We start from the raw sequence: 57,671 nt of genomic DNA, 5'->3' as shown, positions 1-57,671 counted from the left end.
AGAATGAAGGGAACATTACTGATCTTGATAAAGAGGTCAAGACATTGGAAAATTATCTGGATAAAGAAATTGAAGATCGTATTAAAGATGTTAATGAACTGCAGACTGAAATTAATCGTCTAGCAAATATTCAGGTTGATCTAAGTGAAGAGTTGCAACAAGAAATAATCAACCGTAAAGAGGCTGTTAATAATCTCTACACTGAGATTGAAAATATCAAAGTTGAATTAACTCAATCAGGTTCCGATATAGAAGCATTTGAACGTCAACTTGCCGAACTTAAAGCTGAGCTTCAGGCAGAGATAACTCGAACTAACAACCTCAGCAAACGTGTCAGCGAAAATGAAGCTCAAATCAAAGGATTGGTTGACCGTGCAGATAAGATTGAACAGGATGCAACGCAGTTAACAAAGCATGTGGTAGAACTTGAAGGAAAACTTCATGGTCTTGATGCTAAAGTAATACAAGAACTTGCCGAGCGCAAGCAATCAATTATTAGTATTGCTGTACAAATCTTCAATATCAAGCAAGAACTGCAATTATCAACGAAGGATATCGCTGAACTAGAGCGTAAATTAGTTGAACTTAGCGCAGAACTTGCTGCAGAGAAAGAGCGCTTATCCAATGTAATCAAGCGCGTGAATGAACATGATGAACGCATTACTGACCTTGAGAAGCGTACCAATGCAGTTGAGACAGTTGTTTCACGTCTGACAGGACGCATCGCAGAACTCGAATTAACGGTCGGATTATTAAGTGATCAACTAAAACAAGAAGTTGAGAACCGTAAGCAAGCGGTGAGCAACCTGAAAGACCAGATTACTGAACTTAAGCAAGAATTGAGAGTTACGACTGAAGATAGAGCTAAACTTGAACGTAAGCTAGCAGACTTAGAAGCTAACTTAGAAGCAGAAAAAGCTCGTATTAACGACTTAAGTCAGCGCGTGAATGAGAACAAGGCTAATATTGATGTACTCGGTCACCGCACAGATAAGTTAGAATCAAACGCGAACCATTTAGCTGAACGAGTCACTGAATTAGAAAACCGAGTAAATCACTTTGGCGGTGCACTTAAGGATGAAGTTGAACAGCGTAAACAAGGTATTAATGAGATTTATGCTGAAATCAAGCGAGTGAAAGAATCATTCACAAAAGCAACGTCTGATGTACGTGAAGAATTGATGAAACACCTCGATGAGCTAGAGAAAGCATTAGCTGAACAGTCGAATGCATTGATTCAACTTGATATTCGTATCACCATCGAGATCAACCGTCTAGAAGAACAGAACAATAAAGTTGATAATGGTTCTAATGACACTGAGAAACTAGGATCTGATGATAGTGTAACTAACTCAGGAAATGATTCTGATGATCAAGACACTGATGACGTAACTCCTCCAACTGATAAAGATATTACAGATTCAGATGAGGCAGATACTGATACAGACACTGAAGATGGTACATTAACTGAGCCGGAAACAGGAGATAATTCAGAAGAAACAGTTAATCCAGAAAAGACTCTGGAGACAGATGTGGAAACAGGTTCTGACTCTGATAAATCACCAGAAACTGATAAAGAGATTGATCCTAAAGTCGATCCAGAAGTTGAAACTGATCCAGAAACTAACTCTGAAGTTGGAGCAGATCCAGAGAGAGAATCAGATACTGATGAAGACTCACAACCAAATGTTTCACTAGAAGTGGACAACAGTAAAGGTTCAGACTCAGTGACTGATACTGAAGAAGCTCAACCAACTGTGACTCAAGCTGGATTAACTGGAAGTACAAGCCAAACACAAGGTGAGCTTTTACCAGCAACAGCTACGGGCGCATGGACACTAGGCCTCATTGGATTAACATCAATGGGACTTGGTGGTGTATTGAGCATCCGTCGTAAAGACGATGAAGAATAATCATTAGGAGTTATTCACTGAATGTAGGTTAGAACTTAGAATCATCCTCCAAAATTGATTTAGAGAGTACTGATTTACGCTGTAGGGATGTGGTAAAGTTATGTGCTAGGTTTATCCCTACAATAGGCGATGAATTGTAGTGAGGGATCTTCCTACCATAATTCGTCCCGCAATACAATGTGGATTCTCCGCAGACACCACTTAAGTGGCTAGTTAAACTAGTCATTTAAGTGGTGTTTTTGTATAGAGAAAAATGCTGAAGGACATTAATAAAGTTAAAATAACAATTTGGGAATTTTCTCGATAAATGAGAATTATATTTTATGTAGCGGTTTCATCCCATAATGGCTGAAAGGGGTTTACGAAAGTACTTGCTAACTGCTATGATGTAATTGTCAATGAAAATAGGAGAGACAATGGAGACCTATTTTTTAGAGCGTATTTAGAGGAATTTGATCAGGAGATTAGTTCAAAGATAGAGCAGAAATCAGTAGAGATTATTTTAAAATCTTCTTTTGTTTTCCCATGTAAGTGTGGTATAGTAAGGGTAGATATTTGTTCAATCATTTGGGGTGCCATGTGCTGAGATAAACCCACTGAACCTGTCAAGTTAGGGCTTGCGTAGGGAAATGATCGGAACGTAGCTGGATTTGGTGTGTAAAAAATACGTGATCTAGCTACTGACTATAATTTCTGACGGGCACTTTCCTTGATGGGGGAGTGCTTTTTTGTACGTGAAGTGAGAATTAAAGCAGGTAGCATTGAATGAAGAGTAGAGAGGTTAGGGAGTGAATGATGTTAGAGTTGCAGTCGGTGGATTTTTCGTTCCAACATGATCAGGAAAAACGGGTGCTGTCAGAGGTGTCACTGTCAGTCGCACCGAATCAAATTGTCAGTGTTGTTGGGAAGAGTGGATGCGGGAAGAGTACGCTCTTCAAGCTATGTACGACCGAGTTGACACCAACAAGGGGAGCGATTCGCTTCCAGGGGCGAGAGATTCAGTTAGGGGATGTGGCTTATATGCCCCAACAAGATTTATTACTTCCCTGGCAGACGGTCTTGGGGAATGTGATGTTGCCGACGAAGCTCGATGAGGCTAACCAGCTAACTGAAGAACATGGTCGGCGGTGGCTCGAGAAGGCGGGGCTAGGAGATGTGGCGGATCAGTTGCCCCATCAACTCTCAGGTGGGATGAAGCAGCGAGCCGCTTTTATTCGGACATTAATGACCGATAGTGATGTGTTGTTGTTAGATGAACCCTTTGGCGCGTTGGATTATTTCACGCAGAAGGAGATGCAGGAATGGTTATTGACGTTGTGGATGGCAACGAATAAGACAATTCTAGTGATTACACATAACATCGAGGAAGCCTTGTACTTAAGCGATGTGGTCTATGTGATGCAACCGTATCGACCGGGGCAGTCCGAGCAAGTGACACCGATTCAGATTGACTTGCCGCGTCCGCGCGAAGAAGCAGTGCGTTATAGCCGTGAGTTCATCGCTTATAAGCGACAGTTGGAGGAGGCCATCTATGAAAAAAATTAAAACAGCAGTGAGACGGTACTATCCGTTTGGGTTAATTCTGATGGCGCTGTTAGGTTTCTTCGAATGGTCGGTTAGTGCAGGGATTACGCCTCATTTCATTATTCCTAAACCCTCATCCGTGGTGCTTACCTTAATTGAGCAGTATGAGTTGTTGTGGAGACATACACTCATTACACTGCTAGAAGTAGCGGTAGGTCTTGGCGTATCGATTGGTCTCGGTATTCCGTTAGGGATTTTGCTGCATTATTCATCTTGGGCCAAACGAGCGCTCTATCCCTTCGTGCTTGTTTCGCAGACGATTCCCATTATTGCTCTGTCACCGATCTTTGTCATGTGGTTTGGTTATGGGTTGACGATAAAAGTAGCGATTATTTTTCTGTTTTGCTTTTTCCCATTGGTTGTGAGTACGTATGATGGATTGAAGGTAACAGATTCTGCTTATTTGTCCCTGTTTCGTAATTTGAAAGCCTCTAAGTGGCAAATGTTTAAGTATTTGCAGTGGCGAATGGCTTTGCCGTCTGTTCTGTCAGGCATTAAGCTGAGTGTGATTTATGCCTTAATGGGGGCAACGGTGGGTGAATGGTTAGGTGGCTCAGATGGATTAGGATACTATATTCGGCGAACAGCCAGCAATCTGAAGGCAGATGGTGTTTTTGCGGGGATTGTGATTTTGTCGCTGATTGGACTGATATTATTCGGGGTCGTCTCTGGCCTGGAAGCAGTATTACTACATTATCGAAATCAAGAAAGGAATGCATAATATGACAACTTACATTAAACGATTGATGAAAGGAATTACAGCAGTATTGGTGTTGTTGGTGCTGGCGGCTTGTGGACAAAGCACGCAGAATGATGCAGATCAAGCAGCTGATTCCCCAGCAGATGATCAAACAACAGAAAGTGTGGCTGAGGGAGAACTACAAGATGTTGAGTTAACACTTGATTGGTATCCGAATGCCAACCACGTGCCTATCTATACCGCATTGAAGCATGGATATTTTGAAGAAGCGGGGTTGAACGTTACCTTGAAGATGCCTGCTGAAGCGGATGATCCGATTCGATTAGTTGGAGCGAACCAGACAGATATTGCGGTGAGTTACCCAGGTGTGTTGATGAAAGCTCGTGCTGAAGATATTCCGGTGAAAGCATTTGGATCACTTGTTCAGCGTCGATTAGATGCGATTATGTACAAAGAAGAGTCCGGTATTCAATCACCCAAATATTTAGAAGGCAAGAAAATCGGGTATGCATCTGATTCTATTTCGGAGGAGATTATTTACTCTATGGTAGAAGAAGATGGTGGAGATGCGTCAAAAGTTGAGATGATTGATGTGGGTTATGATTTAATGCCTGCTTTATCCACAGATAATGTGGACGCGTTGATCAGTGCCTATATGAACCATGAATATTTACTCTTGGAGGATGAAGGGTACAATATGGGACACTTCGAATTCCAAGATTACGGTATTCCAGAGAATCAAGAACTGATCTTTATTGCGAGTGATCAGACAATTGACGAACGCAGTGACGTTCTAACAAAATTCATGACAGCTCTACAAAAAGGGTATGAAACAGCTGTCGAAAACCCAGATGAAGCGATTGAAACGTTATTCGAAAATGAAGAGAATGAATATGCCTTGGATAAAGACATTGAAATCCGGTCCTGGAAAGAGTTCCTTATTGAGTATATGAGTGCAGACGGTGAATTCGGAACGATTGATCCCGCACAATATGAAGAATATGCGAAGTGGATTTATGAACGCGGTGCGATTGACAGTGAGCTAACTGGGGAAGACTTAACAGCTCCAGCATTGTAAACTTTAATATAAATAATCAAAAACTCTCCTACTAATGTGTGGGAGAGTTTTTTAGATAAATAATTATTCTGAAAATTATAGTTGTATATCTCATGTAATCGGTGTATAATCTTATTAAGCAACAAAATAAAATTACAGGAGAATGTCATATGAAAGTGTCAAATAAAGTAAGAGATGTGTTGGTATTAGAAGGAAGTGTTTGCCCTTAAGGAGTTAGATTGTAGATAACTCACTAATGGTAAATACTTATTACACATTAGAGGAGTTAAACATTGAATAAAACAAAAATTTTAGACGTTAATCATTTAAAGAAAGTGTATAAACAAGGAAAAGAGCCGTTCGTAGCGGTAGACGATGTATCAATGACTATCCATGAAGGTGAAATTGTCGCTTTGATCGGTCCGAATGGGGCAGGGAAGACGACAACTGTTTCGATGATTGGTGGCTATTTACTGCCTACATCAGGCGATATTTTGTTAGAAGGAAAAAGTATTGTAAAAACGTCCAGTAAGCATAAACCCAAAATTGGGGTTGTCTTCGGTGGGCATTCAGGATTTTATGGGCGGGCAACTTTGGCAGATAATTTATCATTCTTTGCTGATCTGGTTCGAATTCCGCCGAAGGAACATGAACAAGAGGTTGCTCGTGTACTGAAGTTGGTAGACTTGTACGATGTGAGAGAGAAGGAAGCTCACCAGCTATCTACTGGGATGATGCAGCGATTGCACATTGCTCGTGCAATGTTGGGGAATCCGTCACTATTATTGCTAGATGAGCCGACAACCGGATTAGATGTAGAGATTGCCAAAGAAGTGCGCGATACCATTAAAAAATTAGCGCAACAAGGGATGGCTATTTTACTGACGAGTCATATTATGAGTGAGATTGAAGTGTTAGCGGACCGCATTTATTTAATTGGCGGAGGTCAGATTAAGCATGAGGGAACTGTTGCTGATATCTTAGACTTGGCTAAAGTTACGCATATTGATCGACCGGCTACATTAGAAGAGTCTTATTTGTCAATTGCGCCAACGTTGAAGAGGGGGAATTGATGATGCGATTTCTCAGATTATGTTGGTTTCATTTTAAGCTCTATACGAAGAATAGTTATTTCGTCTGGTTGCCGATTTCGAGTACGATCTCTATCTTCTTACTTCAGTATCTAGGGGCCTATGCGAGTGGTACGTTAGCAAGTAGTAATATTTGGTTGATCAGTGGCACATTTGGGATGTGGGCATCTACAACAACGGCTGCTGGTTCGATCGGCTTCCAGCGCTACATGGGAACGTTGCAGTATATTGTAAATACGCGGATTGATGATCGTGTATCGGTGGCAACTGCTATTACACCGGCATCGACGTATGGATTACTAGCGTATCTTGTTGCGTTGGTCATGAGTGTCATCTTGCGTGTGGGGATTCATGGATTAACAATCGGGACAGTGCTGGCCATTATTAGCTTATGGTTGTCTGCGCTTATCATGAGTTTGTTCATTGCAGCATTTTTCGTATTCACTCCGAATGCGATGACTTATGAAGAGTTGATTATGATTCCTATTCTATTGTTGTCGGGGTTATTTTCATTGCAGTTAGTTCAGTTACCTATTTTTTCTGTCTTCCAGTGGTTATTGCCCCTAGCGACACCGATTAAGTTCTTATTAACCGAGGCAGTTGAATTTGATATCTTGCCGTGGTTAAGCAGTTTGGTGTTGTGGAGTGGCTTGTCCTGGTGGCTCTCAAGTGTGTTACTCAAGCGAGCGAATATCACTGGCCAGATTGGAGGGGTTTAGATGCGTGTACAATTAAGCTCTTTATCCTTCATGGCTAACCGCAAGACACAGTTCGTGCATTTTTTGTGTCTGCCGATTATTAATATGATTCTGTTCTTATTCATCCACCGTCAATTTACGGGGGGAGATGTGTTGAATCCAGTAGTAGCAGTGACTTCAGTAGCGGTGGCAGCTATTACGATCTCGCTATCCAGTGTGAGTCAATTGCTGACACATGATTCTATGCGAGGAGTTGACAAGATAATGGTCATCAATCGGCCGTATTCACCGCGATATTGGGGAAATAAGATATTGACAGCGATGGTCGTGTCATGGGGATTAATGGCGATTAACTTAGGACTTCTAGCTATAGTTGGAGTTGATTGGGTCGTGATCTCTCGGATTGTGCTAGCTTCGCCGGCGTTGTTAGTGACCGGTGTGCTGTTAGGAATGTTAGGCTTTTTCTTAGCATGGCGCGAGTCGAATCCTTACTTCTACACAAACTTAATATCGGCAGCGATCCCCATTATTTATGGTGTTATTGTCTCTGTTAGTGAGTATCCGCCAGTGTTTAAAGTGTTCAGTCAGATTTTCCCGTTCTATAATGTGCGAGATTATTTGCAGACGGGACAGTGGGAACATTTGGCAATTGAGGGGATTAAATTAGTCGTGTTGATTATTGTAACAGGGCTAGTTTACCAGTTGAAACATAAAAAAGTGGTTGATAAGAAAGGCTTGCTATTCTAATCGACTTGCTTGATGCATATGATGAAAAGATAATATAAAAGGCTTCCCCGTATTAAGGGAAGCCTTTTTATCTTTGAATGTATTAGTAACTTTTTCGGCGGTAAAGGAGTGAGCCTAGTAGTAGGAACACGAGGATGATACCGAGGTTGATGCCCCAGTGGACGTATTCGAGCTGGACGTTGCCAGTCAAGTAGTTGGCCGGGAGCTCCGAGAACAAGGTGCCTGGTAAGTAGTCGAAGACAGGTTCGCTCTGCGGCAAGATCCCAATAATAGCATTAGAGGCGTAATTGATTACGCGGTAAATCAGTAAAATTAAGATAAAGGCACTGATTTCGCTATTGAATAAAATGGCTGTCACGTAAGTTACTGTCAATGCACTGAGTAGAATGGGTAGTAAGTTAAGCGAGTTGTTAATAAAGCGGTGTAAGTGCTCGACTTCTGTATTCGGTACAATCATTTCACCGGATGCATAAGCAACCCCGAAGAAAATCGCACCAATGATTAAAAAGTTGATTAAGGTGACAAAATATTTGCCCCAAAAGATATGTGATCGGTTGACACCAAAACCAATGGAGACGCTAATAAGATCACGATCGCGTCCAAGTAACACGATGGCTAAGGTTCCCGTTAGCATGAGTAAAAAGTTTGGCGCTACGAAGATGGATGAATAATAAAACATGTTCGTAGCATAGGGGAACTCTAGCTCGCGCTGGCTCATGAAGTCGAGTCCGAATGCGGCTCCGACCAATAAGGCAATGCCTAATAATAGAACAACGTAGCCTACTTTTTTCTTACGAAGTCGACGAAATTCACTTTTCATATAGTTTTTCATCTTACACACCTACTTTCTCGAAGAAGTAATCTTCTAAGGTCTCGTTCTGAATAGTAAGGGAATGGACCTGGATGCCTTTGCTGACCAGGCGGCGGTTGATATCATAAGATGGGATATCATCAGAGCTAAGGTGCAAGGTCGTATCGTCGACGATCTTAATCTCTAAGGCATCGAACTGTTCATTGAGCACAGTAGCTGCTTGCTTGGCAGCATCCACTTTAATCACAAGCGTCTTGACCATGTTATCAATAAGTTTATCTTTAGAGACTTTCTCCACAATCTGACCTTCGTTTAAAATAATGTAGTCCGTTGCGATCTCTTCCAGCTCAGTTAGTACATGGCTGGAGACGATAATGGTGGTGCGTCGTTCGCGGTTGACTTTAAGTAAGATTTGGCGAATATCGCGTACACCTTCTGGGTCAAGTCCGTTGCTCGGCTCATCTAGGACTAAGAGGTCTGGTTTGAATAAGAGCGCTAGCGCGATGCCGAGACGTTGCTTCATTCCTAGTGAGAATTGTTCGAATTTTCGGCGAGAATTCTCAAGTTCAACGAGATCTAAGATTTCCTGGATGCGTTCCTTGTCGATCGATCCAGTGATCTGCTTAGAAAAGTAAGCCAGATTATGATAGGCTGAGAATTTTGGAAAGAAGACGGGGTTCTCGATTAAGGTTCCGATACTTGGGCGCTCGAAAGATCCTTGGAATTCAATATGTCCCTTATTCGGAAAAAGTTGTTCTGTTAGTAACTTGAAGAGCGTTGTCTTACCTGCACCGTTTTTCCCGATAACGGCACAGATTTCACCGGCTGCTATGTTGAAATTTGCATTGTCAATAACGGTCTTGCGTCCAAATTTTTTTGTCAAATCTTGGACTTGTATGGACTGAAATGTCATATGATCACCTTTTCTAGAAAAAATCCATTGCGTCCCCTCCATTTTACCACAGTTGAGCGTACCTGAACACCCAAAACAATTGATTTATGCGAAATAGATATCAAAATAAGGAACATAAATTCTCAGTTACAGTATGCGGTGAAGTATCGTTTTCGATGAATTATGACGCTTTGCGTCGATTGTTCCTATTTCTTTATTGCAAATATAAAGGTTATTAATTGAAGGCGATTTCTTTTGTGTTATAATGTTATTATAAATAGATAATCAAATTAAGGAGTGGTTAGTTTATGAAAAAAAATAGTCAGTGGCATTGTATCAAAGATAGCTGTTTTAGTGCTAGTAATGGGGTTTGCTGTTGATGATATAGAGACTCATGCTGAAGAAATCTCCGATAAAGTTGACATCTCAATAGATGTTGGACACAATTATTCAAACCGTTCGTCCTTTGATGTAGGAGTAGAAGAAAATTATCGCGTAGTAGACACTTCAAGTTCTAATGAAGTTAATTTAGATGTATTGTTAGAAGGTATTAACGGAATTAGTGCTGAGTTAGATGGCGAAAATGTATTTTCTATATATGACTCAGTTAATGGATATAATAGTTCATTATCTTTGATGCTAACATATATAGACGATAACACAGGAGAAGTAAAACAAGCTCAAGTACATGAACCCTTTATTGAGAACCAAAAAATATCGTACACTATAGATACGTCTGATGTTAATGGAGATTTAACTATAGCAACAGCAAGGAGTGTCAATAGTTTTTCATATTACTTTCAAAGTAGTAAATGGATATCTCGTAGTGGAGTAATTTCACTGTCCTTATCTCCAAAACAATCATGGGTTCGTACAGTTGTTCATGGTGACAACCCTAATGCGTCTGCGTCATTAAAAAATGATAGTTGGCAAACAGTCCTAAACAATTACAGTGGACATTCGAATTGGAGAAACACTTCCAGTATGAGATCGCAGTATATGTGTCATGTTCATTGGGCTGGGTATTGGAAAACACCATGGAATCTTGAGCCACATAGAACAGGAACAGCAATAGCTAGTAATAGTTGTAATCCTTAAGTTATGATGGATAGGAGCGTATTTAATGATTATCAGACGAACTTTAATCAGTATATGCAGCTTACTGTCAGTTATCAGCGGAGCAGTGTTAGCGTATCAGTCGGGAATTGCTTTAGATGAGATGTGGTCATTTGAGCGATATTTTAAACACAATCAATTGTACATCTATATGTTAGCTATAAGTGTAGTTGTATTAGTTATCACTATCTTACTCGAATGGTTGGCTACATCACGATGGGGCAATGACTATCATAGATGAAAATTAAAACATCAAGTCACATCATCAGTGACTTGATGTTTTAAGGTGTGCGCTTGGTATGGGTGACAACTTGGATGCCTTTGCTGACTAGGCGACGGTTGATATCATAGGAGGGTACCTCATTGGAACTAAGGTGTAAGGTGGTCTCATCTACAATATCAATATCTAGCCCTTTTACCACAGTTGAGCGTACCTGAACACCCAAAACCGTTCATTCACTTGAAAAATATAGGAGTTGCCGAATAGAGTGAGTATGAAGCGAAATGATTTCATTCTCTATGCATTCATGTATAATAAAAAAATGTAATGCAAACAATTATTTAAAAAGGAGATGGATGACAATGACAGAATTAAGTAAACAACCACAAAGAGATAGAGCGGAACACAATGCATATTTTCCATCAGAGTACTCACTAGATGCCTACACTAGTCCAAAAACAGACTTCGATGGGTACAAAATTGATACGCCGTATGAAGGGCCGACGCGAAAGATTTTAGTCGTGGCGTCTGATGAGCGGTATGTTCAAATGAAGAATGGGAAGTTTTTCTCAACAGGGAATCACCCGGTTGAAACATTGCTACCGATGATGCACTTAGCACATGCTGGCTTTGATTTAGAGGTGGCTACATTGTCTGGCAATAGTGTCAAAATTGAGATGTGGGCGATGCCGGAAGACGATAAGCCAGTGATGGATTTCTACCATGAGATTTTGCCGAAGTTCGAACAGCCACACAAATTAGCGGATATACTAGCAACAGTGACAGCGGAAGATTCTGTCTATGAAGGTGTCTTCTTCCCGGGTGGTCACGCCGCATTAGTGAATTTGCCAGAGAGTTCAGATGTGAACCAAGTGCTTAATTGGGCGATGACCGAGAAAAGAGACATTATTACACTCTGCCACGGACCAGCAGCACTCTTGGCAGGGGCGTCAGACGATCAGGAGTTTTTATTCAAAGACTTCGAGATGGTGGTCTTCCCAGATGCGCTTGATGAGGGGGCGAACCAAGAGATTGGGTATATGCCAGGGAAGTTGAAGTGGTTATTGGCGGAGCGTCTGGAAGAGTTGGGTGCGACTGTCTTGAATGACGAGATGAGCGGTCAGGTGCATAAAGATCGCAATCTCTTGACGGGAGATAGTCCACTGGCAGCGAATGCACTGGGAATATTGGCGGCAGATGAATTATTGAAACGATTAGGATAAGATAATTAACGAGCAACATCTAGTCGGTGTTGCTTGGTACATAATGATGATTTATGGCGGTTGATGGTCAGCCAAAGTAGAGTACTTGCGCCCGTAAAGTTTACCGGCGCTTATTAAAAAAACACATGAAGTCAATAAGCGCATAACAACAAAGAAACTCCACACAGAGGATGAACAATGCCAATCTTCTGTGTGGAGTTTGCTGATGCAAGATATGGAATGGTCGCATGCGCAACTATCCGTATCGTGGTGCGAAATGTCCGATAGTATCCTGTTTGATTCTACGCTGCATGTGTGAGTGTTTCCTTATTTTAAGAGACGATCTTTTGCTTCTGAGAAAATATCAGATAAGGAATGTCCTTTAACAATTAACCGATAGGACAAGGGGAAAAATATCAGTATGAGCAATAAAGCAGTCGGAATTTTGTCTATCCACCCGACGAATCGAGTGATGAAACTGAATAGGCGTTCATGCATACAAATCATTCTCCTTGTATAAATTGGTGATAGCACATTAAACTCATTCGGCATGTGAATGTCATCTAATTTATTCAGAAAATCTAATTAATTAGAATGATCTTTTTTATACCACAATGGGAAAAAACATAGAAGTATAGGAATAATAACAGGAAGATCACCTATCCACCATACGATATCTTTGATAAGTTGAGTAAGTTGTCTAAACATACTATGTCCTCCTTTTGGGCATGTTGTTAATCACTAACTCTCATCATATAAGCATCAAACCCAACAAGATAGGATTTAATTGTGCTGGAAGTGACGCTATTGGAAGAGCTGCTCGAACATCATTAACTTGTGATAAAATAGATGGTCCATTTTGGTACTCTTCTTTAGACATAATACCGCGAGCTTCAACTTGCTTTGCTACATAAACTCCTAATTCATGAGCTCCTTTAATAAGTGCTCCACCAGATACAATAAGACCTGCAATAGTAGCAATCGTGCTCAGTGATATTGATCTACTTTGGTTTTGCGCTTGGATTTCATCTAGCAGTTCCTTATTTGAATGTCTAAACGATTTACAATTAAAGCATAAAGGAAATCTTTATATAAATCAAACGTTTTCACAAGGGGTTTTTCCGATAAGATAAACAATAAAATGCATAACCCAATTGATAAAACGTATGTGCTCTATTGCTTTGACAGGTGGAAAATCCTATTTAGATATGTTGTTGACAGGTTAATCAAGGCAAGTAACGTCGGCCTTGTTGGATAATGGCGCGCGGCGAGAGGACTTGGAAGATGGCGCTGTTAACGGTCAAGCCTAGTGCTAAGCCCCCTGCGACAATAAAGGTCTCGATTAAATATCGCATGGCTGATAGAATCTCCCCTGTCACGAAGGCGAGCATACTGTTATACGCGCTACCCCCAGGGACAAGTGGGATAATCGCTGGAATGGCGAAGATAGTTACTGGCATACGATAATGCTTGGCGAAGAGTTGACTAATTAGGGCAATGGTGAAGGAGGCTAGGGTCGTCCCGACGAATAACGGCAAGTGAAAAACTTGCGTGCAGATGAAGTAGACAATCCACCCCAGGCCACTCGTCGTAGCGGACGCCGGAATTGTTCGCTTCGGAATATTATAGAGAATGCCAAACCCAACTGTTGCAATAGTGGCTGAGAAAATAGGCATAATATAATAAGTAAACATACAAAACCTCCTAAATAAATGTCAAGACAACAGCAATGCCAACGCCAATAGCACCGGCTGTTAGTAGTGCCTTGGCTAAGGTGCTCACACCAGCCAATAAGTGGCCAGCCATGAGGTCACGAATACCATTCGTAATTGCAATTCCTGGAACTAAGGTCATAACGCCACTGATGATAATGGCATTCATATTTTCCCCTAGACCTAACGTATAGAGCGTAAAGGCCGTGAGCCCGATAGCGAAAGCAGCAACGACTTCAGCGAAGAAGGTAATATTGGTACTACCATTCACATATTCGAATAAAAATTCGCCAAGTCCTCCCGCGAGAAAAGCTGGAATAATGTCTGGCCAACTCCCACCAAATAAGAAAGGGAAGAAGCCGGTTGTTATTGCCGCTAATAGAACGGTTAAGTATGGTGGAAATTCTCGAATACGCATCTGAAGGAGATAAAGATAGGCTCGTACTTCATTGGGTGACTTAGGTTGAGCGGATAGATCGCGAGATAGTTGGTTTAACTCTGCTACCATCTCCAAGTTCGTGGCACGATCAGTCACACGAACGAGTTGCGTGACATCAGCTCCGACTTCATTTTTTGTTGTCATAATAATCGCGGTTGGAACGACGAAGACATTGACATATTCCAGTTTAAAACTTGTCGCAATACGGTGCATCGTATCTTCCACGCGATAAGTTTCAGCCCCATTAGATAGCATTAAGCGACCAATATCCATGCAAATATTAAGTGCTTCTTCTGCTTGATAGGTAGTAGCTTCTGTCATTAGATCACTCCTTTAATAATTTCGTGTCAGTCTAACCTTTGCGAGCTTCTATTAGAATAGTGTGCATGAATAGAGGCTCGCAGTGATTTATCCTCTTCTCTAGTAAATCTCACCGGCCAGGACGCGGTTAATGATTTGGGCAACCCCATGTTCACTGTTAGATCCTGTCTCGTATGCGGCCGTTTCTTTTGCTTCTGGGGCAGCGTTAGCCATAGCAGTTCCGTGTTCTGCCCATTCAAGCATAGATAAGTCATTAATGTTGTCACCAATTGTGAGGACTTCCGTATGATCAATACCGAGTTCACGAGCATAGGTTGCAACAGCAAATCCTTTGGTTGCATCTTTGTGGTTGATCTCTAGGTTCATTGCACTAGAGGCCGTAATGACAATATCATCAGCTGCTTGGAGCAGCGTATCTTTCAGCTCGGTTAGCATCTCTTCACCGGCAGTGGTTTGGGCAGATACTTTTAAAATTTCCTCGTCATCGCGACGAATGAGTTCTTGGAAGTTGTCGAGATAAGTGATATTGTGTTGCTCTAAGAACAGATCGAGCTTCTCTTCCAAGCGTTCAGGAGCCAAGGTCTTATTAATATCGCTAAGGACATGGCGTAAGTATTCGCGTTCGCGCTCGTAATTGGTTGAGTAGACCCCTTTGTCCGTCATGATATTAACATGGACATCCTCACGATCTAAGACATGCAATAAAGTTTGGACAGTTGATGGCTTGAGGTTCTTCGTATAGAGGCGGTTGCCTTCCTCATCGTATCCAATTGCACCGTTCAAGCCAAAGAACGAACAGTTAATGCCACGTTCTTGGACAATGGTGTAGCCTGTTTGATAGTCGCGACCAGTTGCAATAGCGAAGTGAATCCCATGTGCTTGAGCGTCTTTGATCGCAGCTAAGTTCTCATCTGACAATTCAATTTCTTCATTCAGCAGTGTCCCATCCATATCTGACACAATTAATTTAATCATTTAAAATCTCCCCATAAAATAAATTCTACTTCCAGTGTATCACATATGAGGCAAAAATGCTCCTATCTACAATATAAGAGCTAGTTTATGTAGCGAATGTGATGAAAGTAGGGAGAATTAGGATTAGGGATGAAATTTTAGGCAATTACTAGTATGATAGAGATAAGAATTGGAGGAGAGACAGATGAATTTACCGGTGATGAATGACTGGCGACCGATATTGGAAGAAGCGATGCAGACAGAGGCGTATCAACAATTACGAGCGTTCTTAAAGCAAGAATATCGCGAACATACGGTGTATCCGGCGATGGAACATATTTGGAACGCCTTCGAACAGACCCCTTATGAGAAGGTGAAGGCTGTTATCTTAGGACAAGATCCGTATCATGGGGAAGGACAAGCACACGGCTTATCATTCTCTGTACAGCCTGGCATACCGATTCCACCATCACTGAACAATATTTATAAAGAGTTGCAGTCTGATCTCGGGATTGCGCCGGTTAATCATGGCTTTTTACGAGCATGGACAGAAGAAGGTGTACTGATGCTGAACACGGTGCTGACCGTTCGGGCCGGAGAAGCGAATTCACACCGCGGGAAGGGCTGGGAAGCATTGACCGATCATGTCATCAAAGCGTTAAATGAACGCTCAACCCCGATTGTCTTCATTCTATGGGGCAACCAAGCCATTGCCAAAGAAGCGATGATTGATGAGACGCGACATGCGATTATCCGGAGTTCTCATCCGAGTCCATTGGCAGCTTATCGTAGCTTTTTTGGCTCACAGCCGTTCTCCAAGACGAATACGGTGTTGCGGGCACTAGAGATGGAGCCGATTAATTGGGAACTTCCTCACCACGTCTCATCGGATGAAGTTTAGAAATAAATATCAAAGAAAAGGAGGGATAGTGTGACCACTAAAAGAGTCCCATTATACTTACAACTAACAGAAAAGATTATTGACCAAATTAATGACGGTACTTATGAAGCGGGAGATAAATTACCGTCAGAACGCGAATTGTGTCATATTTATGATATGAGCCGCATTACGGTACGGAGTGCACTGAGTGAATTGGAACGAGATGGATATGTGAAAAAGTTTCAAGGAAAAGGAACATTCATTGCTAATACAACGTACCAACAGAACTTACTGAATGTCTATAGTTTTACCGAAGAGACGAAAAAGATGGGCAAAACGCCACAAACCAATATCGTGTCGTTCGAGCTTGTATTGGCAGATAAGAAGTATGCCAGCAAGTTAGGGATTCGGGTGGGGGACGAGATGTACCGAGTTGTCCGATGTCGACTAGCTGATCAGGAACCGCTGATCGTTGAGACATCTTACTTACCGCGGTATAAGTTTGCCCACTTGACGGAAAAAGATCTGGCTAACTCGCCGATGTATGATGTCTTCAATCGAGCGTACAATATCCAAGCAACCCGGGCGGAAGAAGAATTTAGTATTACAACGTTGCGTGATCACGAGGCAGAACTACTAGCGGAAGCGGTTGGAGATCCAGCTATGTTAGTGAAGCGAACGGCCTATGATAAGTTAGAAGAAGTGATTGAATATACAATTAGTGTCATTAATGGACAAAAGTATAAATATAAAGTTGAATTACAACAATAGTCTCCTGAATAACTAGAAGTCAATCGATTGCAATCCATCTAGTTACTTGATATAATATTAATTGGTTATAACAAGTAAAGAATTGGAAGGATGATATCATGTTTAATAAATCAACTGATGAACTGAAAGCACTGGACGCCTTGCATACTACGACAGAAATTAAACAACAACCAGATTTATGGCGAGAAACACTTGCTATTTATCGGGAAAATAAAGAGCGGATCGATACATTTTTAGATCAGATTAAAGAACAACATAAACAGATTAATATTATTTTTACGGGAGCAGGAACTTCGGCTTTTGTGGGCGAGACGATTCAACCGTACTTACATGGTAAATATCGCAATACAGGGATTTCTGTCCAAAGTATTCCAACAACCTCTATCGTCTCCAACCCCGAAGACTTCCTATCAGAAGAGGTAGCGACGATTTTGGTTTCGTTCGCTCGCAGTGGGAATTCGCCAGAAAGTGTCGCGACTGTCGAGTTAGCTAAGCAGATCATTAAGGACTTATATCAAGTGACCATTACATGTAACGCAGATGGAGAATTGGCTAAGAATGCTGAAGATGACGCGAAGAATTTATCGCTCTTGATGCCCAAGCAAGCCAATGATCAAGGTTTTGCGATGACCGGAGCATTCACAGCAATGACGCTATCTGCGCTCCTAATCTTCGATACCGATGCGGACAAAGTTGCTTATGCTGAAGAGCTCATTCCATTAGCGGAAAATGTAATTGCGCGTGAGTCAGAGATAGCACAAGTGGCAGACTTAGATTTCAATCGAATAGTCTATCTTGGTAGTGGCAGTCTAGAAGGGCTAAGCCATGAAGCATCGCTCAAGCTCTTAGAGTTGACAGCTGGGAAAGTAGCCACCTTCTATGAATCATCACTCGGCTTCCGTCACGGACCAAAGTCAATCGTTGATGAACAGACGGCGGTAATTGTTTTCCAATCCACTGATCCGTACACGAAACAATATGATAATGATGTATTGAGAGAAGTGTACCATGACAAAATTACTGATCATGTCTTTGCCGTAGAACAAGGTGAATCGAACTTTGAAGGGCAATCGATCTTAGTCGATAAGAGTGACATGAAGTTGCCAGATGCTTATCTTGCTTTACCTTATATTGTTGTTGCCCAAATTATTGCCTTACACAAAGCAGTTAATATCAAAAACGGCGTCGATAATCCATCACCAAGTGGGACGGTAAACCGGGTAGTCCAAGGAGTTATTATTCACGACTATAACCGTGATTAATCACCACTTTATCATTTAAACAAAAAAAGCTTCCCCTCGATGATGAAGGGAAGCTTTTTTTGGTCGTGCATCCGGCATAGGTAATAATTTTGGGATGAAAGTTCATGGCAGATTTGATTATAGGAATGGTTGGATGAGCTAGCTATATGATGAATGAATTAAGATGATAAAATTTTGAAAGTTGAATCGTTTAATCATTCAGGGAACTAGTCGGTTGATACTTGTATTTCTAAAAACTAGTTGTTAGAATTTAGGTAACGCTTCATAAATAAATGAAGTATTAGAAACTGTGGAAGAAGTCGATTATAATGGAGAGGGGGCGCTAGGATCAGGTATAGTGGGAGCAGCTGCTGAGCATTGTTTTTAATCGTTCTTTTATTCGACAGAAGATAGGTGAAAAAAATGAAACTTGAAAAAATAATCAATGGCTATATGATGATTGCACTATTGTTGCTGTTTATCATGGGGCGATTATTAGATTATGCATTAACCATGGATTTCTGGGGGGCCATATTCTCATCCTCTACCTTTTATCATTTAGTGGCCTTATCGACATATATAGCATGTATGATTAATATGAAACGTCGGGGTATAATCGATAGCTACTGGTAGAAATTGCTTTAAAAGTACCCAGAATAAAGATGAATACAATAAAAAAATAAGTACCTTTCATTGTGCTGCCCCCCGAAAATTAGAAGGATTGACTCTAACTTTCAGGGGCAGTACATATCTAGATAGATGATTACCTTGTCGTTTTTATTTGGAACACTCAATATAAGTCATATGTCTCTGACTCTTCTGTATAGTGTGTACTTTCAGATTAACAGAGAATATGGCTTTTTTGAATGGAGTTACTTATTACATTTAAGGGGATACTCACCAAATGTAATAAGAGCTGAAAAATATTTTGCTTTTTTAGCTCAGTCGTAATACAATGAATGATGAGGATTGAATTAGAGGAGGGCGTTAGATGGGTTACTTAAAATTTAACAAAGAATCATACTACAACAGTTTAAATAGTGCATTAAATAGTGGGAATAAAGAGACATTCCGTAAGTTGTTTTTACGCTTGCACGATCGGGATCAGTCAGATGCATTCCGTGAGTTGACGGCGGACAATAAGCGCAAGATTGCTGAGTATGTAGAGCCGTTGGAGTTTCGCGATATCTTCCGTATGATGGAAGTAGAAGATCAGGAAGCAGCGATCGAACATCTTCCATACCAATATATTAAAGACGTTATGGCTCAGATGCCGAACGATAGTATTGCTTATTTTATTAACCGCAGCAACCAGACGAAGAAGGAGTGGGTGCTGAAGTACTTAGATTCGGCTAAGCAGCGGGAAGTTCTAGAGATTCTCTCGTATGCGAGCGAAACAGCTGGATCAATTATGACCAAAGAGTGTGCCGTGGTGCTCGAGCATCAGACGGTAGAACAAGTGATTGAGTATTTACGTGAGATTGGTGAATATGCGGAGACGATTTATTATGTGTATATTGTCGATGAACATCACCGGCTGACCGGGGTTACGTCATTGCGGGATATTTTGATGAGTTCGACGGATACGTTGATGAAAGATATTATGATCCAACAAATCGTCAGCGCCCATGTCAGTGATGACCAGGAAGATGTCTTGCAGACGATGAAGGACTACGATCTATTAGCCATTCCAGTTGTGTCTGAAGATAATCTGATGCAAGGGATCATTACTGTTGATGATATGATTGACATTATGGAAGAAGAAAGTACAGAAGATTTCCACGAGTTTGCCGGGATTCGTAAGCAAGATATGACCGATGAGACCGGTCAGAAAAAAAGTATTATTCAGACAGCTTTTAGTCGGACGCCGTGGTTAGCCATTTTTATGTTAATTGCAATGGCAATTGGTGGGTTGACGAACTTATTCGAAGATACGCTCCAACAAGCTGTGCTCCTATCAGCCTTTATTCCAGCGATTATGGATACGGCTGGGAATGTCGGTACGCAATCACTAGCTGTTACGATTAGTGAGAAGAATTTAACAGGCATGACGTTTACCGAGTTATTAAAGACGTTGCGGGTTGAGATTTTGGCCGGTATTTATATGGGAGTGACTTCAGCGGCGATGATGTTTGTTGTGATTAATATTTTCTACCGCGATATGGCGATTGCAGCAGTTGTGTCACTTTCACTCATTATTACGATTGTGGTCTCTACCATTCTTGGGGTAATTATTCCCTTAATTGTCGACAAACTTGGCTTTGACATTAGTGTGGCAAGTGGTCCATTCATTACGATTTTTGCCGATGCGATTGGATTATTCTTGTACTTCTCTATTGCGACGATTTTAATTTAAATTATACCAACTGTTCTCAGCTCTTCTAGCCGAAGTGAGCGGGGAACAGTTTTTGGTTTTGTCTAGTTGTTTGAGTCATAGTTTAGTGCTATAATAAGAGAAATCAGATATTTTGATCGGTTTTATGAAGAAATGGCAAGGTGAATGGAGGAGGATGACGGATGTATGAGCAGTGGTTGAGAGAAGAACGGTTCTATACAGTGATTCTGCCGAGTGCAGTCGCAATCTTCTTGGTGTTATTGATGGGCTATTTCATGATGCGGAGTCACGTGGATGCGCGGAAGTCGACGAAAAAGTTCTTGAACTACGGAATTCTAGGGGCTGCGGTTGTTGTCATTGTTATGGGACTGGTGGGACATGGACGCTATCAACATTGGGTGGAGCAGAATAAGCATATTACGCCCGGTGTGCGCGACCGACAATATATTTTTGGGCTAGAGGTGCCGTACTCAGCAGATGCAGTTCGGAACTTGCAAGAATCGCGGTATTTATACCAACATTTAGAGGCGTTGGATATGTATGAGCGTCAGCCGGTTGCTAAGGAGTTGGAAGCAGTCTATTTGGGTGAGATTAATGATGAACATTACTTTGCACGCCAAGAGGGTGATTTTTACAGTTTTCGCTATATGGGACCAATCGAGTGGACCGATGATGGCTCGCGTGAATTAGTAGGATATGCTTATCAACTGACGGATCCGCAGTTTGAAGAGATTGGTTTTTTGAATCAGTATGATTATTTCTTAGAGACCATTCGCTTGCCCAAGGAAGAACAAAAAACGTATGATGATAGTGCGTATAACTTAACTGAGCGTGCAGAGAAGCTATTCGGACGCTGGATATTTTAGCAGAGTTAAGGGGAATCATAATAAGGCATTGAAAAAGTCACATTAAGCTGATATGGCTTTTTCAGTCAGTAGACTTTCGGGATAGGGTGACATTACAAATTGTAAGCGTTATAATTTAATAAAGGAGTTGAAGGATATGAGTGTATATAAATTTGAATTGCAGACAAGTCAGAAGCAAGCGTTTGTGAATATTGATGAATTCTTGTTCGAGGCCATTCGCGAGAGTGGTGTGAAGAGCGGGCTGGCCGTGGTTTATTGTCCACACACGACGGCAGCAGTTACGATTAATGAGAATGCAGATCCAGATGTGAAGCGCGACTTGAATAAGGGACTGGATGATACATTCCCGAATCATGACTATTATGTTCACTTCGAAGGGAATTCGGATGGCCATATGAAGTCAAGTGTGATTGGAGCGAGTGAGACCGTCATTATTGACGATGGTGAGCCAATTCTGGGACGCTGGCAGAGTGTGTTTTTTGTCGAGGCGGATGGTCCGCGGTCGCGTCAAGTATATGTTAAAATCATGGCAGATTAATGAGTATTGGGAATTATCCAAATATATAACAAAAAAAACAAATTATACCTATAAAAAGTTGAATATTAGCTATGTTAGCGGTAAAATAGTAGCAACAATCATAAGAAAGTAGGAATCCAAATGCTAGAAGTATCTAATTTAAGGAAAAGCTTTGGTGAGACAGTGGCGGTTGATGGTCTGAGTTTCACGATTGAACCGGGTGAGATCATGGGGTTGATCGGCCAGAATGGGGCGGGGAAGACGACCACATTTCGTCTTATTTTGAACTTGTTAGTGGCGAATGCGGGACAGACGTTGTGGAATGGGGAATCAATTGGAGAAGGATTATTAGACAATATTGGTTATCTGCCGGAAGAACGTGGTCTAGATGAGAAATTAACAGTTGAACAGCAACTGCTTTATCTTGGTCAGTTGAACGGAATGACTAAGCGTGAAGTGACCGAATCCATCGATATATGGATGGACCGCTTTCAAGTGAAGGGTGATCGCAAAGACAAGATTTCTAGCTTATCGAAGGGAAATCAACAAAAAGTCCAGCTGATTGCAACGCTAATGCATGAACCAGATCTGATTATTCTGGATGAGCCATTCAGTGGATTGGACCCAGTTAATGCGGAGTTGCTGGAGGATGGGATTCGCCATGCTGCCAAGCGGGGAGCCAGTATTATTTTTTCTAGTCATAATATGGCCAATGTCGAGTCACTCTGTCAGTCGGTGGTGATGCTCAAGAATGGGTGTCAAGTCTTAGGAGGAACGATTGATGAAGTCAAGAGTCTGTTCGATCGATTGAAGATTTACTTGGAAGCACCAATTGCAACAGCTGAGCTGGAAGCTATCTCAGGGGTTCAGTCAGTTGAGCAGTTGGATGCGCGGCACCGTCTGATTCATATTGAACAGGAAGCAGTTGGGCGCGATGTTTTCGAAGCTGCCCATCAGTCGGGCACCGTTTATCAATTTAGTCAACAAGCACCGACACTGGAAGAAATCTTTAAAGAAAGGGCGGTTGAGAGTGATGAATAAGATGATGATTGTTGCAAAAAATGTCTTCATGAAGCGGGTTAAATCATGGGGCTATTGGGGATTAGTCCTGGGTCCGATTGTATTTCTGGCGGTCGTGATGGGGGTTGGTTATTATGTTGCTCAGAGTGAAGACAGCGGGGATGAAGTATCTGAACAAATTGCAGTAGTCACAGAAAGTCAAGCAGTTGCGGAAGCCTTCAGTCAGTATGAAACGCCCTCTGTCTCGGTAGTAGATCCCAGCACTTATGATAGTGAAGAGGCGGCACGTGAAGCTTTCGATCAGGAAGAGATTGCTGGTTATCTGGTTGCTCAAGAGCAAGGAGATACCATTCAGTCCACTTTCTATCATGACGGGCTGGAACAAGAAGCAGCGAGATTGGAAGACGCTCTGACGCAAGTGCAGATGAACTTGCGAGCACAAGCACTGGATATCGCTCCAGAAGAAGCCATGCATCTGTCCGAAGCGGTCAACTTGGTAGTTCAAGAAGTGATGCCTAGTGAAGATAACCCCGATTCATTTGCACCCATTATGTCAAAAGGGCTCGCCATCATAAGTAATTCAGTTATCTTCTTCTTCGTTCTTATCTATGTAGGGTTTATTGTCGAAGAGATTGCCCGAGAGAAAGGGTCACGTGTGATGGAGATCTTACTCTCCAGTGTAAGTGCGACAGAGCAATTTTTTGGCAAGCTATTAGGGATGCTAGGGTTGATTTTCTTACACACAGTGATTTATGTTGTGCTCGGTATGGTAGGGTATGCTTATATTAGCCGACAAGCCATTTATCAGGAGCTTATAGCTGAATTGCCAGCCAATTTATTGACGATATCCGGTCAATTGGGTTGGATCATGGCACTATACTTTTTGAGCGCGTTCTTAATGTATCTATCTGTATCAGCTTTCTTAGGATCATTAGCAACGAAGGCAGAAGATGGTCAAAAAGTTGTTTCACCGCTATCGATGTTCCTGTTGGTTGGTCTGTACATTGGTTATTTTGCTTCATCAGAATCAGCGCTTGTTCAGTATGCTTCTTACTTCCCACCATTTACACCGCTACTTATGCCGATGCGAGTGGCTGCGGAGAGTGCTTCATTGCTGGAAGGCTGGTTAGGCGTGGGGTGGACCTTCCTATTTGCGATAATTATTATCTTCATCTCACTTAAATTCTATCAAGCAAGTGTGCTCGTCTATGATGATACAGGCGTATTGAATGCCTTCAAGCAAGCCCGTTCCTTACGAAAGTCGAATCAAGACGCACAACAACAATAAAATGACAGCCGCTATATAAAGTGGTGATGAGAGAGACCACTTTATATAGCGTTATTTTTATTAGTTAGTTTTAGTTCTCATTAAAGGGTGAATTTGCTATACTTTTGATGAGGAGTGATTTTATGATGAGACATATGGGAGAATTTTCCTATTATAATCCGACCAAAATTGAATTTGGTCCGGGCAAAATTGCTAAATTAGCAGAGTTAATTCCAATAGATAAGAAAGTATTGATTATTTATGGGCAAAATAGTGCTAAAAAGTATGGGACATTGGATCAAGTTTATGAAGTGCTAAGGGAATACACGGTAGATGAATTCGGTGGTATTGAAGCTAATCCGCAGTATGAAACCTGTGTGCAGGCTATTCAAAAAGTGAAAGATGAAGGATTTGATTTTTTACTTGCAGTTGGTGGTGGTTCGGTTATTGATGCGACTAAATTTATTGCAGTAGGTGCGATGATGGAAGAGGAGCCACGGTTGATTTTTGGTGGCGATATCGGGGAGAATAAGCCCATTACAGCAGCGCTTCCGCTGGCCAGTATTGTTACGTTGCCTGCAACGGGTTCTGAAGCGAACAAAGGGTCAGTCATAACTTTCCCGGAACATCAGGCAAAATTGGGTTGGCATTCACCGCTTGTTTATCCGCAATTTTCGATTTTGGATCCGACGTTGACTTATACGTTGCCGGAACGCCAGCTAGCGAATGGGATTTGTGATGCGTTCGTTCATACGTTAGAGATATATTTAACTTATCCTGTTGATGCTAAAATTCCTGATCGATTTGCCGAGGGAATTTTGCAGACGTTGGTGGAGGTTGCTCCTGATGTGGTGGATACAGAGCAGCATAATTATGCTGCGCGTGCGAATTTTATGTGGAGTGCGACGGTTGCTTTGAACGGATGGCTCAGAACCGGTGTGCCAGAAGATTGGTCGACACATTGGTTAGGGCATGAGATTACCGCCTTAAATGGAACAGATCATGCGCGTAGTTTAACAGCGATATTACCTGCATTAATGGATATTCGCCGCCAGCAAAAAGCCGGTAAACTAGTAATGTATGCTGAACGTGTCTGGGGGATTACTGAGGGTGACCAAGACACTAAAATTGATCAGGCTATTATGAAAACAGCTGAGTTTTTCCGTTCGCTTGGGATGCCGACCTGTCTAAGTGACGTAGGGGTAGAAGAAGCCGATATTGACTTTTTGACGGAACAATTAGTGCGACATGACAAGATCAATCTTTCGGAGCGAGGCGATCAGAACCAGACTGTTAACCGAGAGATTTACAAACGTGCTCTTACTGATTTTCAGTTGTAGTTACTACTCAGAAGATAAAAAACAATAATTCTTCTGGTAATGAGTAAAAAAGTATGTTATAATGAAAGCAACGCACGGCAATGGTATGTGTATGAATCGTGTCAGGTCCTGACGGAAGCAGCACTAAGTATGGCAACCATGTGCCGTGCGGGTACATAGGTTAATAGAAAAGCAAGCAACATATCTGTAGCAATTACGTACTGACCCCCAAAAGTTAGAGTAAATTATTCTAATTTTCGGGGGTTTATTTATGTCCAAAAACATATTCATACCCGTTTAAATTAAATGTTGTCCAAGCATATCTTGATGGTCAAGACAAAGTGTCTTTTAATGACCTCAGGCGCAGAATTGAAAACTACATTCATTTCTACAATAACGATTAGATAAAAGTAAAATTGAGGGCTTATCTCCGGTCAATTACCGGAAACAAGTCACTCAATCACGTGCTTAATCATCACTATTCAAAACTCCAACTTTTGGGGGTCACATCAAAAATTAGAACCGCATGCTCGTTTTTTATTTTTAACTTTAACAGTTAAAAATGTATATGATGGCAAAGAGTTAAATGATTGTTTATCTAAAATGACTAAAGGTTTTAGTAAATTATTTAAAAAGATTTGAAAACAATTACAGTTAGATGATGTAGAAGATGGTGATTTGACTGATATATCTAAAGAATCTGAGTGTGTTGATGATGATGCGAAGACTATCGTAGCAGAATTTGATTACCAAAGAAAGAATTATTTTATTAGATGATTTGAAAATTATGTTGTATTTGTTATTATGAATCTGTAAATGGTTTATTTACTGGTATAACAGAAAGGATTAAAGATATTATTAGTGATAATTTTTTTATTAAACTTTTATTTACCTTCTTTTTAGTGATTTTAATTTCTGGATTGAGTAATTTTCCTAGTCCACAAATGTTTAATCATATTTTGATTTATTATTTAGTTTTAATTTTGTTTGGCGCTTTGTTGGGAGTTTTAATATTTAAAGTATTAGATATTTGGTTTTGAATTTAGCAACCCTTAAATAGGGTTGCTTTTTCTTTGCTTAAAAGTAAAATTGAGGGCTTATCTCCGGTCAATTACCGGAAACAAGCCACTCAATCACGTGCTTAATCATTACAATTCAAAACTCCAACTTTTGGGGATCACATCATTATCTAGAGATGTGTTGCTTTTTTTGTTTATTATGACGGTTGTGAGATGCTATTGTCACGAAAAAAACCGCTAAGGAGAGGAGGTCTCTACCTTAGCAGTTTTTTAAAATTAATTGATATTAACGTTTATGCTTTCGGTGGGCACTGACGTTAATTTGGTTAATGGCGCGGTTAAGGCGGACTTGAGCGCGACGATAAGCTGATCGCTTATCTTTACTGAGCGCTTCTTGCATATCCGCTTCAGCTTGGTTCTTCATGAGTTTAACATGGGCTTCATCGATATTGCGCGCGCGAATGGCATATGTGGCGGCAATATCTAAGGTGTTATTTTGGAAAGTGAGTGCACCACCGTTAATGGCGATGTAGTCGGGTTGATCATCATTTAACCGAGTAACAATGACCGCACCAATATCTAAGACCGTAACAATCGGCAGATGATCAGGTAAAATAGTCAGCCAACCGTCAATGGTATGAACACGACATCCGTATGAACGGTGGGCGTAGATATCACCTTCAGGAGAGGTGATATTCACGTGGATATATTTTTCATCTGAGGAAGTTTTGGGTTGTTTTACGGGTTCCATCTATTGGCCTACTTTCTAAAAGATAATTGAACTAACCGCTTATGATGGTGTCTAGTGAGAAATAGGGGGGTTAATGATTCGTATCAACCTCGACACCCATATCACGTGCTTTATTAATGGCTTGCGTTATATTTCCGACATTACGGAAGGCTTCTTCGGGTAAGTGATCATATTTTCCGTCCAAGATCCCTTCGAATCCATCGAGTGATTCTTCCACGGTAACGAATGCACCAGGAATCCCGGTGAAGGCTTCAGCTACATGGAAATTCTGAGATAAGAAGAGTTGAATGCGGCGAGCTCGTGAGACGGTTGTTTTTTCTTCATCGGAGAGCTCTTCAACTCCTAAGATAGCAATAATATCTTGTAGTTCATGATAACGTTGTAGAACTTGCTGGACTTGTCGTGCAATGCGATAGTGACGCTTACCAACGATTTCTTCGCTTAAGGCGATCGAGGTAGATTCTAGTGGGTTAACGGCCGGATAGATTCCTTGCTCTGTTAACTTACGATCTAAGTTGGTCGTCGCATCTAAGTGGGTAAAAGTAGTTGCGGGAGCCGGATCTGTATAGTCATCAGCTGGGACGTATACGGCTTGAATCGATGTAATTGATCCATCATTTGTGGATGCAATGCGTTCTTGCATCGCGCCCATCTCTGAAGCAAGTGTAGGTTGGTAACCAACAGCAGATGGCATACGACCTAAGAGGGCAGATACTTCAGCACCAGCTTGAGTGAACCGGTAAATATTATCTACAAATAATAAGACATCTTGCTTCATATTATCACGGAAGTACTCGGCCATTGTCAAACCCGTCAATACTGTCCGCATACGAGCGCCAGGTGGTTCATTCATCTGACCAAACACCATGGCTGTTTTTTTGTCAACACCAGAATCACGCATTTCAAAGAGGAGATCATTCCCTTCACGGGTACGTTCGCCGACTCCGGTAAATACAGAGATTCCTTCGAGTTCTTGGGCGATGTTATGGATGAGTTCCTGGATTAGGACCGTCTTCCCAACACCTGCTCCACCGAACAAACCAACTTTTCCCCCTTTTAAATAAGGAGCGAGCAGGTCAATGACTTTTATACCTGTTTCTAAAATTTCGTAATCTGAACTTAAGTTATCATATTTTGGTGCATCGCGATAGATGGATTTTAGTTCGTAGTTTCCCTCTAAGTCGCCTTTATCATCAACCGCATGTCCTAAGACGTTAAATACACGTCCAAGTGTGGCTTCACCGGCAGGAACTTTGATCGTTGTGCCACGATCGACAACAACGGTGTTCCGTGAGAGTCCATCTGTAGCTGACATTGCTATTGTACGAACAACGCCATCTCCTAAGTCTAAAGCAACTTCCAGGACGATATAATCAGGATTGTTCAGTTCCGCTTCACCAATTTCATGTGGTTCAACATCCGGTACCACAACAAGTGCGTTATGAATTTCTGGCACACCATTGGAAATCGGGAACTTCACATCTACAACGGGTCCGATAACTTGTGCGATATGTCCAATTCTCATTCCGTCTAAACCCTTCTTTCATCAGTTTTGAGCATTTGCTCCACTTATAATTTCAATAATTTCGTTTGTGATTTTTTTCTGTCGTTCATGGTGGTATTCTTGGTGTAAGTCGTCAATTAGCGACTTCGCGTTATCTGTAGCTTGTCCCATTGCCTGCATGCGACTTGCTTGTTCAGCCGTTTTTGCATCGATAATGGCGCCGTAAATTTGCGTTTCGGCGTAGAGAGGCAAGATGACATCAAGCACCGAGTCAATATCAGGCTCGATGAGAGGTCGAGGTCCGGAAGGTTGATTCGCGTCCGCAACGTCATCAGCGATATTGTCACGAGTAATCGGCAATATTTTTTCAATCCGCTTAACGTTTTTTAAGACATTAGGCGCATAGTTATAGACGAGATATAATTCATCATATATATTGTTTTGGAAAAAGCGTATAGCCGCTTTGATAATAGTCTGCACTTCGGTAAAATTAGGATAATCAGACAAATGATAGCGCTCAGAAACAATATTTAACTGATGTTTTTGACAGAATTTGACAATGGGGCGCCCAATTGCGACGACTTCGATAGATTCTTTGTCCATTGGGCGGATAAAATCGTGAAATTCTTTCAGTAAAGCTGAATTATAACTGCCACATAGTCCTTTGTCCGCCGTAATGACGAGAAAACCTGTTTTTTTGACCGGTCTTACTTGCATCATGACGTGGTAGTCAATGCGATTATGGTTAGTTGATGGATGACTAGCGCGAGGAGCAATATGTTTGGAATCATAAAGCATATCTGGCGTGATTAAGTTAGAGACCATCGTTTTCACTTTTTGGGCATATTGGTCATAATGCTCCGCTTCTGTAATAATGCGATTATACTTGGTCGTTGAGACTAAACGTAAGGCATTTGTAATTTGAGCGGTTTTTTTGACTGAGTTCATTTTTTTCTTAATCGTATTAAGTGCCAATCGAATCACCTACTCCTTGGAGTCAATTTGGGCATGATATGAACTTAAGAAGATATCTACGTAATCTTTAATCGCTGATGCTAGACGCTCTTCATCTGTAATAACGGTTTGGGTACGAATGTCATCCAGTATGTCAGGAGATCCTTGCTCGATGTAATCATATAGTTCTTTTTCAAATAAGCGAAGTTCATTGAGTGGAATATCTTCTAGTAAGTGGTGAGCGAGTGCGTATAAGATCACGACTTGCTTAGCCACATCTAGTGGGCGATGGGCTGATTGTTTCAAGAGTTCAACTGTACGCTGCCCGCGTTCGAGACTCTTTTGGGTGTGGTCATCTAGATCCGACCCAAACTGACTAAATGCTTCTAATTCACGGTAGCTAGCCAAGTCAATTCGGAGAGTTCCGGCTACTTTTTTCATAGCTTTAAGTTGTGCGGAGCCTCCAACCCTAGATACGGATAGTCCAGCATTGATGGCTGGGCGTACACCGGAGTTGAACAAGTCACCTTCTAAGAAGATTTGGCCATCTGTAATAGAGATTACATTGGTTGGAATATAAGCCGAGATATCTCCTGCTTGTGTTTCGATAATCGGTAGTGATGTAATAGAGCCTCCACCGAGTGACTGGTTCAATTTTGCAGAACGTTCTAGTAGTCGTGAGTGTAAGTAGAAGACATCACCAGGATAAGCTTCACGGCCGGGTGGGCGTTTTAAGAGTAAGCTCATTTCTCGATAAGCTGCAGCTTGCTTGGATAAGTCATCGTAGACAATTAAAACGTGTTTGCCTTGATACATAAACTCTTCAGCCATCGCAGTAGCTGCATAGGGAGCTAAGTAGAGTTGACTCGACGGGCGTGATGCGGCAGCAGACATGACAATCGTATATTCGAGAGCATCATAGCGTTTTAATGTGTTAACAATGTTTTTAACGGTGGATTCTTTTTGTCCGATTGCTACATAAATACATAACACATCTTGGTCTTTTTGATTTAATATCGCATCAATCGCTAAGGTGGTTTTCCCCGTCTTGCGGTCACCTACGATTAGTTCACGCTGTCCCCGTCCAATTGGTACAAGTGCATCAATCGCTTTAATTCCTGTTTGTAGGGGTCTTTTAACACTTTCTCGGTCCATAATAGATGGGGCTTCAGTTTCAACGGGACGAGTTCGCTCAGTTGAAATATCACCTAATCCGTCGATGGGTTGCCCTAATGGATTGACAACACGACCCAGTAGTTCTGCACCAACTGGGACTTCCATTACACGATTTAACCGGTGTGCTAAGTCACCTTCATTAATATCATAATAATCACCAAAGACAATAACACCGACTTCGGTAAGTTCTAGGTTTTGGACCATTCCAATGGCGCCGTTAGGGAATTGAATCATCTCGCCATACATGGCATTCTCGAGGCCACTGATACGAGCAATTCCATCACCAATATAGACGACGGTTCCGATTTCTTCTAGGTGATTAACGGCATCGAATTTTTGAATTTGTTTGAGTAACCGTGCCTCAACATGTTTCGTATCCATTTATTTTATCCCCCCTATACTTGTGTGTGAAATTTTAATTTCATTTTTTGTAGTTGTTGTCGACCACTGACTTCGAAGTGATGGGAATCACTCTGCAGCGAGACACCACAAATCAAATTCGGGTCAATAATTTCGGTCACATTGCCGAGTGGTCGCTCGATAATGGTCGAGAAGAGTTCTACAATTTGTGTACGTTCTTGTTCAGTTAACGGAACGACAGAACGAATGGTTAAATGCTCAGGCATATCACAGAAGAGTGAGCTCGTTTGTTCTTGTTGTGAACGTTTTAGTAGTTCATCGATTTGTTGTTGGTGATCATTATTGGTTTCATGTGGTTTATCCATGTCTTACTTCATCTTCCAATCTATGAATAAAATCATTAATTAAGCGATGATGGTCTTCGTTTGTAATCTCACGTTGGATAATTTTTTCAGCGAGTTCAATCGAGACATTTTCAATTATTTTTTTGGATTTTTCAAGGGACTGTTGACGTTCATGTTCCATTCGTTTTTGGGCTTGGTCTTTCATATAAGTGACGTCTTTTTGACCGTCTTCTTTAAGTTTATGTTTGAGTTGTTCCCCTTGCTTTTTGGCATCAGCTAAGATTTTATTAGCAGTCACTTTGGCCTCACGCAATGTTGCCTGCGCTTCTTTATTTGCTCGCTGAGAGGATTCTTTCAATTGACGACCTTCATTGATATCTTTGTCGATCATTTGTTTACGTTGTTGTAATATGTCCATCAACGGCTTCCAAGCGAAGCGCCGGACACAGTACAGTAAGATAAGGAAAGATACAAGCGTCATGAGTGCTTGACCGAGCGATGTACTTCCTAATAAACTACCCATAGTAATTCCTCCAATCTATATCATTCGTCATCAGAAATACTTATCTGAAGGCTAGAATAAAGGCAATTACGGCAGCCATAATCGGAATCGCTTCAATTAGCCCAACTCCGAGTAGCATAGTTGCCCGAATCTTGTTTTCCATTTCCGGTTGACGACTCATTGATTCGATCGCCTTCGAAATAACTAATCCATTTCCAATCGCTGCTCCGAACGCAGCAACTCCAATACCAATAGCAGCAGCTAAACCATTCATTTGTTATTCTCCTTTATAATTCTATTATTTTTTCTATTATTCTATAACTGACCACGATAAGATAGACGACTTAATCGTGATGGACGAGCTTGTGAGACATGTATACGCTAGATAAGTTTACAAAAATATAAGCTTGCAAGATACCGACGAAGACAGAGAATCCTTGCCAGATAATCTGAATCGGAATTCCAATCGGCCAAGTTGCGACGCCAGCCATATTTCCTAATTCTGCAATTAATTTAAGTAAGATTTCTCCTGCAAAAATATTTCCGTATAAACGAAGTGATAAGGTGACAATATTAATAAGATCTTCCAGTACGTGATAAGGTAATAATATAGCTGGTTTGGCATAACTCAACCGGAAGTGTGTAGCTAAGCCGTACTTCCGAACGCCCAAATATTGTGAAATGAGGTTCATTGTAACTGCTAGTGTCAAACATACCGCCAAATCAGCTGTGGGACTTTTCCAATACGATATCTCATGTGCATCAACTAAGAGCGGTAATCCAACTAAGTTCGACACGCCGATGAATAAAAAGACGGTCAGTGCAATCACAACTTGCGTATTGGTTGTCTCATCGCCCATCGTATCTTTGATAATGCCTCGCATAACGTCCACTAACCATTCTAGCGTCAGCTGTAATTTGCCGGGGTTATCTACAGATAAATGGCGCGTAAATAAGAAACATAAGCCAATAACGATAACGACAGATGTTACCAATGCAAGCAAAACATTCAAACTAATGGGCAACCCTAATTGATCAATCAGAATGGTACTTTCCACAGTTTCACCTTCTTTCTACATTCATAGTGAACGGATTTTTTAGTATGGCTAAAAATATCCCTTCATAAGCTAATTTATTTTATCACAATTAAATGACCAAATCAAACAGTCTAAGGTTAAAGAATTGCCATAAATTTTACATCAAAAACTCCGCTGAAGTGAATGTGATGCATACTCGCTTCAGTGGAGTTGAGAGATTATTTATAAGAGACCTGTGAACTTCCACCAAGGTAAGAAGATTCCTAAGATAAGAATGAAAATACCGACTGTCATGAATAAACCATGCTTGAACATATGTTGATCATGATAGTAACGTTGGCCAATACCGATCATCATAGTTGCATGATGGAAGGGCAACAAGTAGTGCATGTTGACCGTAATGTAGAGAATGAGTGTGATGACAATAGGATCATATCCTGCTTGGGCAACTAGCGGAATCAATATCGGTAAAGCGACTGAACCAGTTGCGATTGCTGAGCCAATGACCATATGTAATCCCATAATAACAAGGATTAATGAAGGCAAGAACCAAATTGATTGAGCACTTGGGATCACGTGGGTAAGTAATTCAACAATCCGTTCGCTGATGCCGACATCTTGAATGACACGACCAATACTGAAGGCCGCGATTAAGAAGATAAGTAAATCTAAGTTGACGGCTTTTTTGTCAGTGGGAGTGAGGATGCCGACGTAGAATAGTACCGGCAAAGCAATTAAACAAATGATCCATGCCGAAATGCCATGTAATGGTTCGAACATCCAGCCAAGGAAGACGAGCAAGATAACGGCTAATCCTATTTTATCCGCCTTAGTTACAACATCGGTAACCTGCTTTTTCTCTAAGATAGCAGGATCATAGTGAGCTAAGTCTTTTTGGAACAGGCCTCGGATGATCAATGGCGAAATAATCGCAAAGATAATCGTAGGGACTGCCATATAAGTGATCCATGGCATACCTTGGAGCGCCGTATCAACCGCCTCTCCAGAGAAAGCTAAGATCGCATGATTTAGGACAATATCTCCATTAGAGACAGCCATATAGGTAATGCTGATAGCGACAAAGACATTCAGTAACATAATTTTTTTCACTTCAGCGAACTTCGGCTCATCGCTTAGAACATGATGGAAGAGTGTACCCAGAATAATTCCTCGGGCGAAAGCTTGGGGAATCACTGGAATAAGTAAGAAGCCAAACACATAAGGCAAGGCGAGTAGGATGAATAAATTCCCTTTCGAATAGCGGATGACTTGATTCATCCAAGAGCGAATAAGTGTGTTTTTACTTAAAGCAACAGAAAGCAATGAAGTGGTTACAATCAAGAACAATGTCGGTGACCAAGCGAAGCTAAACACTTGCGTGGCAGGTGTGTTCCCGAATAATGCAAATAAAATAAGAAGTAATAATGATGCCGGTGTTCTCGGAAGTGCTTTTGTTGCCCAAGAGTAGACAATAAAGAGTAACGACAAGAAAATAAGCTGTTGCTGCCCATTAAAGGCAAAGGGGTTAAAGAGTAATAACAACCCAATAACTACCCCAATAATGAGCAGTAATTTGGGCTTGATCTGCTCACGATAAGATTGCAATAATGTTGTCATGAAAATCCCTCTTTCAATTATAAGATTAATATTAATGTAACATGTAGCGTATGATATGTAAATATATACTCGTGATTTTGTGCAGTTTGTTTTAAGGTATCTAGATTGCCGGGTCGAAGAAGGGAACGTTGGGCACAAAAAATAGCGACTAGCTGATCTTGCCATAAAGAAAAACCTAGCTCACTATGAGCTAGGTGCAAAGCTTGATTTATTCAGATTCTTGGAGGTTACGCAGTGATTGAATGGTTGACTGGATCGATTCAAAATTCTTCGCTACGTTAAGCGATAAGTCACCCATTCGCTCGAAGTCAGTTAAAATTTTGGAGAAGAGAATACTGTTGTTTACTGTACATTCTTGGTCTTGAAGACGAAGGAGTTGATTGTTCTCGAATTCTTCTGTCGCGAAATCCATTTGATCTTCAATAATATTAACATGGGAGACCAGATCTTGAATTTCAGAGCGATCTCTCACCTGTAAGAGGGCCATAATTTTACGTGCTAATTTTTTCATTGCTTGTAGTTCTTCTAAGGCTTCATCGGATAAGCTGTCACCAGAGCGATGAATGACGCGAGCACGTTCGGCGATATTAATGGCGTGATCCCCGATTCGCTCTAAGTCACTGGAGATCTTGACGAATAATCCTAATGCTGATGTCCCGCTCTCGGGTGCTTCGAACGAAAGGGTAGTAGTGGTGAAGCGAATAATGCCATCGTTCAAGAAGTCAATATATTCTTCGGTCTCTTCGATCTTAGTGAACGCATCATCACTATAGTTCCCAACAAGATCGAATGTTGCTTGCACATTCATGATGAGTTGATCTAGCATATTTTGTGTTTCTTTGAAGAGTTGCATCGTAGTTACGGCACTTGTTCCTATTCGATAATCATTTCCGAACAGACTGAAGTCCAAGTACTTGAGCTGCATCCCGGTTTGTTCATCTGCGCGGTCTGGCAATAATTTGTAAGTTAAATCGACTAACTGCGAGCCAAATGGAAGTAAAATAAAGGCTGTTACGACATTAAAAACAGTATGTACGTTAGCGATTTGAGCTTGTACGTTATCTGGCGTGAAATTCTCCATCCAACTTGTGAAGGGGGTTGTTAAAGCTAAAGTAACAAAGATAATAGACCCGACAAAATTGAATAGCAAGTGCAGTAAAGTGGTCCGTTTTCCATTCTTGCTTACCCCAATAGAGGCAATTAAAGCAGTAATGACTGTTCCAATATTTTGACCGAATAGAATGAAGATCGCACTCGGTAAGGTAATTACCCCACTGGCTGCAAAAGCTTGTAAAATACCAATCGAAGCTGATGAACTTTGTAAAATAGCCGAAAAAATCGCCCCAGCTAAAATACCTAAAATTGGGTTTTGGAAACGGGTAATAATATTAATAAATTCTGGCATTTCACGTAACGGCGAAACCGCTGTTGACATGATATCCATCCCAATAAACAAAATTCCTAAACCTACTAAAATACGTCCATAAGGGTCTAACTTCTGGCTCTTGAAGAACGAAATTAAACTGACTCCGATAAAGGCGATTAGAGGAGCAATCGCATTGATGTTGATTGCGATTAATTGTCCAGTAATGGTGGTTCCGATATTTGCTCCCATAATGAGCCAAACAGCATTATTCAGCGTCATTAAACCGGAGTTGACGAATCCGACTACCATAACCGTCGTGGCTGAACTGGATTGAACGAGAGCAGTCACTAAGGCACCGACTCCAACACCTACTAATCGATTCGCCGTCAATCGCTCTAAGATTGCTTTTAACCGGTTACCGGCCGCGACTTCAAGCCCGTTAGACATGACATTCATCCCATATAGGAAGAGGGCGAGTCCGCCGAGTAAAGAAAAAATATGTGTAATCTCCATAATATGCTCCTTCTCATAACAAATAACAAAGTAATCCAACGCCATTATACATCATATTGTCAAAGCAGTCTATAAGGTTCTTTGAAAATACTGTTATAATGATCTTTTTTAGTTTATATGAATTTACTCTTAGAATTTTACGCCATTTTTGTAGTTTTTAGTTGTTTTCTAGTTATTCTTTAAATAACGATGCTGTATTTCTCTACAACGATCGGATAAAAGTAAAATTGAGTGACTTATCTCCGGTTAATTACCGGAAACAAGCCACTCAATCACGTGCTTAATCGTTACTATTCAAAACTCCAACTTTTGAGACACATCAAAATAAATTTTTAATAGTTTTTTTTATTATTTTGAGTTAAAATATTGTGGTGGTAAGTGTAAATGTGATTCATAAATGTGACCTACAAGAGCAATCATTGTATGAGTAACCAATAAAAAGATAACAATATCGCACCATTTTTTATAAGTAACATAAAATAATATAATTAAATGATGGAGGAAGAAAATGGTAAGTAAACATAATAAAATGGAGTTATTCCAAAAGCAAGTAAATAAAGCGAAGCGTTATACATTAAAGAAATTAACGATCGGGTTAGCCTCTGTTGCTGTTGGAGCGGTGTTGTTCCTTGGACAGTCCGGGGATGTGTATGCCGCTGAAGAAGGAGAGAATGGTGTTGTGTCCATTCAAGTGGTTGGCGGGGATCTAACCGTTCATGAACCTTCTGTTTCTGAGACCGAAGAAACTCTACCGGGAGAAGGGACAATTGATATCAGCGTGTCTGGCGGCGAGTTGTACATTCATGACGAACCGCAAGAAACGCCACAACGTGAGGAAGCACCTGCTGTTCAGGATACTCCCTCGGTGGAAACAGAACAAGAGACAGCAACCAAGGAACATGAACCAACTATAGAAGAAGACGCGTATAGGCGCGTTTCACGTGAGCGAGCGAATGTCTTCATTCGCGGGATGGGACATTTGTCCGAAGAACAGAAAACAGTATATTTAAATCAAGTGAAGAACGCTTCCAGTGTCAATGAGATTGAACGGATTCATGAAGCCGCGTTAAATGATGAAGGGGATCTATCACCTGATGCCTTCCAACCGGATGAACTCAATTCAAAACGATACGTCCCGGTTGTCCGTGAGCGTGCTTTAGGCGTGTTAAACGGGTTATCTCATCTATCCGACGACGCAAGACAAGCGTTCATCTCACGTGTGAACGGTGCATCTAGTGTAGAGGCGATCGAGTCCATCATACAAGAAGCGGAAGGGTATACACCGGAGTTGAAGCAACCCGAGCGTGAGGATTTAGAAAGTAAACACCTAGATTCCTCGGTGCCAGATGTTCAATTGCCAGAACAACCTGCGTATCCAAGTGATCCGAGTGAATCGTATCAATTAGAGGATCTAACGTCTAACGTGATTCATTACGGTCAGCAAGAAGTAAGAACACAAGAGATTACGCCGTATGAGGTTGATTACCGACCGGATCCAAATTTGTATGTGGGACAATATAAGATCTTGACACCGGGTATTCAAGGTGTTAAAGAAATTGTTCGTTTATATGAAACAGCAAACGGGGAAATCACGTCTCACTTGTTACAAGAAAAAGTGAATGTGATCTCAGAAATGAAGAAACAAGTGGTGGCTCGTGGAACAAAACCCGTTGAAGGGGTTGACGAGGTTACGGTTGATGTCCCGATTGAACCAACAGAAGAAGTGGTTTATGGGTCGGATTTATATGTAGGAGAAGAAGAACGTATTCCTGGACGTGCGGGGCTTAAACAAGTCAAAACCACGTATAAAACTCTGTATGGGAAACGAACGGATCAAGTGTTAGACGTGACGGAAACGATTATCCGCGAAGCGGAATCCACACTCGTTATGAAAGGTATTAAACCGGTGGAATCGTCTGTGGAAGTCCATTCCGAGGAAGTGGTTGAACCGGATACGTTAGACGTGTATGCACCGGATTTATATGAGGGTGATGAGGAAATCGTTTCTGGACAAGCGGGATTGAAGCGTGTGACGACAGTTTATCGCGTGGTGAAAGGTGAGCGAACAGACGAGGTTATTAGTAGCACAGAGCAAACCGTTATCCAGTCCGTCCCAACGATTGTGTATAAAGGGACGAAACCCACTCAAGGCACAAAAGACGTCGTCAGGGAAGACGTGATTCAACCGACAACAGAAACGATTGAAACGGATGATTTGTATGTGGGGGACCAAGAGGTTACCGAAGGGACACCCGGCCGTAAACAGATTACCACAACGTACCGAACGCACAAAGGGGAGCCAACAGAAGAGGTCCTTAACGTATCTGAGGAAACACTCGAGGAAGCAACGCCTAAGATTATCCGTCAAGGGACGAAACCGGTTAATGGCCGTGAGGAAGTTGTCACCGAAGAGACTATTGAACCGGAGATTATTGAACGAGATGATGAAAGCTTACCGGAAGGTGAGGTTGTCACCGAAGAAGGACACCCGGGTACTCGACGTATCACGATGGTGTACAAAACGGTTCGGGGTGAACGTACCGAAGAGGTGATTGAAGAGTCATCTGAAGTGACGCAAAAAGCGACACCGACGATTGTCCGCAAAGGGGTTCGGTTTGAAGCACCAAGTTTATCGAACGCACATTTCACATCAGATGCGATGAACCGTACGGCACGCTTGTCGTACACGTTAAATAACCCGTCTAACTTAGACGTGTCTGGTTATATTCATGTGTCTCGCGATGGGGAAACTGTTCGAGATGTGCAGGTTTCTGACTTTAATGAAATAGAGATTAATGATTTAGATGTGAATACACCGTATCAATTCGAAGCGCATGTCACCTATACACAGGGTGGTGAGCAACAAGATGTTGTAGGGCATACAGAGACATATACGCTTTCTATGAATCAATTGGAGTTGAAATCTATCGGACAAACGATGCTCGTTCGTCGCGGGGCTGATGGACAACTCCAAGAATTTTCGGAGTTACGTGAAGCGCCAACGGATCTATCGAACTACTTCATTCGTGCACAAGCGTCGAACATGAAAGATATTGTTCTACCGGTTGCCTCCATTGATGAAGTGCAAAAAGACGGCGATGTGGTGTATGAGGTTAAGACGACCTCTGATGAGACCGTGCACCGAGATGGGGATATCTTTAAGCCGGGTTCTGTGTTTTATGTGAATAAGTATAAAGCACCTGAAAATGGCGTTTACTATAATTTCAAGGATCTTATTCATGCGATGAGTAATGACCCAAGAGGAACGTTTACGTTGGGCCGAACAGTTTCAGCAGTTGGTGTTGAGCCATTAGGACGGAAAACGTATATTCAAGCGGATTTCCGAGGAACGTTGAGCGGTTTGCATAACGGCAAACGTCACCGTATTGAAGGCTTAGAACATGGGTTGTTCTCGAAAGTGAATGGCGGTCAGATTCGTGACATTGATTTCACCGGTGTGAATATCGTTTATCCAAATACAGGGGATGGCGATTATATTTCTTCGTTAGCCGGGGATTTAACTAATAGTGGTGTGATTGAAAATGTGAATGTCCAAGGGTATATTGAAGGACGAGATAACATTTCTGGTTTAGTGAACAGGATTAGCGGGAAGTCACGCGTTGAGAATGTGTCGTTTATCGGTCGTATAAAGTCTCATGGTGGAAACTCCGTTCTAGGTGGTATCGCAGGGATTAACGACCGCTCGATCGTCAAACGTGCCTATGTGGATGCCGATGTGGAGATGCACCGTCCGCAAGATGCGAGTTTGTTGGTGGCGGTTAACATCTCGGATCAAGCCCATTCTAGTGAGTGGGGTCAAACAACGAAATCAGTTGTAAAAGGTTCTATGCGTTCGAATATGCGTGGGAAAATGGCGGCGATTAGTACATCCACATGGGGATACGCAACGGTTTCTGATGTGATTAGTTATGCAACGATTGAAAATGGGCATGAGTTGTTTGGTTCGGATGAGCAGTTGACGAATCCGGGTCCGGAGTATCAGCATATTAAAGCCCTATATGGTGTGAAAAACATTAGCTCGGGTAGCGTAAAAGGAGAAGATCGTAAGTTTGAGCGTTTAGATGTGATGGATGCCGTGCGTAAAGAGCGTTCGTTTAATCTGACGGCTCTTGACTCCCAAGCGTATCAAACACCAGCTGAGGAGCTAAATAGTACTCGTCGTTACGATAGCGTGTCTGGTTACGTGGCGTTTCACGAAGCGTTTTACCGTTTGGTCGAAGCGTTGCAGCCGTTTAGCTTGGTTGAGGATATTGTTCGCGAAGGAAATACGTTGGCACAATCGAATAAACGCCCATCATGGATGGCAGAAGGAAAGGAACTCAAATCCATTACGGCGCTGAAAGGTCATACGTTTGTGACGCATGGCGATGATGCGGATCGTATTATGCTTCAGTTTACGGACGGGACGAAACTGATTTATACCCTAAGTCAGAAGAAAACACTTGATTTGTATACAGATACGCCTACAACAGGCAACACATATGGCTTATCGGCGTATCACGTGGATGAGCTCGGTGTGACATATACACTAAACCGTCTATCACGTGTCCCACAAGCGTTGGTTCAGTCACTCGTTGATGAGCTGAGAAGCGTTGAGCTATACAATAACGAGATGTATCAGATGCTTAAGATTAATGAAAAGACGGAACAAGCCAAAGAAAATCGTATGAAGAAATTATTCTTAGATGAGATTTTCGACACCACAAAAGCGGAGTTACAGACGATTGTGGAGAAATTACTTCAAAATGATATGGTGATGTTGGCAGAGTCAGATGTCGCACAACAAGCGTTACGTGATAAAGTGTCTAAACATAAAAAACAGATTATGATGGCGCTCACGTACTTGAACCGTTATTACAACATTCGTTTCGGGGAGTACACGATTAAAGATTTAATGATGTATGTACCGGAGTTTTATAGCGGACAGGGTGGTTCCTTGATTGATCGACTCATCAAGTTAGGTAGCTCAACTGAGTATCAATTGCATGGTCGCCGAACACATGAATTCTTCAATCGAGAATTCGGTGCTGCCATAGGTACGGACTTGTTAGACTTTTTAGATTTCAATCGTGAGCTATTTACCGATTTCGGTAATATGAACGATTGGTTTAAAGATGCTACGAAAGAGAACGTGAAGTTAATTGAGAAAGAACCATTAGCGGAAGGATTGAAAGCACAGAATCCGAAATATCGTGTGTTTGATAACTTGTCGCACAGCTACTATCACCATACGATCTTGCCGCTGTTGAATTTACGAAAAGCAAAACTATTTATGATTTCAACGATTGCTTCCTTGACGTTCGGTAGTGAGCAAAAACGGGCTGACTTAAATGGTGCACAACTTAAGCGAGAAATTGAAGCAGCTGGGGATAGACACCGTGATTTCATCGATTCGTGGTATAAGATCGCGAATAAAGAAACAAGGGATCGTTTAATGCGTGACCAAGTAACGCCAATCTGGGAAGGATTTGACCTCAAAGAACGCGGATGGGTTAATGAGTTTGGGAAAGATAACCGTGGACAAGATTATGCTCCGTCTCGCGAGTTCTATAATGTCATTGGTGAGTATTATGGAAGCAACGGAACTGGCGCGTATGCGAATGGGACGTTAATTCACTTCGTGGCCTATGACTACTTGGGCGAAGGTGGACACGCAACGTGGACACACGAGATGACACACAACTATGACGGGTTAGTCTTCTTAGGCGGATCGGGTCGTCGTAATGGCGTAGGAGCGGAAGCGTACGCTTCTGGGATGTTACAATCTCCGGGTCAAAACGGTGGAGGATATGGTTCGCTAGGAATTAACTTATCCTACTCATGGGAAGATGACGGCGAAAATATCTATAACAGGGATCCGAAGAAATTCCATAATCAAGCGATGTGGGATAAATACATGAAAGGGTATAACGATGCACTGACCCTTCTGGATTACTTGGAAGGTGAAGCGGCGATTAACGCGGGTAAAGATGTCCAACGTCATTGGTTTAAGAAAATGGGTAAAACCGATGTTAGAGAGACACGTTTCACCGATCACGTTCGTCCGATTACAGAAGAAGAATGGAACAGTATGTCGCTACAGTCAGTGGATGACTTAGTAGATAACCAGTTAATGACTCAATACGGATTGAATAACGGGACGTACTCTCAAGATAATGATTGGGGAACGTACGTAACCATACCGTATCTGACCGGTATTTACGGTGGCGGTGATAACAGTATCGGTGTACCGGGAGCGGCGATGTTCAAACATAACACGTTTAGAGTTTGGGGTCGTTATGGTTACGAGAACGGATTTGTCGGTTATGCATCGAATAAACACCGCGAACAAGCCTTGAATGATGGTCATGCACAATTAAGTGATGATTACGCAATTAAGAAAATCTCTGGCGGTGAGCATGAAACGATGGAGGACTTTAAGAAAGACTACTTCAACGACATGATTACACAACTTAAAACTAAAGGTATGATTGATATCCAAATTGATGGCGTTCAATACAGCTCATATGACTCTCTTGCAAAGAAATTTAGTCAGACTGTTCAAGCAGATACCAAGGCGAAAAAACATGACCATACAAGAACTTTCAAGGGTAAACTGTTTAAAGCCTTGCTCCACAGCACTGATAACTTCCTGTCATCTATTTTTAAAGGCTAGATGATTAGTTGACCAGATAATCTACACATCAATTCGATGGCTTAGGATGGATTACTTGTTGTGAAGAAAAGTTATTCCCAAATATAAGGTAGTTACATTCTGATGTGTGGTGATAAATCTTAGTAAAAGATAACTTTGGAGGGGATGTGCCCCCAAAAAGTTAGAGTTATGAATAGTGACAATTAAACACGTGATTGAGCGGCTTGTTTCCGGTAATTAACCGAAGATAAGCCGCTCAATTTTACTTTTATCCGATCATTATGTAGAAATGACTATAGAATGACTAAAGAATAACTATTTAACATTTATATGACGATGTGAAAAATAATCGAATAAATTTTTGATGGCATTTTGAATCATTAGGAGACAATCATTTCAATTTTGGTCTGTTTTGTCTTATAATAGAGAATAGAGAGTTTCTGGAAGGGGGAGTTCGGTGAGTTATCAAGCGTTGTATCGGGTATGGCGACCACAAAGCTTCGACGATGTACTCGGTCAAGATGTGGTGGTCCAAACATTAAAAAATGCGGTCGCTCAAGGGAATACCAGTCATGCTTATTTGTTTTCAGGACCGCGTGGAACAGGAAAGACTAGTGTGGCGAAGATCTTGGCTAAGGCGATCAATTGTCCGTATGCAGAAGACGGTCAACCTTGTAATGAGTGCCATCTCTGTACAGAGATTACTAAAGGAGCACTTGGCGATGTGATTGAAATCGATGCGGCAAGTAATAACGGGGTCGATGAGATTCGAGATATTCGTGAAAAAGCACAATATGCACCGACGCAAGCTCCGTATAAAGTCTATATTATCGATGAAGTTCATATGCTGTCGACGGGGGCGTTTAATGCACTGTTGAAGACATTAGAAGAGCCACCTCAGAATGTTATATTTATTTTGGCAACAACCGAACCGCATAAGATTCCAGCAACGATTATTTCAAGATTGCAACGCTTTGATTTTAAGCGTATTCTACCTCAAGTGATTATTGAGCGCTTGGAACATGTGCTGGGAGCAGATGAGATCACTTATGATGCGGATGCATTGGTAGTTATTGCGAATGCGGCTGAAGGAGGCATGCGAGATGCGCTTAGTTTGCTGGATCAAGCCCTTAGCTTTATGGATGAACAGTTGACCGTTGACGATGCGCTCCAAATTACCGGCAGCATCACCCAAGAGCGTTTGTTAGATTATATCCAGCAGATTGCGGATCGACAAACTGAAGTTGCGTTGAGTATCTTATCTGAGGTCTTGGCAGAAGGAAAAGATCCAGCACGATTTATCGAAGACACCATTTTGTTGGTGCGCGATATGCTCTTATATCAACAAAACAATGGAGGTATTGAGCCGAAGTTAGCAATTATAGGCGAGCCGTTCCAGGAAGTAGCGACTAACTTAGCACCAGAAGTGGCCTATCGCTTAATTCAAGTTTTTAATGAGACGGGACGGGAGCTACGCCAAAGTAATCATGCGGATATTTATTTGGAAGTGGCGACAGTGAAGCTAACGCAACAAGTCGCAAAATCTTCTGATCTTTCAGCTCAAGCAGCTCAAGAAGTCGCTCAGAGTGAAGACGTAGCTGACTTAAAGCAACAACTCGAGGTGCTGAAGACACAGATTAAGCAGCTGAACACCAATGCTCAGGCATCACAGACGACTCAGGCAAGCACGAAGCGAGCGAAACCGAAGCGAAAATCGCGCGGAGAGTTTAAAGTGAATCTGGCCCAAGTTCATCGAGTACTAGCGAATGCAACGAAGCAAAACTTAGCTGAGTTGCAAGATATCTGGGGGGACTTGATCCATTCACTGGATACGTCATCGCGTGCCATCTTGAACAATTCCAAACCGGTTGCTGCCAGCCCAGAAGCCTTAGTGGTAACTTTTGAGTTTCCGATCTTATGTGAGAAGGCAGAAGGAGATGAGGAGCTGAAGCAAGGAATTGTCCAGTTCTTGGATAAGGTGATCGGTACTCAGCCGGATCTCGTCTGTATCCCAGAAGCGAAGTGGCCGACGATTCGCCAGAATTATATTAAGCAGATGAAAGAACAGTCGGATCAATCGGATACGCAGGGTCATACAGAAACGAACGGTCAGAGTGAGCCGATTGAAGAGACCAATCCAGCCATCGCGACTGCTGTGGAATTATTTGGTCGTGATAATATCGAAATTAAAGATTAACAAACGAATGAATAAAAAATTAAAAGGAGAGAATTATAATGCGTGGTATGGGAAATATGCAAGGTATGATGAAGAAGATGAAGAAGTTACAGAAGGAAATGGAACAAGCCCAAGCGAAGTTGGCAGCACAAGAGTTTGTCGGATCAGCTAACAATGACTTAGTGCAAGTTACCCTAACTGGAGACAAAAAAGTGGTCAAAGTCGATATTAAAGAAGAAATCGTTGACCCAGATGATAAGGAAATGATCGAAGACTTAGTGCAACTAGCGATGAATGATGCGTTAGACCAAGTGGATGCTGAGGATGAACGTGTAATGGGTAAATACACGAAAGGACTCGGGGGCTTCCCAGGTATCTAAACGAAATACTGAATGAAGAATAGATAATGGGGTGAGTCGATGCAACAATATCCAGAACCCATCTCGAAGTTGATGGATAGTTTTATGAAATTGCCCGGGATTGGGGAGAAGACAGCTTCGCGCTTAGCTTTTTATGTGGTGAATATGAAGGAAGATGATGTGACAGATTTTGCTAAGTCGCTCATTAGTGTTAAGCGAGATTTGGTCTACTGTTCGGTTTGTGGCAATATGACTGAAGATGATCCGTGTTATATATGTGCTGATAAGAGTCGCGATGAGAGTAAGATTCTAGTTGTCGAACATCCGAAAGATATCATCTCGATGGAGCGGATGTCTGAATATAAAGGCTTGTATCATGTATTGGGTGGTATCTTATCTCCAATAGAAGGAACAGGACCAGAAGATATTAATATTTCGGAATTGATTCAGCGCTTGCAAGATGAAGTGGTTGAAGAAGTTATTGTCGCAACGAATGCGACAGCTGAAGGCGAAGCAACAGCAATGTATTTGTCGCGTTTAATTAAACCGAGTGGCATTACTGTCTCGCGTCTAGCGCACGGCTTGTCAGTGGGAAGTGATATTGAGTACGCGGATGAAGTTACCTTGTTGAAGGCAGTAGAAGGACGTCGGGAGATGTAGTTGATCCATATTGAAGTAGTGGGCTGAGAGAAAGCACCAAGCGTAAAAGAGAAAGGAAAGCCAAATATGTCAGAAGGATTATTCATTACGGTCGAGGGCCCGGATGGAGCCGGTAAATCTACCCTTATTCAAGGGCTGAAAGAGCGATTAGAAGCACGCACCGCACGAGAAGTGATCTTGACGCGTGAGCCCGGTGGAAGTCCTCTGGCTGAAGTGATTCGCGAGGTACTGTTAGATAATCGGTATGGTGAGATGGACGGACGGACGGAGGCTTTGCTAATGGCGGCTAGTCGCCGGCAACATATTGTGGATACGATTTTACCAGCGTTGGAGGCGGGAAAAATTGTCCTATCTGATCGGTATGTGGATAGCTCTCTAGCATACCAAGGAGCTGGCCGAGAATTAGGTATTGAAGCCGTTCGTACGATCAACGCTTTTGCGATCGAAGAAGTTGTGCCGACAGTGACGATTTTGTTGGATGTAGATGCACAGACAGGATTGGCGCGTATTCATGACAAACAATCTGGCCGAGCGGTTGATCGCTTGGAACAGGAAGATATTTCGTTCCATAATCGCGTGCGTTCAGGGTATCAGACATTGCGAGAAGATGAACCTGATCGTTTTATATACGTTGATGCTACTTGTGAGCCGGCTACGGTATTAGAAGAAAGTTGGAAGCTTTTAAACAAATATTTGGATAAGCTAGTGGACGAGTTATATCTATGGTAAAATAAGCATAATAGGAGATAGTTGGAACGAAGGAGGAGATGACAGTGAAATTAATTGTAGCCATTGTCCAAAATCAAGACGGCAAACGATTACAAGATGCGTTCGTCGAGCAAGGTGTTCGTGCTACCAAATTATCATCGACAGGCGGGTTCTTACGTGCAGGGAATACTACATTCCTTATCGGGGCAAAAGACCGCAAGATTGATGATGTATTAGCTATTATTCAAGAAAACTGTTCAACTCGTGAACAAAAAATGGTAAATCCAACAGCATATGATTTTACAATTGAGACTGATTTAACTTTTCCGATTGATGTAGAAGTAGGCGGGGCAACAGTATTCGTCTTGCCGGTTGAAGCATTTCACCAGTTTTAATTCAGTGAGGTGAATAGGACGTGACGACACTGCAACAAAAACAGCCGAAAGTGTATCGGCTGTTTTCTAAGTTAGTTAATGAAAATAAATTAGGTCATGCCTATATTTTTGAAGGGGTGTCTGGATCCGGCAAGAAGGCCATGGCTAAGTTTGTCTCACAAGCCTTATTTTGTCAACATAAGACAGAATCGTCGGTTGGGCCATGCCTAACATGCGATACTTGTCAAAACATTGAAGCTGAACAGCATGTGGATACCGTTATTGTCGAAAAATCAGGCACAACCATTAAAGTAGACCAAATCCGACAACTGAAAAGTGAACTGACAACGAGCGGCTTGGAAAGCTCGCGCAAAGTCATTATTATTGATGAAGCAGACACAATGACAACCAGTGCTGCCAACAGCCTACTGAAATTTTTGGAAGAACCACAAGGCGATATTATTCTGTTCTTGTTGGCAACATCTAAACAAAATTTACTGCCGACCATTATTTCACGCTGTCAAGTCATTGCCTTCCGAACACAACCGCTTGATCAGCGGGTAGAGGCCTTAAGACAATTAGGCTTAACAAGTAATCAAGCTGCTTTAAGTGCTCACTTGACAGAAGATAATGAGCAAGCCGTGCAATTTGTGCAAGAGACGAATGTACAAGAAATAGCTAAAAGTGTTTGGCAGTGGCTTAATCTGATCGATCGGAAGGATGATCAAGCGTTCATCCATGTGACCAAGACCTTACTTCCCCTAGCTAAAGAAAATGATATGAAGCAACTAATGCTAGATGTGATGTTGCTACTTCTTCGTGATTTATTAAAAGAACGCCTCGGATTGGCACATGTTCCAGCGTTTTCTGCATATGGACAGCAACTAGAGCAGCTAGCTGAGAGATGGGCAACAACAAAAATAAGCAGAGCAATTGATTCAACACTTCAAGCACAAAAAATGTTGGATAGTTATGTTAATATACAAGGTGTGTTAGAATATCTCACACTAAAATTGTTGGAAAATTAAAAAAATTGAGCCATACGAAGTCAAAAATAGAGATAAAGACATAAAAAATAGGCGCAAACAATTGTGTGGGAATAATAATCAGATAAGTTAGAGTGGTGAAAGATGGATAAAAAAGACTTATACGATACATTAATGTTACTAGAAGAACAATCTAAAGGGAATGTGGAAACCTTGCGTGCTGTGCGTCAGCAACTATCCGAATTAGCTGAAGAAAACCAAGCCCTCAAGGTTGAGAATCAACACTTACGCGATCGCTTAAATGGCAACTTAATTGAAGAAGAAGGGGTTATTGAAACAGATAATCCATCCGGCCTGACTAAATCACGTCTAAATCTAGAAAGTATTTATGATGATGGTTTTCACGTATGTAATCATTTGTACGGGCAACGTCGTATTGATGATGAGTCGTGCGCGTTTTGTTTAGATGTTATTTATGGAGATCGGAAGTAATGGCTGAGACATCATTAGTGTTGAGAGAAGATGAACGCTTAGATACATTGGGACGAGACGACTTACGTATTATCCAAAGTTCGTCTGTCTTTTCATATTCAACGGATGCATTGGTTTTAGGGGACTTCGCTCGGGTCCCGCAGAGTGCGCGGGCGAAGGTGTTAGATTTGTGTGCTGGGACGGGAGCTGTTTCGTTGCTCTTGTCTGAGCAGACGAATGCTCAGATTATTGGAGTCGAGTTGCAGGAGCGGTTAGCAGATATGGCCCAGCGTAGTATAACCTTGAATCAGCTGGATAATCAAGTTCAGATTCTACAAGGGGATGTTGCCAACTTACGGGCGGACTTTTCGCATGATACGATCGATGCCATTGTCTGTAACCCTCCCTATTTTAAAGTGGATGAAGCTAAAATAAGCCCGAATCCTCATTTAGCCATTGCGCGACATGAGCTTCGATTGGACTTGTCGACGTTAGTGCGGGAAGTCAGTCGGTTGCTGAAGATGAAGGGGACTTTTTTTATGGTCTATCGTCCGGAACGGTTTTTGGAGTTGTTGGATGAACTACAGCGGCATAACTTGGTGCCGAAACGTATTCGCTTCGTCTATCCTAAGCCCCACCGTCAAGCAACCATCTTATTAGTCGAAGCGATCAAACAAGGAAGTGTGGCGGGGTTTGCGGTTGATTCGCCACTCTATGTGATGGATGAAGCAGGCCGGTATACACCGGAGATGCGAGCGATTATTCATGGCTAATCTACATTATTTTTATGTCTTATTGTGCCGAGATCAATCACTCTATGGAGGCTATACAACCGACTTGAAGCGACGTGAACAAGAACATAATAAGGGGATTGGTGCCAAGTATACAAGAGCTCAAGCTAGGCGACCGGTGAAGCTCATTTATGCAGAGTGCTTCGAGACAAGAAGTGATGCGATGCGCGCAGAAGCTTTATTCAAACAACAAACCCGCGCGCAAAAAGATCAATACTTAGCCAATCAAGGAGTACGGGTGCCGTATGATCGGCGCTACCGCTCCGTAATGATAGATAAGAGAGGAGCAGGGGATGAATCGACAGAGTAGCTTTAAAGATGAAACAAAGTTGGGGAAGTTATACTTAGTGCCGACACCGATTGGGAACTTGGATGATATGACGTTCCGGGCAGTTGATGTCTTGCAGCAAGTGGATCTGATTGCAGCAGAAGATACACGTCATACTCAAAAATTGCTCAATCACTTCAATATCCAGACCCCCCAGATTAGCTTCCATGAACACAATACGCAACAGCGGATTCCCGAATTAGTGCAGAAGTTGTTGGACGGACAATCGATTGCGCAAGTGAGCGATGCAGGCATGCCGAGTATTAGTGATCCAGGCCGGGAGTTAACCCAAGCTGCGATCGCTAATCATTGTGCCGTTGTGCCATTACCGGGGGCTAACGCCGCACTGACGGCACTAGTAGCCAGTGGAATAGCGCCACAACCCTTTTATTTCCATGGATTTTTACCACGCAAGTCGAGTGAGATCACAGCCGTATTGACAGATTTAAACCAAAAGACAGAGACATTAATTTTTTATGAGTCGCCGTATCGCGTTAAAAATGTACTCGCTGTTGCTGAGGAAGTCTTCGGTCCTGAACGGGAAGTCGCTGTTGCTCGCGAATTGACGAAGCAATATGAGGAATTTATAAGAGGGACGATTGCAGAAGTAAGCGACTTCTTAGCCGATAACAGTCAACTCATCCGAGGTGAATTCGTCTTAGTCTTTAGCGGTAATGATGCGCCCGAAAGATTAGAAAAGTCTAAAGAATGGGAAAATCTCTCGCTAAAAGAACATGTTGAGTATATAATGAAGCTAGAAGATATTCGTGATAAGTGGGCGATTAAAAAGGTTGCCAGCTTACGGGATCTCCCGAAGCGCGACGTTTATGCAGCTTATCATGAGATTTAATTTTCAGGAGGTAATGATAATGAAGATGAAAAAATTAGCCTTATTACTCGTTGCTCCAGTTGTTCTGGCAGCATGCGGCAATGAGCAAGCACCTGCCGAACCAGAGGAGACTGCAACAGAATCTGTTGTAGAAGAGAACAAAAAAGTAGATGAAAAAGACGACAAAAAAATGGACGATACAGCTGACGAGAAAGATAAAGCAGCGGACAAAGAGGTGAAGGCTGACAAAGATGCTTCAGCAACCGACAAGTCTGATAAATCAGATGACTCAGCCGATGCGTCTACTCCAGCCAATAACACCGCTAAAACAAGCACATCTGACGAAGCAGATCTAGTACCAGAAGAAGAACAAGCTATTTTGGATCGTATCGTTGAAATCGAAGGCATAGAACAAGATCTGATGAAGTACACCTTCATGGTATTAAAAGATGACGAAGCAGACTGGGTAAAAGTTGAGATTCGTGAACTTTCGAAAGATAATCCAGATGTATCAACGTTGTACAAGCTTTACCGCTACAACGCTACAACAGATGAATACCAAGTTTACAATGAAGAGACCGATAGCTTCGAATAAAAACGAGTTATTGTGAATGATAAAAAAGACTGAACGCCCGGATCAATAACGGTTGCGTTCAGTCTCTTTCATTAATAAGGGTGTTTATCGAATAGCGAACATATTGTGTGACCCATAAAGAGGGCATTAAAGTGGTGTTACGCAGACAACTTCCGGTGCAATCGTATCGGTGGATAGTAAGCTAAGCTTACCTGATGACGCATCACGCTGGAATAAGCTGAGCGTATCGGTATGTTGATGTCCACAAATGATAAACTGTTCATCCGGCGTGAAGTTGAAGTCGCGTGGGTTCTGACCATGTGTCTCTGCCCATTGAATCACTTTTAAGGTGAAGTCCTCTTGAATGTGATAGACCACAATCGAATCATGCCCACGATTTGAGGCATAGAGGAATTGTCCGTCGTTGGAGATGCGAATGGCCGCACCGCTGCTTTCACCGTTGAAATCTCCGGGTAATGTAGAGAGGGTCTGAATCAACTCGATTTCCCCACTTGCTTGATCATACGTGCCCACTAAGATCTCACTACTTAATTCGCCAAAGATATATACGTATTCGCCATTGGGATGGAAGGTTAAGTGACGCGGGCCGGTACCTGGTTTAACCGACAGTGTACTGATATCTTCCGCTTTGCCGGTCTCAGATATGCGGTAAGTGCTCACTTCATCCGTTCCAAGATCACAAGATAGGGCGAATTTATCCGCAACATCGAGATCGAAGTAGTGCGCGTGTGGGCCATCTTGATTCTGGTGAACCGAGCTTCCCGCATGTTGGATACGATCAGTTAAGGTTAATTGTCCGTCCGCCGTCGTTTGGTAAATGCTAAGTGCTCCGGTATGATAATTAGCTTCATATAAGAGCTCGCGTTCTTGATCGAAGGCGACATAACAAGGGGCTGGGCCGTCTTCTAATAAGGTATTTTGGCGTTGGTAAGAGCCGTCAGCTTGTTTGACTAACGTGCCGACACCTCCTTGATCACCTTCGTTCACAATAGTAAAGATGACCTTGCCAGCATAGCCAGTGGTAACGTATGTGGGGCTCCCGATGTCGTCAATTAATTGTAAATTAGCTAGCGTAGTGGACTGTTGATCGAAGTCAATCATGTACAGTCCTTGGCTAGTCGCTCGCGTATACGTGCCAAGCAATAGTGGTATCGTCATGAAAAATTCCTCCTCAGTAATGTACCTTCATTATAACAAATTGATTCATGTGTCTCTAATGATGAGACCTTAGACTGAGGAAAGTTGACTCATTCATTGTATAATAGGAAAGAACGGAGTGAAGCAAATGGAGAAAAAATCATTATTCGAACAACTAACCGCCCACAAGGTCATCCTATATATGTTGGGTTTCTTATTGTTCTTGTTAAACCTTTTTATGCTGTCAATTATGCCGGGACTGTTATATCCGTTGCGAGCGATTATGAGTATCGTTGGGCCACCATTAGTTATCGCTACGATTTTCTTTTACTTATTTAATCCAGTCATTACCTGGCTACAAAAGCGAGGAATAGCCCGATCGATGGGGGTTTTAATTTTATTTCTGGCTATTTTAGGAATCATTGTTATTTCAGTATTGTATGTTTTTCCAATTATTCAACATCAAGTGGAGTCCATTATTGTGGTGCTGCCACGATACTTTAATGAGTTAATTGAAATTATCGATCCACTCATTCAGACCAGTGATTTCAGAGAAATGTACCAACAAATCCAAGATTCAAATATTGTCCAGACAATAACTGAACAAGGAACGAATGTGCTGAATGCCACGCTTAGCGGTGTGGGCAGTTTCGTCAATATTATTACGCAAGCGGTCTTTATTATCTTTACCGTGCCGTTTATTTTGTATTTCTTATTAGTCTCTCCAGAAAAAGTGCCGAATAATATCATTCGCGTTGTGCCGACACGTTGGCGCCAGTCGATTTCTAGTTTTTTAACGAGTGTGCATGAGCAACTTAGTATTTATGTGCGTGGACAATTAATGGTTGCTTTTTTTGTGGGGTTGTCCTTTTTAGTAGGATTTGCGATTATTGGATTAGACTTTTACATTGTTTTAGCGATTATTGGAGGAGTTTTGAATTTAGTTCCTTATTTAGGCTCAATTACCGCGACACTGTTAGCACTTATTATCGGATTTTTCCAAGCACCGATAATGGTCGTGTATGTGCTAATCGTGATTTCGTTAGAATCATTAGTGGAGAACCGTATTATCCAACCGTTAATCTTAGGAAATCAGTTGAATATTCATCCGGTAACGATTTTATTCATTATGTTAACAGCCGGTAAGATGATGGGCGTTATGGGCTTATTGCTCGGGATACCGATTTATGCTATTTTAAAAATTATGTTCCATATGATCTTCGATTATATTCGTGAGCATACAGAGCTCTACCCAGCAGAAGAACGGCCATCTAATCGCCATGAAAAAGTATTAATCGATACGTCATTGGAAGAAAAGTAATCACTCATAAATAACCCCCAAAAAATTAGAATAATTTACTCTAACTTTTGGGGGCAGTACAAAACAATAACTCCCACACGTAATCATTCACTAAAATTACGTGTGGGGTTACTGTTTTTTGTTATATTTTTAGCGCTCACTTCAACCAATTCAATGATGGTGGGACGTCTGGATTACTCGCTACGTCAATATAAAAATGATGCTCATCCAATTGTTCAATCTGCACATTGTATCTTGGATAAAATATTAATTCATCTTGCGCACATTCAATGACGAGATAGACTTCATCGTATATCTCAGTCAGATAAGTGATGCGCGACTGCTTTTCATCATAGAAAGCGACAACTTGATCACTACTTGACAGCGTATATTTACCTACTTGTATCTTACTCATTCCCACACCGCCTTATCACGTCGCGGATCGTAATTAACGTCGAGAAAATAACTGTACGGACCCGTGTAGTGTATCTTAATATTGCTCTCTGGCTGAATCATTAATGTATCTTCAGTCAATTGCATAATTAGGTTCAAATCATCATAATTCTGTGGGGTAAAGATAGCCATTTGCTTATCTAGATCGAGGAAGCAGGTTAAATAATCCGTATATTCAATGGTATACTTTCCTAATGTAATCTTGCAACTGCCAATGTTAGTCATATTCTTCAACCTCAACTTCAAAAGTATTGTTTCCAAGATACGAAACGACAACTCCATATTTTTGATAGAAAGTCAATTTTTGTTCTTCTAAGCAGATAACCAAACGAATATCAGCTTGACCAATTTCCATAAACATTATTCTATCTTGTAAACTATCAACAACACAATATTCTGCAGGGTGGTTGTGCGATATCCGATACTGTTTCAATTCAATAACTTGTTTATTATTTTGCAATAATTTTTCCTCCACCATCTAAAGACGCAACTCGTTTACCATCTTTTTTTATTTCCATTAATTGTTTTATGAGCCCAGTGACCAGCTTTTACAGTAACTCCTGCTAAATAGTAACCTATTTTAAAACGAAAAGCCATCTTTTTTGAGATCCACCCTTAAAATAAAGAAGCGTTTTTATAATTTTATGGGTTGAAAAGTGACAGGGTGTCATTTATAATGGATAATGCGATTAAATTGTGACAGGTTGTCATAGTGAACGGATTAACAATAAAAGGATAGATATGATGACGTGAAGGAGGAAGAATAGGTGCCGACACAAACTTTTTTTAATTTACCAAAAGATAAACAAGAACGTATTATACAAGGAGCGATGAAGGAATTCTCGCAGCTGCCGTTTAGTGAGGTGTCCATTGCGAAGATTATCCAGCATGCCGATATTTCGCGCGGAAGTTTTTATCAATATTTTGAACATAAGATGGATTTGTATTGTTATTTGATTCGGAAGTTTAAGCGGAATTATCATGAATTGATGGTAGCGAAGTTTCGCGAGCATGCGGGTGACTTCTATGCGGGATACTTGGCGTTCAGCGAGTATTATATTCGGGCGATTTTAGAGAGTCCGAAGTTTGGCTTCTTCGAGCAGTTGTACTTGAATATGAATTATCAGTTGAACAAGCAGAGTATTGATATTTTGTTCGAAAATGATAAACAAGAAAAATTAGTGGATGTGGTGAGTGTGGCTGATTTAGTGGTGGATCAGACTGAGGTGGAAGATGTGTTTGAATTTTTACATAAGTTGTTGAACCAGACGATTATGGAGGGATTCTGGCAAGAATGGTCGATCGAGCAGACGAATGCGCAGTTTAAGCGGCAGTTGGATTGGCTGTTTGATGGGTTGAAGAATCATTCACCACAGGATATGGAGAGGGAGTGAGTAGATGTTTCAATTATTTAAAGAAATGAATTTAAAACGTGTGGCGTTGGCGATATTTTTTGCAGCTTTCCGCGTAGTTGGAATGCTAGCGATTCCGACGTTGACGGCTAATATTATTGATTATGGTGTTGTTGAAGGAGATATGCAATATATTGTCAATCAAGGACTCATTATGATTGGAGTGACGCTATTGGCGATTGCGGGAGCGATTGTTGGGGTCTACTTTACCGCGACAGAGAGTCAGCGCTTAGGCCAAACCTTGCGTAACAAAATCTTTAAGAAGATTGTGAACTTTACCAATGAAGATTTGGATGGCTTCGGGACGTCTTCGCTAATTACCCGGTCTAGCAATGATACGATGCAGATTCAATTTGTGATGTATCATATGATCTATATGCTGGGGCTAGATCCGATGTTAATTATCGGTGCTTCCATTATGGCGCTCATTCGTGAACCGCGCTTAGCGGCAGTCTTTATTATTACAATTCCGGTTCTTATTCTGGCGATTGGCTTTATTCTGAAAAAAGCTCATCCAATTTTCCGGTCTCTGCAGAAGAAGACAGATGTATTGAACCGTATTTTCCGTGAAGGATTGACCGGGGTTCGGGTTGTACGAGCCTTTAAGAAGGATCAATACGAGATTGACCGCTTCGATGAGGCAAATGAAGACTTTATGGAGACGTCGATTAAGGGACAAACGGTGGCGGCCTTTTTTATGCCAACATTGCTCTTAGTGGGGAGTGCGACGAGTATTTTAATTATATGGTTCGGAGCGCAATTAGTAGGTCAAGAAGTCATGCAAGTGGGGAATATGGTGGCATTCTTAACCTATGCGTCCCTTATTATTGTCGGTATTATGCTGATTGCAAGTGTCTTGGCCTTCTTACCGCGCGGGAGTATTGCTGCTGAGCGAGTCATGGAAGTTATTAACACGGAATCTACCATTGAAGATGCGAAGGAGCCGGTCACAATTCCTGATGGGCCAGTTCAAGTGACTTATGATCAAGTTGACTTCCGTTATCCGGGAGCGGAGAAGTTAGCGCTCGATCAGATTGACTTTCAGATTGATACTGGGGAAACACTGGCAGTTATCGGTGGAACAGGAGCTGGGAAAAGTACGTTAGCCAACTTGTTGGTCAGAATGTATGATGTGACAGACGGATCGGTGGCTGTGAACGGTATTGATATTCGAGAAGTTCGTCAGCGTGATTTGCGCCATAAAATTGGCTTTGCGCCCCAAGATGCAGTCTTATTCTCCGGTACCATTCGCGATAACTTAACATATGGGAAGCCTGATGCAACGGATGCCGATATATGGGAAGCCTTGGAGATTGCCCAGGGAGCTAACTTTGTCCGTGAATTAAACGCTGGCTTGGATAGTAAAGTCGAACATGGTGGCGGGAACTTCTCTGGTGGACAGCGCCAACGATTGAGCATTGCCCGTGCCTTAGTGACAGATGCGGATATTTTGGTCTTCGATGATTCCTTCTCTGCCTTGGACTTCAAGACAGATGCCAACTTGCGAGCCGCCTTGAAGTCCGTGACTGAAGATAAGGTCGTTATTATTATTGCCCAGCGCATCAGTACGGTGGCGGATGCCGATACGATCGTTGTCTTGGACGATGGACGTATGGTCGGC

The 57,671-nt window shown here is 41.8% G+C and carries 56 protein-coding genes, 1 other RNA gene and 1 riboswitch (2 of these 58 only partly in view); of the genes, 36 read left to right on the top strand and 21 right to left on the bottom strand.

Annotated elements, in window-relative coordinates; genetic code table 11:
• From HMPREF9703_RS01270 to HMPREF9703_RS01240, 7 genes are all read left to right on the top strand, one after another.
• Nucleotides 1-1,913: part of an LPXTG cell wall anchor domain-containing protein coding region (locus HMPREF9703_RS01270; protein ID WP_004634894.1), annotated on the top strand (this coding region is incomplete at its 5' end). The annotated region extends 71 nt beyond the left edge of the window; the window shows 1,913 of its 1,984 annotated nt.
• A 558-nt stretch (nucleotides 1,914-2,471) separates the two neighbouring features.
• Nucleotides 2,472-2,558: riboswitch (TPP riboswitch) on the top strand.
• Nucleotides 2,559-2,708: 150 nt separating this feature from the next.
• Nucleotides 2,709-3,458, top strand: a complete 750-nt coding sequence (locus HMPREF9703_RS01265) for an ABC transporter ATP-binding protein (RefSeq protein WP_004634892.1) — start codon at nucleotides 2,709-2,711, stop codon at nucleotides 3,456-3,458.
• On the top strand, nucleotides 3,445-4,218 hold the full coding sequence (locus HMPREF9703_RS01260; protein WP_004634890.1) for an ABC transporter permease: 774 nt from the start codon (nucleotides 3,445-3,447) through the stop codon (nucleotides 4,216-4,218). The genes HMPREF9703_RS01265 and HMPREF9703_RS01260 overlap by 14 nt, the downstream gene beginning before the upstream one ends.
• Nucleotide 4,219: 1 nt before the next feature.
• On the top strand, nucleotides 4,220-5,275 hold the full coding sequence (locus HMPREF9703_RS01255) for an ABC transporter substrate-binding protein (protein ID WP_004634888.1): 1,056 nt from the start codon (nucleotides 4,220-4,222) through the stop codon (nucleotides 5,273-5,275).
• A gap of 272 nt (nucleotides 5,276-5,547) precedes the next feature.
• Nucleotides 5,548-6,327 (top strand): ABC transporter ATP-binding protein, encoded by a 780-nt coding sequence (locus HMPREF9703_RS01250; protein WP_004634886.1) that lies wholly within the window; start codon nucleotides 5,548-5,550, stop codon nucleotides 6,325-6,327.
• Nucleotides 6,327-7,064: a hypothetical protein gene (locus HMPREF9703_RS01245; protein WP_004634885.1), complete on the top strand. Its 738-nt coding sequence runs from the start codon at nucleotides 6,327-6,329 to the stop codon at nucleotides 7,062-7,064. Before HMPREF9703_RS01250 ends, HMPREF9703_RS01245 begins: the two co-directional genes overlap by 1 nt.
• Nucleotides 7,065-7,790: a hypothetical protein gene (locus HMPREF9703_RS01240; RefSeq protein WP_004634883.1), complete on the top strand. Its 726-nt coding sequence runs from the start codon at nucleotides 7,065-7,067 to the stop codon at nucleotides 7,788-7,790. It abuts the gene before it with no gap.
• Nucleotides 7,791-7,872: 82 nt separating this feature from the next.
• Here HMPREF9703_RS01240 and HMPREF9703_RS01235 read toward each other — a convergent pair whose 3' ends face one another.
• Nucleotides 7,873-8,622 (bottom strand): ABC transporter permease, encoded by a 750-nt coding sequence (locus HMPREF9703_RS01235; protein ID WP_004634881.1) that lies wholly within the window; start codon nucleotides 8,620-8,622, stop codon nucleotides 7,873-7,875.
• A 1-nt stretch (nucleotide 8,623) separates the two neighbouring features.
• On the bottom strand, nucleotides 8,624-9,514 hold the full coding sequence (locus HMPREF9703_RS01230) for an ABC transporter ATP-binding protein (RefSeq protein WP_004634879.1): 891 nt from the start codon (nucleotides 9,512-9,514) through the stop codon (nucleotides 8,624-8,626).
• A 342-nt stretch (nucleotides 9,515-9,856) separates the two neighbouring features.
• Between HMPREF9703_RS01230 and HMPREF9703_RS01225 the strand changes: the two genes are divergently transcribed.
• Nucleotides 9,857-10,591, top strand: coding sequence for a DUF2599 domain-containing protein (locus HMPREF9703_RS01225; RefSeq protein ID WP_004634878.1), 735 nt, complete (start codon nucleotides 9,857-9,859; stop codon nucleotides 10,589-10,591).
• A 25-nt stretch (nucleotides 10,592-10,616) separates the two neighbouring features.
• Nucleotides 10,617-10,850 (top strand): hypothetical protein, encoded by a 234-nt coding sequence (locus HMPREF9703_RS01220; protein ID WP_004634875.1) that lies wholly within the window; start codon nucleotides 10,617-10,619, stop codon nucleotides 10,848-10,850.
• Nucleotides 10,851-10,890: 40 nt separating this feature from the next.
• On the opposite strand, the gene HMPREF9703_RS08840 is transcribed toward HMPREF9703_RS01220, so the two are convergent.
• A complete protein-coding gene (locus HMPREF9703_RS08840; RefSeq protein WP_155800772.1) occupies nucleotides 10,891-11,031 on the bottom strand; it encodes a hypothetical protein in 141 nt (46 codons plus the stop codon).
• A 160-nt stretch (nucleotides 11,032-11,191) separates the two neighbouring features.
• Between HMPREF9703_RS08840 and hchA the strand changes: the two genes are divergently transcribed.
• Complete coding sequence (hchA, locus tag HMPREF9703_RS01215) at nucleotides 11,192-12,052, top strand: glyoxalase III HchA (protein ID WP_004634873.1); 861 nt, start codon at nucleotides 11,192-11,194, stop codon at nucleotides 12,050-12,052.
• Between the two features lie 306 nt (nucleotides 12,053-12,358).
• Here the strand turns inward: hchA and HMPREF9703_RS08835 are convergent, their stop codons facing one another.
• The 4 genes from HMPREF9703_RS08835 to HMPREF9703_RS01200 all read right to left on the bottom strand — a co-directional run bounded on the left by HMPREF9703_RS08835 (nucleotide 12,359) and on the right by HMPREF9703_RS01200 (nucleotide 15,478).
• Complete coding sequence (locus HMPREF9703_RS08835; RefSeq protein WP_004634871.1) at nucleotides 12,359-12,529, bottom strand: hypothetical protein; 171 nt, start codon at nucleotides 12,527-12,529, stop codon at nucleotides 12,359-12,361.
• A 728-nt stretch (nucleotides 12,530-13,257) separates the two neighbouring features.
• Nucleotides 13,258-13,725, bottom strand: coding sequence for a threonine/serine exporter family protein (locus HMPREF9703_RS01210; protein ID WP_004634869.1), 468 nt, complete (start codon nucleotides 13,723-13,725; stop codon nucleotides 13,258-13,260).
• A 10-nt stretch (nucleotides 13,726-13,735) separates the two neighbouring features.
• Nucleotides 13,736-14,503, bottom strand: coding sequence for a threonine/serine exporter family protein (locus HMPREF9703_RS01205; RefSeq protein ID WP_004634867.1), 768 nt, complete (start codon nucleotides 14,501-14,503; stop codon nucleotides 13,736-13,738).
• 99 nt (nucleotides 14,504-14,602) lie between these two features.
• Entirely contained in the window at nucleotides 14,603-15,478 is an 876-nt protein-coding gene (locus HMPREF9703_RS01200; RefSeq protein ID WP_004634865.1) for a Cof-type HAD-IIB family hydrolase, read from the bottom strand.
• A 184-nt stretch (nucleotides 15,479-15,662) separates the two neighbouring features.
• Between HMPREF9703_RS01200 and HMPREF9703_RS01195 the strand changes: the two genes are divergently transcribed.
• The 11 genes from HMPREF9703_RS01195 (at nucleotide 15,663) to HMPREF9703_RS09265 (ending at nucleotide 26,315) form a co-directional block, all read left to right on the top strand.
• Nucleotides 15,663-16,358 carry a uracil-DNA glycosylase gene (locus tag HMPREF9703_RS01195; protein ID WP_004634862.1) on the top strand — a complete coding sequence of 232 codons (696 nt, stop codon included), beginning with the start codon at nucleotides 15,663-15,665 and terminating at the stop codon, nucleotides 16,356-16,358.
• Nucleotides 16,359-16,388: 30 nt separating this feature from the next.
• Nucleotides 16,389-17,108 (top strand): GntR family transcriptional regulator, encoded by a 720-nt coding sequence (locus HMPREF9703_RS01190; RefSeq protein ID WP_004634860.1) that lies wholly within the window; start codon nucleotides 16,389-16,391, stop codon nucleotides 17,106-17,108.
• A gap of 98 nt (nucleotides 17,109-17,206) precedes the next feature.
• Nucleotides 17,207-18,370 (top strand): SIS domain-containing protein, encoded by a 1,164-nt coding sequence (locus HMPREF9703_RS01185; RefSeq protein ID WP_004634858.1) that lies wholly within the window; start codon nucleotides 17,207-17,209, stop codon nucleotides 18,368-18,370.
• 970 nt (nucleotides 18,371-19,340) lie between these two features.
• Nucleotides 19,341-20,705, top strand: a complete 1,365-nt coding sequence (mgtE, locus tag HMPREF9703_RS01175; RefSeq protein ID WP_004634856.1) for a magnesium transporter — start codon at nucleotides 19,341-19,343, stop codon at nucleotides 20,703-20,705.
• 161 nt (nucleotides 20,706-20,866) lie between these two features.
• Nucleotides 20,867-21,550, top strand: a complete 684-nt coding sequence (locus HMPREF9703_RS01170; protein ID WP_004634854.1) for a hypothetical protein — start codon at nucleotides 20,867-20,869, stop codon at nucleotides 21,548-21,550.
• 136 nt (nucleotides 21,551-21,686) lie between these two features.
• The gene (locus tag HMPREF9703_RS01165) at nucleotides 21,687-22,088 is read left to right on the top strand and encodes a secondary thiamine-phosphate synthase enzyme YjbQ (protein WP_004634852.1); all 402 of its coding nucleotides are present in this window, start codon (nucleotides 21,687-21,689) and stop codon (nucleotides 22,086-22,088) included.
• Nucleotides 22,089-22,208: 120 nt separating this feature from the next.
• The gene (locus HMPREF9703_RS01160; RefSeq protein WP_004634850.1) at nucleotides 22,209-23,108 is read left to right on the top strand and encodes an ABC transporter ATP-binding protein; all 900 of its coding nucleotides are present in this window, start codon (nucleotides 22,209-22,211) and stop codon (nucleotides 23,106-23,108) included.
• Entirely contained in the window at nucleotides 23,101-24,375 is a 1,275-nt protein-coding gene (locus HMPREF9703_RS01155) for an ABC transporter permease (protein ID WP_004634848.1), read from the top strand. Before HMPREF9703_RS01160 ends, HMPREF9703_RS01155 begins: the two co-directional genes overlap by 8 nt.
• Nucleotides 24,376-24,497: 122 nt before the next feature.
• Nucleotides 24,498-25,694, top strand: coding sequence for an iron-containing alcohol dehydrogenase (locus HMPREF9703_RS01150; protein ID WP_040376769.1), 1,197 nt, complete (start codon nucleotides 24,498-24,500; stop codon nucleotides 25,692-25,694).
• A gap of 64 nt (nucleotides 25,695-25,758) precedes the next feature.
• Nucleotides 25,759-25,855, top strand: an RNA gene (ffs, locus tag HMPREF9703_RS08680) — signal recognition particle sRNA small type.
• A 244-nt stretch (nucleotides 25,856-26,099) separates the two neighbouring features.
• Entirely contained in the window at nucleotides 26,100-26,315 is a 216-nt protein-coding gene (locus HMPREF9703_RS09265) for a protein rep (protein WP_155800861.1), read from the top strand.
• Nucleotides 26,316-26,978: 663 nt separating this feature from the next.
• Here the strand turns inward: HMPREF9703_RS09265 and atpC are convergent.
• From atpC to HMPREF9703_RS01100, 10 genes are all read right to left on the bottom strand, one after another.
• Nucleotides 26,979-27,443 carry an ATP synthase F1 subunit epsilon gene (gene atpC, locus HMPREF9703_RS01145; protein ID WP_004634844.1) on the bottom strand — a complete coding sequence of 155 codons (465 nt, stop codon included), beginning with the start codon at nucleotides 27,441-27,443 and terminating at the stop codon, nucleotides 26,979-26,981.
• A gap of 70 nt (nucleotides 27,444-27,513) precedes the next feature.
• Nucleotides 27,514-28,968: a F0F1 ATP synthase subunit beta gene (atpD, locus tag HMPREF9703_RS01140; protein WP_004634843.1), complete on the bottom strand. Its 1,455-nt coding sequence runs from the start codon at nucleotides 28,966-28,968 to the stop codon at nucleotides 27,514-27,516.
• A 21-nt stretch (nucleotides 28,969-28,989) separates the two neighbouring features.
• Complete coding sequence (gene atpG / locus HMPREF9703_RS01135; protein ID WP_244304302.1) at nucleotides 28,990-29,931, bottom strand: ATP synthase F1 subunit gamma; 942 nt, start codon at nucleotides 29,929-29,931, stop codon at nucleotides 28,990-28,992.
• Entirely contained in the window at nucleotides 29,932-31,458 is a 1,527-nt protein-coding gene (gene atpA / locus HMPREF9703_RS01130) for a F0F1 ATP synthase subunit alpha (RefSeq protein ID WP_004634840.1), read from the bottom strand.
• A 14-nt stretch (nucleotides 31,459-31,472) separates the two neighbouring features.
• The gene (locus tag HMPREF9703_RS01125; RefSeq protein ID WP_004634838.1) at nucleotides 31,473-31,802 is read right to left on the bottom strand and encodes a F0F1 ATP synthase subunit delta; all 330 of its coding nucleotides are present in this window, start codon (nucleotides 31,800-31,802) and stop codon (nucleotides 31,473-31,475) included.
• Nucleotides 31,795-32,304, bottom strand: coding sequence for a F0F1 ATP synthase subunit B (gene atpF, locus HMPREF9703_RS01120; protein WP_004634836.1), 510 nt, complete (start codon nucleotides 32,302-32,304; stop codon nucleotides 31,795-31,797). The genes HMPREF9703_RS01125 and atpF overlap by 8 nt, the downstream gene beginning before the upstream one ends.
• Before the next feature lie 40 nt (nucleotides 32,305-32,344).
• Nucleotides 32,345-32,557: a F0F1 ATP synthase subunit C gene (atpE, locus tag HMPREF9703_RS01115; RefSeq protein ID WP_004634834.1), complete on the bottom strand. Its 213-nt coding sequence runs from the start codon at nucleotides 32,555-32,557 to the stop codon at nucleotides 32,345-32,347.
• 70 nt (nucleotides 32,558-32,627) lie between these two features.
• Complete coding sequence (gene atpB, locus HMPREF9703_RS01110) at nucleotides 32,628-33,341, bottom strand: F0F1 ATP synthase subunit A (RefSeq protein ID WP_004634832.1); 714 nt, start codon at nucleotides 33,339-33,341, stop codon at nucleotides 32,628-32,630.
• A gap of 201 nt (nucleotides 33,342-33,542) precedes the next feature.
• Nucleotides 33,543-34,937, bottom strand: coding sequence for an SLC13 family permease (locus HMPREF9703_RS01105; protein ID WP_004634829.1), 1,395 nt, complete (start codon nucleotides 34,935-34,937; stop codon nucleotides 33,543-33,545).
• A gap of 208 nt (nucleotides 34,938-35,145) precedes the next feature.
• Nucleotides 35,146-36,816: a Na/Pi cotransporter family protein gene (locus tag HMPREF9703_RS01100; protein ID WP_004634827.1), complete on the bottom strand. Its 1,671-nt coding sequence runs from the start codon at nucleotides 36,814-36,816 to the stop codon at nucleotides 35,146-35,148.
• A 508-nt stretch (nucleotides 36,817-37,324) separates the two neighbouring features.
• On the opposite strand from HMPREF9703_RS01100, the gene HMPREF9703_RS01095 reads away from it, so the two are divergent.
• From HMPREF9703_RS01095 to HMPREF9703_RS08545, 12 genes are all read left to right on the top strand, one after another.
• Nucleotides 37,325-43,492, top strand: coding sequence for a ZmpA/ZmpB/ZmpC family metallo-endopeptidase (locus HMPREF9703_RS01095; RefSeq protein ID WP_004634825.1), 6,168 nt, complete (start codon nucleotides 37,325-37,327; stop codon nucleotides 43,490-43,492).
• 436 nt (nucleotides 43,493-43,928) lie between these two features.
• Nucleotides 43,929-45,668, top strand: coding sequence for a DNA polymerase III subunit gamma/tau (gene dnaX, locus HMPREF9703_RS01090; protein WP_004634824.1), 1,740 nt, complete (start codon nucleotides 43,929-43,931; stop codon nucleotides 45,666-45,668).
• Between the two features lie 35 nt (nucleotides 45,669-45,703).
• Nucleotides 45,704-46,027, top strand: a complete 324-nt coding sequence (locus HMPREF9703_RS01085) for a YbaB/EbfC family nucleoid-associated protein (RefSeq protein WP_172763481.1) — start codon at nucleotides 45,704-45,706, stop codon at nucleotides 46,025-46,027.
• 39 nt (nucleotides 46,028-46,066) lie between these two features.
• The gene (recR, locus tag HMPREF9703_RS01080) at nucleotides 46,067-46,666 is read left to right on the top strand and encodes a recombination mediator RecR (RefSeq protein ID WP_004634820.1); all 600 of its coding nucleotides are present in this window, start codon (nucleotides 46,067-46,069) and stop codon (nucleotides 46,664-46,666) included.
• A 66-nt stretch (nucleotides 46,667-46,732) separates the two neighbouring features.
• Nucleotides 46,733-47,395: a dTMP kinase gene (gene tmk / locus HMPREF9703_RS01075; protein ID WP_004634818.1), complete on the top strand. Its 663-nt coding sequence runs from the start codon at nucleotides 46,733-46,735 to the stop codon at nucleotides 47,393-47,395.
• 44 nt (nucleotides 47,396-47,439) lie between these two features.
• Nucleotides 47,440-47,769: a cyclic di-AMP receptor DarA gene (gene darA, locus HMPREF9703_RS01070; RefSeq protein ID WP_004634815.1), complete on the top strand. Its 330-nt coding sequence runs from the start codon at nucleotides 47,440-47,442 to the stop codon at nucleotides 47,767-47,769.
• A gap of 20 nt (nucleotides 47,770-47,789) precedes the next feature.
• Complete coding sequence (holB, locus tag HMPREF9703_RS01065) at nucleotides 47,790-48,776, top strand: DNA polymerase III subunit delta' (RefSeq protein WP_004634813.1); 987 nt, start codon at nucleotides 47,790-47,792, stop codon at nucleotides 48,774-48,776.
• 102 nt (nucleotides 48,777-48,878) lie between these two features.
• Nucleotides 48,879-49,226 carry a DNA replication initiation control protein YabA gene (locus tag HMPREF9703_RS01060; protein WP_004634811.1) on the top strand — a complete coding sequence of 116 codons (348 nt, stop codon included), beginning with the start codon at nucleotides 48,879-48,881 and terminating at the stop codon, nucleotides 49,224-49,226.
• On the top strand, nucleotides 49,226-49,978 hold the full coding sequence (locus tag HMPREF9703_RS01055) for a tRNA1(Val) (adenine(37)-N6)-methyltransferase (RefSeq protein WP_004634810.1): 753 nt from the start codon (nucleotides 49,226-49,228) through the stop codon (nucleotides 49,976-49,978). The genes HMPREF9703_RS01060 and HMPREF9703_RS01055 overlap by 1 nt, the downstream gene beginning before the upstream one ends.
• Complete coding sequence (locus HMPREF9703_RS01050) at nucleotides 49,971-50,306, top strand: GIY-YIG nuclease family protein (protein WP_004634808.1); 336 nt, start codon at nucleotides 49,971-49,973, stop codon at nucleotides 50,304-50,306. The genes HMPREF9703_RS01055 and HMPREF9703_RS01050 overlap by 8 nt, the downstream gene beginning before the upstream one ends.
• Nucleotides 50,290-51,174: a 16S rRNA (cytidine(1402)-2'-O)-methyltransferase gene (gene rsmI / locus HMPREF9703_RS01045; protein ID WP_004634806.1), complete on the top strand. Its 885-nt coding sequence runs from the start codon at nucleotides 50,290-50,292 to the stop codon at nucleotides 51,172-51,174. Before HMPREF9703_RS01050 ends, rsmI begins: the two co-directional genes overlap by 17 nt.
• Nucleotides 51,175-51,193: 19 nt before the next feature.
• Entirely contained in the window at nucleotides 51,194-51,748 is a 555-nt protein-coding gene (locus tag HMPREF9703_RS08545) for a hypothetical protein (protein ID WP_004634804.1), read from the top strand.
• A 126-nt stretch (nucleotides 51,749-51,874) separates the two neighbouring features.
• Here the strand turns inward: HMPREF9703_RS08545 and HMPREF9703_RS01035 are convergent, their stop codons facing one another.
• Nucleotides 51,875-52,906 carry a lactonase family protein gene (locus HMPREF9703_RS01035; protein WP_004634802.1) on the bottom strand — a complete coding sequence of 344 codons (1,032 nt, stop codon included), beginning with the start codon at nucleotides 52,904-52,906 and terminating at the stop codon, nucleotides 51,875-51,877.
• Nucleotides 52,907-53,033: 127 nt separating this feature from the next.
• On the opposite strand from HMPREF9703_RS01035, the gene HMPREF9703_RS01030 reads away from it, so the two are divergent.
• On the top strand, nucleotides 53,034-54,206 hold the full coding sequence (locus HMPREF9703_RS01030) for an AI-2E family transporter (RefSeq protein WP_004634800.1): 1,173 nt from the start codon (nucleotides 53,034-53,036) through the stop codon (nucleotides 54,204-54,206).
• Between the two features lie 136 nt (nucleotides 54,207-54,342).
• On the opposite strand, the gene HMPREF9703_RS01025 is transcribed toward HMPREF9703_RS01030, so the two are convergent.
• From HMPREF9703_RS01025 to HMPREF9703_RS01015, 3 genes are read right to left on the bottom strand one after another with little or no spacing between them, the layout of a single operon-like run.
• On the bottom strand, nucleotides 54,343-54,600 hold the full coding sequence (locus HMPREF9703_RS01025; protein ID WP_004634799.1) for a hypothetical protein: 258 nt from the start codon (nucleotides 54,598-54,600) through the stop codon (nucleotides 54,343-54,345).
• Entirely contained in the window at nucleotides 54,597-54,863 is a 267-nt protein-coding gene (locus HMPREF9703_RS01020) for a hypothetical protein (protein WP_004634797.1), read from the bottom strand. The genes HMPREF9703_RS01025 and HMPREF9703_RS01020 overlap by 4 nt, the downstream gene beginning before the upstream one ends.
• Nucleotides 54,856-55,098: a hypothetical protein gene (locus HMPREF9703_RS01015; RefSeq protein WP_155800769.1), complete on the bottom strand. Its 243-nt coding sequence runs from the start codon at nucleotides 55,096-55,098 to the stop codon at nucleotides 54,856-54,858. Before HMPREF9703_RS01015 ends, HMPREF9703_RS01020 begins: the two co-directional genes overlap by 8 nt.
• Before the next feature lie 307 nt (nucleotides 55,099-55,405).
• On the opposite strand from HMPREF9703_RS01015, the gene HMPREF9703_RS01010 reads away from it, so the two are divergent.
• Together HMPREF9703_RS01010 and HMPREF9703_RS01005 are read left to right on the top strand one after the other, a co-directional pair.
• Nucleotides 55,406-56,032 (top strand): TetR/AcrR family transcriptional regulator, encoded by a 627-nt coding sequence (locus HMPREF9703_RS01010; protein ID WP_004634793.1) that lies wholly within the window; start codon nucleotides 55,406-55,408, stop codon nucleotides 56,030-56,032.
• Between the two features lie 4 nt (nucleotides 56,033-56,036).
• On the top strand, nucleotides 56,037-57,671 hold the 5' portion of the coding sequence (locus HMPREF9703_RS01005) for an ABC transporter ATP-binding protein (RefSeq protein ID WP_004634791.1). Its footprint extends 84 nt past the window's final position; 1,635 of the gene's 1,719 nt are visible here — the first part of the coding sequence; it begins with the start codon at nucleotides 56,037-56,039; its stop codon lies off the right edge, out of view.

It is taken from the genome of Dolosigranulum pigrum ATCC 51524, assembly GCF_000245815.1.
Classification (GTDB): Bacteria; Bacillota; Bacilli; order Lactobacillales; family Carnobacteriaceae_A; genus Dolosigranulum; species Dolosigranulum pigrum.
Note: the sequence above shows the minus strand (reverse complement) of the source record. Positions and strands in the feature narration are given on the sequence as shown.

Excerpts from the sequence above, each read along its gene's own strand:
- HMPREF9703_RS01240 (WP_004634883.1), top strand. The coding sequence starts at position 7,065 with ATGCGTGTACAATTAAGCTCTTTATCCTTCATGGCTAACCGCAAGACA.
- tmk (WP_004634818.1), top strand. The coding sequence starts at position 46,733 with ATGTCAGAAGGATTATTCATTACGGTCGAGGGCCCGGATGGAGCCGGT.
- HMPREF9703_RS01060 (WP_004634811.1), top strand. The coding sequence starts at position 48,879 with ATGGATAAAAAAGACTTATACGATACATTAATGTTACTAGAAGAACAA.
- HMPREF9703_RS01105 (WP_004634829.1), bottom strand. The coding sequence starts at position 34,937 with ATGACAACATTATTGCAATCTTATCGTGAGCAGATCAAGCCCAAATTA.
- atpF (WP_004634836.1), bottom strand. The coding sequence starts at position 32,304 with ATGGGTAGTTTATTAGGAAGTACATCGCTCGGTCAAGCACTCATGACG.
- rsmI (WP_004634806.1), top strand. The coding sequence starts at position 50,290 with ATGAATCGACAGAGTAGCTTTAAAGATGAAACAAAGTTGGGGAAGTTA.
- HMPREF9703_RS01165 (WP_004634852.1), top strand. The coding sequence starts at position 21,687 with ATGAGTGTATATAAATTTGAATTGCAGACAAGTCAGAAGCAAGCGTTT.
- HMPREF9703_RS01260 (WP_004634890.1), top strand. The coding sequence starts at position 3,445 with ATGAAAAAAATTAAAACAGCAGTGAGACGGTACTATCCGTTTGGGTTA.
- HMPREF9703_RS01170 (WP_004634854.1), top strand. The coding sequence starts at position 20,867 with ATGTATGAGCAGTGGTTGAGAGAAGAACGGTTCTATACAGTGATTCTG.
- HMPREF9703_RS01245 (WP_004634885.1), top strand. The coding sequence starts at position 6,327 with ATGATGCGATTTCTCAGATTATGTTGGTTTCATTTTAAGCTCTATACG.
- HMPREF9703_RS01030 (WP_004634800.1), top strand. The coding sequence starts at position 53,034 with ATGGAGAAAAAATCATTATTCGAACAACTAACCGCCCACAAGGTCATC.
- HMPREF9703_RS01220 (WP_004634875.1), top strand. The coding sequence starts at position 10,617 with ATGATTATCAGACGAACTTTAATCAGTATATGCAGCTTACTGTCAGTT.
- HMPREF9703_RS01160 (WP_004634850.1), top strand. The coding sequence starts at position 22,209 with ATGCTAGAAGTATCTAATTTAAGGAAAAGCTTTGGTGAGACAGTGGCG.
- HMPREF9703_RS01200 (WP_004634865.1), bottom strand. The coding sequence starts at position 15,478 with ATGATTAAATTAATTGTGTCAGATATGGATGGGACACTGCTGAATGAA.
- HMPREF9703_RS08545 (WP_004634804.1), top strand. The coding sequence starts at position 51,194 with ATGAAGATGAAAAAATTAGCCTTATTACTCGTTGCTCCAGTTGTTCTG.
- HMPREF9703_RS08835 (WP_004634871.1), bottom strand. The coding sequence starts at position 12,529 with ATGCATGAACGCCTATTCAGTTTCATCACTCGATTCGTCGGGTGGATA.
- atpE (WP_004634834.1), bottom strand. The coding sequence starts at position 32,557 with ATGAATGGTTTAGCTGCTGCTATTGGTATTGGAGTTGCTGCGTTCGGA.
- HMPREF9703_RS01025 (WP_004634799.1), bottom strand. The coding sequence starts at position 54,600 with ATGAGTAAGATACAAGTAGGTAAATATACGCTGTCAAGTAGTGATCAA.
- HMPREF9703_RS01185 (WP_004634858.1), top strand. The coding sequence starts at position 17,207 with ATGTTTAATAAATCAACTGATGAACTGAAAGCACTGGACGCCTTGCAT.
- HMPREF9703_RS01205 (WP_004634867.1), bottom strand. The coding sequence starts at position 14,503 with ATGACAGAAGCTACTACCTATCAAGCAGAAGAAGCACTTAATATTTGC.
- HMPREF9703_RS01210 (WP_004634869.1), bottom strand. The coding sequence starts at position 13,725 with ATGTTTACTTATTATATTATGCCTATTTTCTCAGCCACTATTGCAACA.
- atpD (WP_004634843.1), bottom strand. The coding sequence starts at position 28,968 with ATGAGAATTGGACATATCGCACAAGTTATCGGACCCGTTGTAGATGTG.
- HMPREF9703_RS01255 (WP_004634888.1), top strand. The coding sequence starts at position 4,220 with ATGACAACTTACATTAAACGATTGATGAAAGGAATTACAGCAGTATTG.
- HMPREF9703_RS01195 (WP_004634862.1), top strand. The coding sequence starts at position 15,663 with ATGAATTTACCGGTGATGAATGACTGGCGACCGATATTGGAAGAAGCG.
- HMPREF9703_RS01100 (WP_004634827.1), bottom strand. The coding sequence starts at position 36,816 with ATGGAGATTACACATATTTTTTCTTTACTCGGCGGACTCGCCCTCTTC.
- HMPREF9703_RS01265 (WP_004634892.1), top strand. The coding sequence starts at position 2,709 with ATGTTAGAGTTGCAGTCGGTGGATTTTTCGTTCCAACATGATCAGGAA.
- HMPREF9703_RS01035 (WP_004634802.1), bottom strand. The coding sequence starts at position 52,906 with ATGACGATACCACTATTGCTTGGCACGTATACGCGAGCGACTAGCCAA.
- HMPREF9703_RS01125 (WP_004634838.1), bottom strand. The coding sequence starts at position 31,802 with ATGGATAAACCACATGAAACCAATAATGATCACCAACAACAAATCGAT.
- recR (WP_004634820.1), top strand. The coding sequence starts at position 46,067 with ATGCAACAATATCCAGAACCCATCTCGAAGTTGATGGATAGTTTTATG.
- hchA (WP_004634873.1), top strand. The coding sequence starts at position 11,192 with ATGACAGAATTAAGTAAACAACCACAAAGAGATAGAGCGGAACACAAT.
- HMPREF9703_RS01155 (WP_004634848.1), top strand. The coding sequence starts at position 23,101 with ATGAATAAGATGATGATTGTTGCAAAAAATGTCTTCATGAAGCGGGTT.
- HMPREF9703_RS01050 (WP_004634808.1), top strand. The coding sequence starts at position 49,971 with ATGGCTAATCTACATTATTTTTATGTCTTATTGTGCCGAGATCAATCA.
- HMPREF9703_RS01235 (WP_004634881.1), bottom strand. The coding sequence starts at position 8,622 with ATGAAAAACTATATGAAAAGTGAATTTCGTCGACTTCGTAAGAAAAAA.
- HMPREF9703_RS01150 (WP_040376769.1), top strand. The coding sequence starts at position 24,498 with ATGATGAGACATATGGGAGAATTTTCCTATTATAATCCGACCAAAATT.
- HMPREF9703_RS01225 (WP_004634878.1), top strand. The coding sequence starts at position 9,857 with ATGGGGTTTGCTGTTGATGATATAGAGACTCATGCTGAAGAAATCTCC.
- HMPREF9703_RS01055 (WP_004634810.1), top strand. The coding sequence starts at position 49,226 with ATGGCTGAGACATCATTAGTGTTGAGAGAAGATGAACGCTTAGATACA.
- atpC (WP_004634844.1), bottom strand. The coding sequence starts at position 27,443 with ATGGAACCCGTAAAACAACCCAAAACTTCCTCAGATGAAAAATATATC.
- atpA (WP_004634840.1), bottom strand. The coding sequence starts at position 31,458 with ATGGATACGAAACATGTTGAGGCACGGTTACTCAAACAAATTCAAAAA.
- HMPREF9703_RS01095 (WP_004634825.1), top strand. The coding sequence starts at position 37,325 with ATGGTAAGTAAACATAATAAAATGGAGTTATTCCAAAAGCAAGTAAAT.
- HMPREF9703_RS01230 (WP_004634879.1), bottom strand. The coding sequence starts at position 9,514 with ATGACATTTCAGTCCATACAAGTCCAAGATTTGACAAAAAAATTTGGA.
- mgtE (WP_004634856.1), top strand. The coding sequence starts at position 19,341 with ATGGGTTACTTAAAATTTAACAAAGAATCATACTACAACAGTTTAAAT.
- HMPREF9703_RS01020 (WP_004634797.1), bottom strand. The coding sequence starts at position 54,863 with ATGACTAACATTGGCAGTTGCAAGATTACATTAGGAAAGTATACCATT.